The following is a 40,800-nucleotide window of genomic DNA, read 5'->3' as shown; positions in this document are numbered from 1 at the left end:
GGACGTGGGCGCGGCGCTGGAGGCGCGGAGCTACCGGGCGCCGGTGGACGTGGTGTTCGAGGTGTCGACGGCCGCTCCCGGACGGGACGGAGGGCCTGTCTCCTTCATCTCAGCCGAGATCGGACAGCAGCTCGTTCAGCACCGCTTCCTCCTCCACCCGCACGCCCGCCTCCTGCAACGCGTCCGGCAGACCCGGGTCCCACGGAGCGTCGGCCCGTACCCCGGTGAGGGGCGGACCGGCGGGCAGCGCGTGCACGGCGGCGCGGTAGTCGGCCGCGGTGTAGCGCCACGGGCTCCAGGGAACCCGCCGCAGCAGTGCGGCGGCGATACGCAGACCTCCCCAGTCGAAGTCGCCGTGGTAGCGGAAGCGGCTGCCGTGCGTGTGCAGATGGCTCAGGAGAGCGAGGGCGGCGGCGGACGGCTGCCCCTGGAGGCAGACCAGAGGGGCGCACCGCGTGCCGTACGTGTCGGCGGCCGCGGCGAGCACGGCCGGGTTCTCGCAGATCCGGACCGTCGGCGGCGCCGAGGGAGGCGGGCACCGGGTCAGCTGCCGCAGCGTCAGCACGGCGGGCTCGCCCGCGTCCGCGAGCCAGTCCAGGGCAGGAGTGCCCCGCAGATTCAGGGAGAGCACGGTCGAGGACAGCTCGTCACGCAGCAGCCCTACCGATGCCCACGCCTCTCGCCGCCCCTGCGCACCGCTTCCGTCGGGAACCCCGGTCAGCGCCCGGACGCCGGAGAGAGTGAGGGTGCAGAGCGGGGTCCCGTCGTCCAACGCGTGCGCACTGCCCAGGAGCCGGGAGGAGAACGCGGGGAGCGACACCGGCGGCTCCACAGGCAGGGCCCTCACGACGGTGGCCGCCCGGCCGAGCAGGTCGGCCGCAGCGGTGGGTGTACCGGCGAGACGCCGTACCAGCCCGTCGTTCCGGAGCCGTTCGGCCCAGCCCCGGAGGGCGGGGGCCTCGTCCGCCAGGGCGTCGACCGGCGCGTACGCCTGTGCCCAGGCCCGCTGCTCCTCGGCACGCACCTGGCCGAGGAGGGTGACCGGCCCGGTGAGCGCCACCACGGCCGCGGCCAGTCCCGCCGGGCTGATGCCGGAGCGGCGCAGCAGGTCGTCCACCGCGTCGAGGCGCACGGACAAGGACCGCCCGCCGCCCGGAGCGCGCCCCAGCAGCCTTTCCGCCGCCATCCGTTGGTCCGCCGTGGGCGAGCTCAGCGATACCGGGCCGGTGAGCGGCTGTCCGCGCTCCAGGCGCCGGCGCGCGCGGTCGACCAGCCAGGCAAGTCCGGGTGCGCCGAGGAGTCTGCGCAGCCGTACGTCGTCGACCGTCACCGCCGTCGCGGGTGTCAGTTCCACAGCGGCCCCGACGCGTCGGCCGCCTCGGCCCGGGGTGCGGGAACCGTGTGCCCGGGGCCCACCGGGTCCGGACCGCGCCGCCTTCGCGTGCCGTCCCACTCCCACCGGGTGACGAGCACCGCCGCGACCTCGTCGATCCGCGACAGCTGGGCGATGGCGATACCGGGCACCTGCGGGTAACAGGCCCACTCGCGCTCACTCGTCATCACGACGTCGAGGTCGAAGGCGTGGAGCAGGCCCAGACACTTGGCGCGGGAGTCGTCGTCCACCCCGGCGAACGCCTCGTCGAGGGTGACCAGGCGCGGTGCGTACGGGCTGCCCGCACTCGCGTAGTGGGAGGACGCGGCGGCGAACAGCGGCACCGACACGGCCAGCACCCGCTCGCCGCCGGAGGCGGGTCCCGTGGCCGGGATCCAGCGGCCCTGCTGGTGCCGCTCGACCCCGAACTCGTGCCAGGTCCGGTAGTCGAGTGCGGCGGTGAGGTGGTCCAGCCAGCTGCCCGAGGCGTCGTCGGTGTGCTGGCGGGCGATCTGCTCCTGCAGGAACTCGCCCACGGCCGCGCGGTCCCCGGCGGTCCAGACGTCGGCCGACCGGCGCAGCCGCTCCCTGGCCGGGGCGAGCCCGGCGGGGGCCTTGCGGGATGCCCGCCACACCAGCCTCAGCCGCATGCCGGTGGAGGTCGGCCGCTCCTCCAGTTCGACGTTCATGTCCCGTACCTGCCGCTCGGCCGCGCCGATCAGCTCCTGGAGCGTCCCCGCGACCTCCGTGACCAGATGGGTCTCCAGGATCTCCCGCTCCCGTGCGGAGAGGATGCGGGCCAGTTCACCGACCTCGACAGCCAGTGCCGCGGCCAGGTCCGGTACGGCTCGTTCGCGGCCCTGGTAGGTGATGTCGACGACCATGCCGTCCTCCACCATCCGGGCGGAGGCTCGGTGCCCGTGCCGGGACAGGGTGTCCTGGAGGGTCTTGAACTCCTCGCTGAGCCGGCGTTGCACGCGTTCCCAGGCACTGTCGGAGTCGTCGGTGGCGGCCAGTGCCGCGTCGATGGCACGGGCCAGCGCGATGGCAGGGGTGGCGGCCCATGCGCCGCCGTCCACGGCGGGCACCTCGATGTCGGGCACCGCCACCACCATCAGCCCAGTGTCGGTGAACCGCTGGAGTGCGGCAATGGCCTCCGTACGGGCCTCGGCCGCCTCCCGGAGCCCTTCGTGCAACTGCTCGATGCGGCCTTCGGCCTTGCCCGCTGCCCGGTCGGCCTCGGCATGGCGCCGGTGGGCATCCCGCTGCTCGTTCTCGCACGTGCGTGACGCCTCCGCGGTCTGCGCCAGCAGGCGCTGGAGTTCGTCGACGGCGGCGCCGACCGTGGAACGCAAGGTGCTGAAGCGTTCGTCGGCCGCTGCCGCCTCGCTCTCCGCCTCCTTCGCGCGCTCCATGAGCTCTGCGGCACGCTCGGCGGCCTGCCCGGCCTCCGTACGCTCGTCCGCGACCTGGCCGCCTGCCTCACCGCGTTCACGCAAGGCGGGCCAGAGGGCGGCCAGCACCTCGGCGAGGGCGCCGAGTGCGTCGCGCACCGCCGTCAGCCCTTCCTCGTCGGCCGGCATCCTCAGGTCCTCGGCGGTCCGGGCGAGATCCGCGACGGCCGACTCGCTCCGTTCAGCCGCCTCCAGGAGGTCGGCGGCCCGCTCCTCGCGCCGTTCGCCGGTCCGGCGCAGGGAATCCGCGGCGGCTGCCACCCGCGCGTGTGCGCGGGTGAGGGCGGTCTCGTCGGGCACGTCCGCCACCTCCGCGTCCAGCACACCGCGACGGGCGGCCACCGTTGCGGCCAGTTCCGCGAGGGTCTCCAGTTCGCCCCGCAGAACGTCGAGTTCGCCGCGGATGACGTCCATGCGGGACCGCCGGGCAGCCTCCCGCGCGCCCTCACCGATGTACTCGGCGGTGGCTTTGGCCCACCGGCCGGTCAGCGCGCCGACCCGGAAGCGCCCGTCGACCGAGGCCCAGCTTCCGGCTTCACCCTCCGGCCCGGCACCACCCTGCTCACCGGCCACCGCACCGGCTTCCCGCCCGGCACCGATCGCGGCGAGCAGCCGGTCCACGGTCTCTTCGCCCACGGCCGCGGCCCCGGCGTCCCCGTGGTCCACGGCCGGGCGCAGCAGGTGAGCGAGCGACGCGCCCCGTACCGGAGCCCCGGCCGGAGCGAGCAGCACCTCGTGGCTGTCCGCGGTGAGGACCGCGCCGCTGGGCAGCACCCAGGCGTCCAGCATCCCGGACGCCTCCAAGGCAGCCTCAAGACCGGCGCGTTCCTCCTCGGACAGCCCGTCCTCGAAGTCCACCAGCCGCCACAGGGGGGCACCCGTCAGCCGCTCGCGCAGACCGGGGGCGCGAGTGCGCGGCGGCTGCGGTGGACGTCGCCCGCCGGTCTCCAGCGCGGTCAGTTCCTGACGCAGCCCGTCGGCCTGCCCGGTGAGTTCGGCCCGGCCCCGGCCGGCGGCGGCAGCCTGCTCGGCCAGCCGCGCGGATGCGGCGCTGTGGGCGCGCGCGGCCTCGGCCCGCGCCGGGTACGGGCCATGGAGACGGGCCACCCATTCCTGGAGTTCGTCCAGCAGCCCGAGCTCATCCGCGTAAGCGAGTTCGCTCCAGTCACGGGCGCGGGTGCGGACTTCGTCCAGCAGCGCCCGTCCGGCGCGCACCGCGTCGTCCTCGGCCAGGCCGAGCTCCGCCGCGGCCGCCGAGCGGTCGGCGTCGGCTTCGTCCAGTCGGACGGCCCGCGTGCGCCGTTCCTCCGAGGCGCGGGCGGCAATCCGGGCGAGGCTCGTCACATGGGTGTGCGCACGCCGTCCCCGCTCCACGGACTCCTCGACGGCGCCGCGCAGTTCACTCGGGGCAAGTCCGTCGTCCGGCAGGTCGTCCCCCGGCAGGACGACCCGGGCGGCGGCCGCGGCCTCGCCCGCCTGCCGATAGGTGGCCTGGGCGTGCCGGTCAGCCGCCCGCAGCCGGTTCTCGGCGGCACCGAGCCGCTCCACGCCCTTGTGGTGCAGCCGCACCGCCTGGTCCCGGTCGCTCCGCGCGCGCTCTGCCGCACGCGCCGTGCGCTCCACCTCGTGATGTGCCTGCTCAAGGTTTCTGGCGCTGCGCATCTCGGGGCTTTCCCGCAGGGCCGCGTCCTGGGCACGGAGCCGGTTCTGCTGCTCCTCCAGCATCGCGGTGAGCTCGGCTGCCGCCTGTCGCTCCTCCTCGGCCCCGGCCTGCTGTGCCTGTGCCTCGGCGAGGTCCCGTTGGCGTTGCTCGTAGCGGGAGTGCTCGGCGCGTGGCAGCCGGGCGCGGCGACGGGTGGCGACGCGTGCGTAGCGCCGGTAGTGATCCAGGAAGCCGGCGGCGGCGCGTTCTGCGGCGGAGGCGGCCGCCAGTTCGGTCTTCTCCTCGTCGAGTGAGCGGAACGCCTCGGCCACATCGGCGATCACGGCCTGGTCCACCGGTGGCAGAGCCTCGGTGAGTGCGCGGGAGAGGGCTGCCTCGTTGGGGCGCTTGGACAGCTGAGGCTGGCGCAGCTGGATCAGCAGGTCGACCAGGGCGCCGTACCGCTGCTCGCCGAGCCCGAAGAGGGCCTCGTCCACGGCTCGGCGGTAGGCCCTGGCCTGGTCGTACACCATGCCGTGGCCGGCGAGGGCTTCGGCGAGACGGTCCCTGGTCAGGGCCGTGCCGGTGGCGTCGACCAGGCTGAGGAAGCCTTCCACGGGTGCACCGGGTCCGTGCTGGACGCGCCGGTCGGTGACCGCGTACCAGTGCCGGGCGATCCCGCGCCCGCTCACCGCCTTCAGTCCGCACAGCAGCGTGCGGAAGTGGCTCTCCCCGGTGCCCGCGTCGAGCCTGCCGAACTCGATCCAGGTGTAGCCGAGGCGCTCGGTGTGCGGGTGCTCACCGCCGAGGAGGAGGTTCCATTCCATCCGCTTGCCGGGGTCACCGTCCGGCTCGACCCGTCGCGGGCTCAGGTCGCCGTCGAGCAGGAAGGGCAGGGTGAGCGCGAGCACCTTGGACTTGCCGGTGCCGTTGTTGCCTCGCAGCAGCAGTCGTCCGTCACGGAAGTGGAATTCCTCCACGTCGTAGTGGAAGAGGTCGACGAGCCCGATCCGCAGGGGCTGCCAGCGGGTGCGGAGGGGCTCGGGAAGCGGGTTGGTCACGCCTGACCGGCCTTTCGCTGTGCCGGCTTGCGCGCGCTGCCGGGTGTGCCTGGTTCGAGTACGACGGGTTCGCCGACCGCGTAACGGGCCAGCGCGGGGCGGGGCTCGGCCCCGTCTGCGGTCCTGGAGACCAGGCCGAGCGCGGCGAGCCTGGCGACGGCCTGCTCGACGAGCTCGGCCTCCATGCCCGGCTCCCGCGCGGCCTTGGACCAGAACGTGCCGTGCACGAGGGCGAGTTCCCGTAGCCGCTGGGTGAGCTGGTGGGTGGTGACGGGCCTGCCCGCCCCCGCCAGGTACTCGGCGAGCAGCAGGGTGACGTGGCCGTGGGTGCCCTGCTCGGGCATCCGTACGTCGGTGAGGTCGTCCTCGGGGTCGACCATGGCGATGCCTTCGGCCCGGATCTCGGGCACCAGACCCGTCAGCTCGGCCACCCGGGCCGTGAGGAACCCCCGCTGCCTGGTGAGATAGCTGAGTTCGGCGTCGCTCAGCTCGTCGTAGTAGAGCACCGGGTCGTCCAGAAGTCTGCGAGTGAGTGAGTGCCGCATCGCGCGGAAGCGGAGCTCCTCGCTGTCGAGGGCGGTTTCGGCGACGAGCTGCGCCAACCGGTCGGCGGTGGCCTCGGCCTGCACGGTGGAGGGCCCACGACGTGTCGCGAGCAGCCCCGCCAGTACCCGGCGTTCGACGTCGTAGAGCACGTCGCCCGCCCCGCTCACGTACGCGTCCTCATCTCCGGCGACCCGGCGCAGCACGCCGAGACCGAGCAGGAGCCGCACGACGGCCGCGAGGTCGAGGCGTTCGTCCCGGCGGTCGAGGGTGAAGTGGATGCCCGACGCGACAAGGCCGGGATCGGTGGCATCGAGGACGACCTGGTCGGCGAGACGGCCGAGAGCGATCTGGGACTCGCCGCGCTCCAGGGCTGCCAGGGCCAGACAGAGCAGGACGTAGCGGCGACGGGTGAAGGGGGCGGCGGCGCGGGTCACCTCGCGTGCGGGGTGTGTGGAGTCGTGGAGCACGCCGGGGATCTTGCGCAGCCGGGCGGTCTCGGCGTCCGCCTGGAGCGGCCAGCCGGTGTTGCGGTCGAACCACTCGCGGAGTTCGGAGGCGTGCCGTCGCACGAGCCGGAACTCATCCGCGTGCTTGCCGTGGGAGAGGAGGAGTGGCTGTTTCAGCAGGGCGCGGGCGGCCTTGCGGAGATCGGCGGCGTGCTGCCCGTCGAGCACTTCGGCCAGTGGCGTGGTCATCGTCCGCTTCCTCCGTACATCGGCCCGTCGCCGTCGGTCAGGTCGACGATCTCGATGAGGTGATCGGGCCCGTGGAACGTTCCCGACGGCGTACTGATCTCCGCCGCCGGTCCATCGGCCAGAGCACTGAGCCTGATCTCCATGGAACCGTCGTTGCTGGTGGCCACGGTGTGCCGCATACCGGGCCGCCAGGTGGCCAGTGCGTCACCGAGCAGTTGGAGGAAGAGCCCGAAGGACACCGGGTCGAGCTCGCCGAGTTCGGACAGCCTGACCGCTCCGTCGGTGACGAGCCGGTCTCGGGCAGCGGCGGTCTCGGCCACCTGTTTGGCCGCCACCTCGGCGAGGTGGCGTCGCCGCTCCTGGCGGTCCTCGACCTTGCGGGGCTTGCCCCGCCGCTCGTAACTTCCGGTGCGGCGCAGTTGGGGGCTGATCCGCAGCGGCTCCGCGGCGGCCCAGGGAGTGGCGGCGGGCACCGGCGCGGCCAGGCGGGCCGCCAGAGTGTCCGCGTCGGCCGTGAGGTGCCGGGCGGGGTGGAGCCCGAAGGCCGCCCGCCACAGCTGGTGCCGCGACGCGTCGTCGGGGGCCTCGGCGAACCAGCGGGCGAGTGTGCGGAAGTCGGCGGAACGGTCGGACCGGCCGGCCCGGCGTTCCCCCAGCACACGGACGACGGCCAGCATCTGCGGAATCGCTCCCAGCGCACGGCCACGCAGCAGTCTGGCCTGCGACTCGCGGCCGTCCCGGCTGAGGAACCACGCCGCGAGCCCGTCCCAGCGGCCGGCCCAGTGGGCGTAGGCCCGCTGCGCGGCGGGCTCCGCGTCCTCGGGCGCGGCGTCGGCCGCCTCCCGCCCGGCGGCGGCCCTGAGCAGGACCTCGATCCGGCCCGAATCCTCCAGCTCCACGATGAGCTGGGCGATGCGCCCGCCCAGGGTGATCAGGTCCTGGATGAAGCGCTCCAGGTACTGGATGAGGCGGTCCTTGTAGGCGAGGAAGACCGCTTCCTCCACTTCGTGCAGGTCGATGGTGCGCTGCAACGAACCCATGAACGCGCGCGCGTTGTCGGCGAGAGCGGCGAACCGGCTCACGAGCGCGTCGAACGCGAGGTACGTCTTGCCGGGATCCGGCTGCTCGTCGGCGGTGAGTACGAGGAGGGCTCGCAACTGCGTGACGATGTCGTGCAGGGCGATGGCCTGGAGGGCGCCTCGCCGCCCGAGTGCCTCGTCATAGGCGGCAAGGGCTTCCTCGGCCGCCTCCCCGGCCCGGGTCAGCTGGTAGATGAAGCGTTTGCGGTAGAAGTCCTCGACCGCGCTGACCCGCCCGGTGTCGGGGTCGGCCCGCAGATTCCCCCACTCGACCAGCTTGTCCAGCGCCTTGACGACCCCGTCGAGCTCACCCGGTCGCACCTCCCCGGGCAGTGCGGTGTACACGTCCTCGGGACGCAGATGCACGGCGAAGTGTTCCTTGGCCATGACGAACGCCCGCATCACCTGACGGTAGAGGGCGGTGTTCTGCACGGTGAGGTGGGCGAAGGGACTGAACCCGTCCGGCCCGGAGCCTGGAGCGGTGGTGCTGGTCATCACCCGTTATTGTGCCGTGGCGGCGGCACTTCCGGACAGAAACCAGAGCGCTTGTCCGGTTAATGCCGGTATGCGGGGTGTCCGGCCTCCTCCCGGAGAATCGACTTCACGTCGGGACCCCGGGCGCTCTCACCGGCCTCGGCAAGCAACACGCCGGCCCCCCGCGCCCAGGGCCGGCGGTGCGCTTCGTCGAACCGCTGACGACCGTTGTGGCCGCACCGGCTCACCCGACGCAACGGGTCACTTCGTCACGGCCCTGTCCGTCGTCGAGCCGTTCATCAACTGAACCCGCGAACGGTGCGGCGGTGTCAGGGGCACTTCGTCTGCCCCACACTTGAATCCTCAGCGACCGCGTCCCGCTTCCCCCCACGCACGAACGAACGGACTCATGAACACCGAAACGCTTCTGGACGTGCTACTGGACGCGGCCCGTCAGGCGCCCGACCAAGTCGTCGTCCACGTCCGCGGCGACGGCAGCGAGGCGGCCGTCACCTTCCGGCAGCTCCTCGAGGAGTCCCTGCGCGTCGCGGGCGGCTTTCGCGACGCGGGGGTCGCGCCCGGTACCTGTCTGCCCCTGCTCGCGGAACGCAGCGAGGACTTCCAGCCCATGTTCTGGGGTGCGCTCGCGGCCGGTCTGGTCCCGGTGCCGCTCGCACCCGACGCCCGGCGGGTCGGTCCGGTGTGGGAGCACCTCGGCCGCCCGCCCGTTGTGGTGGATGCGGCGAGCGCGGACGTGGCCGGCGAACTGCCGCAACCGGTCGAGGTGCTACGGCTGGAGACGTTGCGGAAATGCCCCACGCCGGCCCAGCCCGCCAGGCCAGCCCCTGACGGCCTGGCGTTTCTTCAGTTCTCGTCCGGCAGCACCGGAGCCCCCAAGGGGGTGGAGCTCACCCATGCCGCCGTGGTGGCCAACCTGCGGCAGATCATCGCCGCCTCCGCTCTCTCCGAGCGGGACGTCCTGGTCAGCTGGATGCCCCACTTCCACGACATGGGCCTCATCGGTACCCATCTGGCGCCGCTGGCGGCGCACGCGAAGCAGGTGAAGATCGGTCCGCTCTCGTTCGCGAAGAGTCCGCGCCTATGGGTCGACGTGGCCGCCAGGCACCGGGCCACGGTCCTGTCGGCCGCCAACTTCGCGCTCGCGCTGGCCGTTCGGCGCATTCCCGACGAGGTGCTCTCCGAGCTCGACCTGAGCCCCGTACGGCTGGTCCTGGTGGGCGCCGAACCGATCTCCGCGACGGTGTGGCGGGCCTTCGCCGCCAAGATGCGGCCGGCCCGGCTGGACCCGCGGGCAGCGACTCCCGTGTACGGACTGGCCGAGGCCACCTTGGCCGTCACGTTCCCGCCGCTGGGCGAAGTGGCCGTTCCGGTCGCCCTGGAGCGGGCGGCGTTCAGCCGGGGCCGGGCCGTGGAGCGCGAACCGGGCGGCGACGCCCTGGAAGTGATGGACGTCGGCATACCGGTGCCCGGCTGCTCGGTCCGGATCACCGACGACGCCCGCCGGCCACTGGGTGACCGGCGGGTGGGACACATCGAGGTGAGCGGCCCGCAGGTCGCCCGCGGCTATCACCGGTTGCCGGAGACGACGGCGGGGTCCTTCACCGGCACCTGGCTGCGCACCGGGGACATGGGATTCCTGCGGGACGACCGGCTGTGTGTCAGCGGCCGCCACAAGGACGTCCTCTTCCTCAACGGCCGTACCTTCCACGCCCCTGACATGGAGGAGGTCGCGAGCGCGAGCCCCGGGCTACCGCCGGGAAACCCGGCGGTGATCGGCTCGACCGACCCGGCGACCGGCGGCGAGCGGGTGGTGGTCCTCGTCCCCTGGGCCCGGCCGCCACGCGGCGCTGCCGAGGTACTGGACGAGGTCGCACGGCGGATCCGTGCCGCGCTGCACCACGACGACGTACGCGTGCTCGCGCTGCCGCCGTCGGCCTTCCCGCGGACCACGAGCGGCAAGTTGCAGAGGCATCGGATGCGGGCTCGTTTCGAAGCGGGTTCGTACCGGCCCCTCGCGCAGTCCGGGATCCCGGACGACGCCGCGGCCCGGCCGTCGATCGCGCCGAAGGGGCCGCGTCCGGTACCCCGCCACCGCGGCGACGTGCGGCGGACGGTGCGCGACGCCTGGGCACGCGTACTGGGACTGTCCGAGGCGTCCTTCGGAGACCGGGACCGGTTCACCGATCTGGGCGGCACCTCGCTGAAGGCCATGGAGACGCTCGCCGAGCTGGAACAGGTCCTGCAGATCACCCTGGGCCCCGCCGTGATGCGCAACGACACCGTCGCCACGCTCACCGATCATCTGCTGGCCGCGACGGAGGAGAACACGGCGCCGGGGCCGCCCACCGCGAACGAACGGGCGGTACCGCACGCGGCGGGCGACGTGAGCGCGACAGCGGTCGTCGCGATGGCCTGCCGGTTCCCCGGCGCGAGCACGCCGGAGGAGTTCTGGGAACTGCTGACAGCCGGCCGTGACGCCATCACCGACGTCCCACCGGACCGCTGGGGCACCGGGCCTGCCGAGGAAGTGCCGGCCGGGCCGCTGCCCACCGTGTCCGACGGATACCGGGGGGCGTTCCTGGACGACCCGTACGCTTTCGACGCCGGGCATTTCGGCATCGGCGACGAGGAGGCCCGCACGCTGGATCCGCAGGCCCGGATCTTCCTCGAACTGGCTCACGAGGCCCTGGAACGAGCCGGTTACGCCGGACCCCGACGGCTCGGCCTGCGGGTCGGTGTCTTCGCCGCCGCCGGAGACAGCGGATACCGGCAGATACTCGCAGGCGCCTCCCCCGCCCCGGCACCGTCCGCGACGGCCCTGACGGGCAACCTGCCCAGTCTGATAGCCGCCCGGGTATCGCACTGCCTGGACCTGGACGGCCCGGCGCTCGCCGTGGACACCGCGTGTTCGTCGGGTCTGGTCGCCCTGCACCTGGCGCGGCGCAGCCTCGCGGACGGTGAGTGCGACGTCGCCGTCGTCGGCGGGGTCAACCTTCATCTCACTCCGGACGGGTACCAGGCCCTGGAGGCCGCACAGGCCCTGTCGCCCGGCGGGCGCAGCCGCGCCTTCAGTACGGCGGCCGACGGGTTCGTCCCCGGTGAGGGAGGTGCGGCCCTCGTCCTGCGACGCCTGCCGGACGCCCACCGGGACGGGGACGAGGTACTCGCCGTCGTGCGGGGCACCGCGGTCAACAACGACGGCGCGTCGCTGAGCCTGATGGCGCCCAACCCCCTGCGGCAGCGGGAGGTGATCACTCGCGCGTACGAGGTCTGCGGCGTCGACCCGGCGTCCGTGACCTATGTCGAGGCCCACGGGACGGGCACGGCCGTAGGTGATCCCATCGAGCTGCGGTCCCTGGCGCACGCCTTCCCGGCCAGTCCGGACGGCCGGCCGCGGCTGCTCGGCTCGGTGAAGACGAACATCGGGCATCTGCTGAACGCGGCTGCCCTGCCCTCACTGGTGAAGGTGGTGCTGGCGCTCGGGCACGGGCGGCTGCCGGCCTCCCTCCATCACACGCCCCCGTCGCCCGCAGTCGAGCAATCCGGATTCGCGCTGGTCACCGAGGCGGCTGCCTGGCCGTCGTCCGGTCCCCGCAGAGCCGGCGTCAATGCCTTCGGGTTCGGCGGCACGAATGCGCACGCGGTCCTGGAGCAGGCGCCGCCGGCCGCGGAGCCTGCTCCGCGCGGGGGCGACGGCCCGCGCCTGATGACGCTTTCGGCGGGCAGTAAGGCCGGTCTGGACGCCTGGGCGTTCAGTCTCCTGGAGCACGTGTCCAGCCACCCGGAACAGGACGAGGGCGATGTGTGCCTGGCCGCTTCGACCGCCCGCGACGAGGGCGCTCACCGCCTCGCCGTGGTGGCCGACGGCGACCTCCGGGAACGCCTGGCCGCGGCGACCGCTTCCGGCGGCGACCGCCTGCCGGACACAGTCACGGGGGCGGTGACGAACCGTCCGCGGACCGTCTTCCTGTTCCCCGGCCAGGGTGCGCTCCGGCCGGGCCAGGGCCGTGCGCTCCACGCGACGGCGCCGGTCTACCGCGAAACACTCGATGAGGCCTCCGCCCGGGTCGGCGCGGTGAACGGGCGGGAGTTGACCGGCTGGTGCGTCGATGCCGAAGTGGACGCGGAAGCCCAGGCCGTGACCGAAGTGGCGCAACCGCTGCTCGTGGCCCACGGGGTGGCGCTCGCCCGGCAGTTGCTGGCGTGGGGCATACGGCCGGATGCGCTGGTCGGGCACAGTGTCGGCGAACTCGCCGCCGCCTGCGTCGGCGGGACGCTGTCGTTCGCCGACGCGCTGGCGTTCGCGGCGGAACGCGGACGGCTCATGGGGACGTCGACCCCGCCGGGCGCGATGGTGGCGGTGCGGGGAGCCGACGAGGGGGACGTGGCCGCCCTGGTCGCGGCGGATCCCGGTGAACTCGCGGTCGCCGCGTACAACGGTCCCGGCAGGCTGGTGCTCTCCGGAAGCCCCGGCGCGATCGGCCGGGCGGCGGAGAAGCTCTCCGCGCGGGGGGCGGCCATACGCACGCTGGAGGTGTCGCGCGCCTTCCACTCGCCCCTGATGGAACCGATCGCCCAGGCCCTGACCGACGCGGCACGCACCGTGGAGATCACAGCTCCCGGCCTGCCGGTGATGAGCACGCTCACCGCCCAGTGGCATCCGCCCATGGACCCGGACCACCTGCGTGAACACGCTCTGCGGCCGGTGCTGTTCGGGCGGGCCGTGACCCGGCTGCTGGAGGAGGGCTACGACACGTTCGTGGAACTCGGCTCGCAGGAGAGCCTCGCAGGTCTCGTACGTGCGGCTGCCGCCCGGCACCGGAGTGCCGGTACGGCCGGCGTCGAGGGAGATGTGCTCGTACTTTCCGCCCCCTTCGTCCCGGAGCGTCCCCTCGTCCCGGAGCGTCCCCTCGTCCCGGAGCGTCCCCTCGTCCCGGAGCGTCCCCTCGTCCCGGAGCGTCCCCTCGTCCCGGAGCGTCCCCGAGCGCCCCGGGACGGTGCCGCGGGCGGGGCGCGGGAGCTACTGGCGACGGTGGCGCGCTTGTGGGCTCGCGGTGTGCGGCTGAATCGTGCGGAACTCGACGCGGGCCGTCGGCGGGTTCCTCTGCCGCCCTATCCCTACCAGCGGCGCCACTACCGGCCCGGGGCCGGGGAGCACGGGCTGCTGCGCCACGTCATCTGGCGGACCGAGCCCTTGACCACGGACCGTCGCCGCGGACCTGTACTGGTGACCGGCGCCGACCCGACTGCCGTGCACGAGCTCACGCGACGTCTCGCGGAACAGGACGTACAGACGGACGTGGCCCCCGGCACCCGTCCCGAGACGGTGCTTCTCCTGGCCGGACCGGCCGGCCACGGCACGGCCGCGGATTTCGACCGGATCCAGCGTGCGCTGGTCACGGCGTTCCAAGAGGCTCTCACCCTGTTCGATCTGACGAAGGCCCGCCGGCTGCTGGTCGTGACCGAAGACGCGCACGTCACCGGATACGGATGCGAGCGACCGGACCCGGCGCAGGCGGTGCTGGGCGGTCTGGCACTGGCCGTGCCGTCGGAGTACCCCGGAGCGGTGGCCAACTGGGTCGACCTCTGTTCACTGGACGATGCCGGGCAGCGGCTCGGGGCCGTACTCGCCGAGGCGACGGCGCCGCAGGCGGCCGGAGCCGTCGCCTGGCGGGACGGACAGCGGCTGGTGCGGACCGTCGCGGCGGAAGCGGCGGAAGCCTCGGATCTGCCCGACACCCGGGACCGGCTGCCCGCCGACGGCACCTTCCTGATCACGGGCGGCGGTGGGAGCCTCGGTTCCGCACTGGCCCGGGAACTCGCCGTCCGCGGTCGGCCGGTGCTCCGGCTCACGGGGCGTTCCCCGCAGCCGCCCGCGGGTCTGCTGGAGGAGCTCGCCGGTCTCGGCGCCGACGCCCGTTACCACCGGGCCGACCTCACCGTGCGGGACGACGTCGAGGCGCTGGTGGCCGCGCTGCCTCCGGTGGACGCCCTCTTCCATGCGGCCGGAGTGGTGCGGCCCGGGAGTCTGCGCGGGACGAAGGCGGCGGAGACTGCGGAGGCGCTGGGAGCGAAGACGCTCGGCACCGTGCTGCTGTCCGAGGCGTTGCGCCGACGGGGTCGGCACCCCAAGGTGTGCGTGGCGTTCTCTTCCGTCTCCTCGGTACTGCCCGGACTGGCCGGGGCACTCGGTTCCTATGCGGCCGCGAACTCCTTTCTGGACTCGTTCGCCGGCGCCGAGCGGCATGCGGGGCGGCCGTGGCTGTCGGTGAACTTCGGGCCGTTCGCACAGACGGGCCTGGCCGCCGCGTTCGCCGGCGATGTCCTCACTGATGAGGGGGGCCGGCCGCTGGCAACCGCTCCGGCCCTGGCGGCCCTGATGTCCGCCTGCGGCACGGACCTGGCTCAACTGGTCCTCGCCGACACGGCAGTCCCGCCGGATCGCGCGTCCAACCGGCCTGCGGAGTCGCGCGGGCCACTGCCCGCGCCACGGTCCACGACCGGACACATGTCCGCCGCGGCGGACATGGTGACCTCCGCGTCCGGCACCGCCGCGGTCCTGCGGGAACTGCTGTCGCAGTCACTGGGAGTCCCGGCCTCCGCCGTGGACGACGACGCGCCGTTCCTCTCGATGGGGCTGGACTCGCTGGGCGCGGTCGACCTCGTCAAACGGCTCGAACGCAGAGTGGGGCGGCACCTTCCCGCCACGCTCTTCTTCGAATACCGGACCGTACGCGAGCTGACAGCCCACCTGGGCACGGCCACCGGAGCCGTCGCAGCCACGGAGGGGGTGCGGCAGCCCTCTCCCGAGCCCGTGCCGGACTCCGCCCGGTCTCCCCTGACACCCGTACAACTGGCCCTGCACACCAGCAGCCGGCTGCACCCCGACGTACCGGCCCGCGGTCACCTGCGAATGACGGTCCGCGGCCCCCTGGACACCCATGTACTCGGCCTGGCGCTGGCCGAACTGGCGGAACGGCACGGCATGCTGCGCGTGCGGGTCGACGACTCGGGCACCCGGCCCGTGCAGCGCCTGGCCCCGGCCGCGCCGCTGTCGACCTGGTACGAGGTCCGCGAGTGCGGTGCGGAGCAGGTGGCCGGCCTGGAGACGGCGCTGTGCAACCAGCCCTTCGACCTGACCGCAGGACCGCCGGTGCGGGCCGTACTGCTCCGCCATGGGCCCTCCTTCGCACACTTGCTGCTGGTGGTGCACCACGCGGCGGCGGACGGGTACAGCCTGAACGTCCTGGCCGAGGACCTGTGGTCGCTGTACACCGTGCTGTGTCGGGGGGAGCATCCGGCCCCGAAGCCGGACGCGCCGAGCTTCGCGGCGTACGCCGCGCTGAGCGCACGGTCCGCCGACACCAGCGCGTCGGACGACGACCGCCGCTACTGGGCAGAGCGCCTGGCCGGGAGGGGCGAACCGCTGCGGCTGCCGTACGACGGTGATCCCGAGGCGCCCCCCTCGGGCCCCCTCCGGCAGCACTACGGCTCGCTCGACGCGACGCTCACCGCCCGCCTGGAGCGGCTGGCCGCCGCACACGAGGTGTCCCTGTTCCATCTGCTGCTCGCCGCCTACGTACGCTGCCTGGCGCGGTGGACGGGGCGCCAGGACATCGCGGTCAACGTGGCTCGTGCCCGGCGTGAGGAACGCTTCGAAGGTGTGGACCGGCTCGTCGGCCCCTTCGCCGACACCCTTCCCCTGCTGTGCGGGACAGCCCTCGACGGGACGGTCACGGAGCTGGCCGAACGGCTGCGCCGCACCTGGCTGGAGAGCGAACGGCACTCTGCGGTGAGCAGTCTGGATCTGGCCGGCCTCCTGCCCGGCGGTGGTCCGCGCACGGCGAGCCCGGCGGGCTTCAGCTTCGCCCGCTTCCCGGCCCGCCTCGGGGCCGACTGCCCGGTCGAGGTACGGGCCGACGCGGCCGGAACCGGATCGGCCGCGACTCGGTTGAGCCTGCTGTGCTGGGCGGACGGGCCCATGCTGCGCATGTCGTGGAACTTCCCGGACCCGCTCTTCGAACCGGCGACGGTGGCCCGTCTGGACCAGGAGTTCCGCAAGGAGCTGACCGCGCTGTGCACCTCCCCGGACCAGCCCGTACCTGACCCCGGCGGCCCCTCGGCGCCCACGCCGCCTCGCGAGGCGGACGCACGGCACGGCATGGTCGGCCGGCTGCTGAGGCAGTTCCGTGCCACGCCCGACGCGACCGCCGTGGAAGGCGGCGGAACGTCGCTGACCTACGCCGCACTCGACCGCGCCTCCCGTCTGCTCGCCACCCGGTTGCACGCCGACGGCGTACGCACAGGCCAGTTGGTCGGACTGCTCACCGAGCCGGGCCCGGACACCGTGATCGGTGTGGTCGGCATCCTGCGTGCCGGGGCCGGCTGGGTTCCGCTCGACGCGGCGCATCCTCCCGCCCGGCTGGCGGACCAGCTGAAGCGCGCGCATGTCTCCACCGTGGTGTGTCACGCGCCGACCCTGCACACCGCCGACGCCCTCGACGGCGTGCGGGCGGTGCGCGGTGACGGCCCTCCGGATCCGGGGGCGGACGACCTCGCCCCTGTACCCGTGTCCGACGCCGAGGCCACCGCGTACGTCATCTTCACCTCGGGTTCCACAGGGCGCCCGAAGGCGGTCCCGATCACGTACCTGGCGATGGAGAACTACCTCGACTGGGCCGTCGCCACCTTCGGCTACGGCGCCGGTGACCGCCTGGCCCAGACCGCGTCGCCGTGCTTCGACGCCTCCGTGCGCCAACTGCTCGCGCCGCTCCTGGTGGGCGCCGCCGTGGTGACCGTGCCGCGAGAGCTGTTGCGGGACCCCGAGTTGCTCCTGGCGTACGCGGAACAGACCCGGATCACTGTGTGGAGTTCCGTCCCGACGCTGTGGGAACAGTTGTTGTCGGCCGCCGAGGAGCGGGTGCGACGGGGGGCGGGACGACCGGACCTGTCGGCGCTGCGCTGGGTGCACGTGGGCGGTGAGGCATTGCCCGCCTCGCACGTGCGCCGATGGTTCGACCTCTTCGGCGCCGGACAGCGCATCGCCAATCTGTACGGTCCCACTGAAGCGACCATCAACGCCTCCTGCCACGTCATCTCGACGCGTCCGGACGATGACCTGAAGACTCTGCCGATCGGACATCCGGTCACCGGCACCGACCTGTCGGTCGTCGGAACCGACGGGGCACCCTGTCGTCCTGACGAGCCCGGTGAACTACTGATCGCGGGAGTGGGTCTGACGCCCGGCTACCTGGATGAGCCCGAGCTGACCGCTCAGGCGTTCACGGTCCTGGACGGACGCCGGTGGTACCGCAGCGGCGACCGGGTCCGGCGCCGTGGAGACGGCACTCTGGAGTTCCTCGGACGGATCGACGGCCAGGTGAAGATCCGTGGCAACCGGGTGGAGCCGGGAGAGGTCGAGGCAGTCCTCCAGACACATCCCGGCATCGCGCAAGCCTCGGTCATCGCACGCGAGGGCCGGCTGCTGGCGTACGTCACCGCCCGTCCCGGAGCCGGGCGACCGGAGTCGCGCACGGTACGCCGCCACTTGACGGGCCTCCTTCCGCCCTACATGGTCCCGGCGCGGATCACCGTGATGGATGAGCTGCCGCTCACCGGGACAGGCAAGGTCGATCGCCGTGCGCTCGCCGATCTCCCCGCACGGGAGGAGAGTGCCGGTGATCCGCCCGAGGACTCAGCCTTCACGCCGACGGAGCAGCAACTGGCTGCTATCTGGCAGGAGTTGCTGGGGATCGAAGCCGTCCGCCGGGAGGACGACTTCTTCGGTCTGGGCGGAGACTCGATGCTCGTCCTCCAGGTGTTCGCGCGGCTCGGCGAGGTCAGGGCACCACTGCCCCGGCCGACCGTGATCTACGAACACCGCACCTTGGCCGAGCTCGCCGCGGTCGTGGACACGACCGTCACGGGACGGCACGTCGGCACCGCCGCAGCCGGAGCCCCCGAGGCTGCCGCGACGACGGCGCACCATCCGGCCCCCTTCCCCGTCACGCCGGCCCAGCGCGGCTTCCTGCTGGCGGAGGCCATCTCGCCCGGCACAAGCGGTTCCTGGCCGGCGCGGCTGCGGCTGTCCGGCCGGCTGGACCCCGAGGTGTTCCAGGCTGCGGTGGACCTGCTCGTGGAACGCCACGGCATGCTGCGTACCGTCTTCCCCTCCGGTACCCGGCCACCCGTTCAGCAGGAACTTCCACCCTCGCTGCGGCTGCCGGTCGTATTCGAGACGCTCACCGACCGCGCCGAGGTCGCCGAACGTGCGGCGGCCGAGGCGCAGCGGCGCTTCGAGCCGTGGGCCTGGCCGCTGCTGCGGCTTCGAGTCCTCAGTCTCGGGGAGCATGAGCACGTGCTCCTGGTGCACGCACACCACCTCATCGGCGACGGGTACAGCGCCGCGCTTCTCGTGCAGGAGCTGACCGCGGTCTACGACCAGCTGGCCGCGGGCCGCACCGCGGACCTGCCCGCACTCCGCGCCACCTTCCGCGACCACGCCCTGCTGCCGGCCGAGGAGCAGCCCGGCACCGCGCCGGGCACTGTGGAGCGCCGGGACCGGATGGACTACCCGTACCGGCGTCCAGCGCTCCGCGGCACCGAGGCAGACAGTGGCACGGGGCGTGCGTCCGCGCCCTTCCGTTCATCGGGGTTCGTGCTCGGCGCGGACCGGACGGCCGCGCTGCGGGCGCTCGCGGCGCAGGCGGGCGCGACACTGTACGCGCCGCTGCTCACCGCCTATTACCTGCAGTTGGCGCAGATGACCGGCCGTTCGGATCTGATCGTCGGCCTGGCGGTGAGCGGCCGTGACCGCCCGCTGCCCGACGTGCACCGGATCTTCGGCCCGTTCGCCACCGCCGTTCCCGTACGGCCTGCGGCCGGGCAGGACGACAAGCGCGTGGCAGTGGACTTCGGTGAAGCCCTGCGCCGGATCGTGGCCGAGGCCGAGGAGGCGCGCAGGCACGAGGACATCGTGCCCCGCGATGTCGACGGTCTTCCGCTGACGTCGCAGTTCTTCTTCACCTTCCTCGATTTCTCCGTGCCGGCCACCTCGCACGAGCAGTCGCTGACCGTGTCGTGGGACGACGGCGACAGCGCGTTCGCGCCGCCGTCGTCGGCAACGGAGATCTTCCTCGCCGTGCGGCCGGAGGGCGCCGGGCTGCGGGTGACGGTACGAGGATCCACCGCGGCCTTCTCCTCGGCCGAACTGGAGGACTTCGCGCGGGCGCTTCAGGAACGGCTCGCCGAAGCCGTGGGCCGGCGTGGCGCGAACCGCCCGCCGGATATCCGCCCGTCGGGTCCGAGGAAGACGATGGACGCCGCGCTGGTCGGCTATCTGCCGGCCCCCGGCCATCTGGCACGACTGGCGGGGCTGCCCGAGGACTCGCTGCGGCGGGAAGACCTGCGCGAGCTGCTCTTCCCCGACGGCGCGCCGCGCCTGCTGGAGACGGTCAAGTCCCCGCTGGGGAGGTCGGGTTTCGTCTGCGTGCCCCTCTTCGCCGACGAACTGGACCGGGATGCCGGGCTCGTCGCACACTCCGCCCGTGCGGTGTCGCTCGCCTCTTCACTCGGAGCCCGGTGTGTCTCACTGGCCGGGATGATTCCGTCCCTGACCGGTTACGGCTTCGATGTGCTGCGCCACGCGGACGGACCGGCGGCCGTGACGACCGGGCACGCGGCGACCGTCGTCTCGGTGATCCGGACGGTGCACGCGGCACTCGAAGCCACGGGGAAGGATCTCGCGGACCTGGATGTGGCGTTCGCCGGGCTGGGCTCGATCGGCGCCTCTTCACTGGAGCTGCTGCTCTCCCGGGCCAACCGGCCCCCACGGCGGCTGGTGCTGTGCGACGTACCCGGCAGCGGACCCCGGCTGCGGCGGTTGGCGCGACGGCTGCGGGAGCGTGGCCGGGCGGGCGAGGTGGAGGTGGCGGAGTCCCGTCCCGCACTGCCCGACGCGGTGTACGAGGCCGGTCTGCTGGTGACCGCGGTGAGCGGCTCCGGCGCGGTACTGGACGTGGACCGGCTGGCGCCCGGCACCGTGGTGGTCGACGACTCCTTTCCGCATTGCTTCGACACCAGCCGGGCACTGACGCGGATGCGGGAACGCGGAGACGTCCTCGTGCTGGGCGGTGGTCTCCTGCACCTCGGCGAACTGAGCCGTGAAGCCGCCGAAGGGCTGCCCGCACCGGCTGCGGCCGGCTATCTGGCCCAGCCGTGGATCGAGGGAACCCTCGCCTCCTGCCGGGTGGAATCCCTTCTGCACGCGGCGGACCCCGAACTGCCCCTGGTGAACGGCTTGGTGGACGGGGCAGCGGCCCTCGCCTACTGGGAGGCCGTGGAACACGCCGGGGTGACGGCGGGTCCGCTGCACTTGTTGGGCCATACGGTCGGGCCGTATCCCCTGGCCGGGGTGCCAGGCTCGTAGCCTGGCACCCCGGCCAAAGCATCGGTGACGCCGGCTGCCGGGCGTTGCGGCATTGTTGGCCGGTGTGAAGACTTGCCGGGGCCCCTGTGCGCGGGGGTGGCGGCCGGGCAGGCTAGTTTGCTCGGATGAGTCTCCTTGATGACGTGGCCGAGCGCGACGGCTGGCGATGCTGGGTGTGTGACGAAGCGGTCGATCCCGACGAGTCGGTGAACGACCCCCGGGGGCCGAGCGTCGACAGCCGCACCGCCGACCGGAAGGCCAAGGTCGCCGAGCGGCTCGCGCACCGCGGATGCAACACTCGCAAGGGCGCGGTCAAGGTGGTCATCGCCTGGCCGGACAGCCTGTACGTGGTCGAACCCGCGCCGCTGATCACCGTTGCCGGAAGGCTGGAGCGCAAGGGGGGCCGCGAGATGGTGGGCCGCTGTCCGACCAGGCGGGACGCCCAAGAGGCGGCGGACTGGCTGGTGGACCGGTTCTCCCGACTGGTACCGGGGCTGCCGGTGACCGCCGGCATCGAGCCGGGCGGCGGCCAGTTCCTCGTCACCCTGGCCACCGGCCGCCGCTGACCAGGGATCGCCGGCGCACCCTCGCGTCGGGCCGAACCGTCGGCCCACGCCGGCCTGCCCCCTGGCACGAGCTGACCCACATCGCTCGTGGACGTTGTCCGGTCGGAGAGGTTGCGGCTGACCGGTCCTGCGGTGTGCCGGCACCGCGGTCAGCCCCGGCCTGCCCTGCCCACCGCCGCCCACCCACTGCCCGGTGTGTGTCCGGGGTGGCGAGAGCGACGAACGCTGTTTCGACGGCCTCCGGATACGCCTGGGGCTTCCCGTGGCCGGCCGGTGCCCGGTAGATGCCGGACAGGTCGGGGCCCCACCTCTCGCGACGGGTTGATCAGTCCTGCGCCACGTGCGCCGCGGTCACATTCTCGATCACGCGGCCGAGTTTGGTCTTGGCCCGGGTCAGGTCCTGGATGCGTGCGGCGATGCGGTTGTGTTCGACGGCGAGCTGGTCGAGCATGGCGGGGGTCGCGACGCCGGTGCTCACGCACGGCAGGAGTTCGACGACGGTACGGCTGGAGAGGCCGGCCGCGAAGAGGTCCTGGATGAGCTGGACCCGCTCCAGGGCTTCGTCGGGATAGTCACGCTGCCCACCGGGCGTCCGCGCCGATTCCAGGAGCCGCTGTTCCTCGTAGTAGCGCAGGGCCCGCACGCTGACCCCTGACCGTCTGGCGAGCTGTCCGATGCGCATGACGCAGGTCGCCCCCTTCCCGCTCGTACCTCACGTTGACGTCAGGTTCAGGCTAGCAATACCGGCTCCGGGGGCAGCCCTGGGGGCCGATCGAACCGTTGCCGGCACCGAGATTGATCATGACCCGGTGGTGGACCCGAGGGCGTTCACGCGGTTCACGTACACACGGCAGTCCTCGCGTCGTGCCGGGATCGCCGAGCCCGCCCGAGGGCACATGGGTGTCGACGGTGACGGGCGGCGTGATGATCCCTCGTAGTGGCGCGGGCCCCCCACGCTCACCGCCGCCCGCTCGGCGACCTCACTCATACGCGCCTGCCCTCCTCCGGCCGGGCGGCAGTGGCGGCTTGCACCTCACGTCAACGTCAGGTTCTAGAGTGACGAGCGTCGGATGAACACGTCATTCCGGCCCGTCAAAGTAAGGCAGACCATGATGCGCGCAGCCCGGTTCCACGAATACGGCGGAGCGGAGAATCTGGTGATCGAGCAGGCCCCCGAGCCCCACCCCGGACCCGGTGAGATCCGTGTCCGCGTCGCGGCGGCCGGCGTCAATCCCATCGACTGGAAGCTGCGCGCCGGCGCCCTGCACCAGCTGATTCCCCTGGAGCTGCCCGCCATTCCCGGGCGCGACGGCGCCGGTTTGGTCGACGAGATCGGCGACGGGGTGCAGGGGGTGAGCATCGGCGACCGGGTCTTCGGACTGGGCGGTGTCACCGGGGCGACCGCAGAGCTGCTCATCCTCTCGGCCTGGGCGCACACCCCCGCCACGTGGAACGACGAGCAGGCCGCTGGTGCCGGTCTCGCGTCAGTGACCGCCATGGGTGGACTGAACGCGCTCGGCTCCCTCGCGGGGCGCACCCTTCTCGTCGAGGGCGCCGCCGGAGGCGTGGGCAGCGCGGCGGTCGAGATCGCGGTAGCGCAAGGTGCCACGGTGATCGGGACAGCCAGCGAACGCAACCACGAGTTCCTCACCGCACTCGGCGCCGTTCCCACCACCTACGGCCCCGGCCTCGCACAGCGCCTCACCACCCTCGCTCCGCACGGCGTCGACATCGTGCTCGACACCGCGGCCTCCGGATCGCTGGACGACCTCGTCGCGATCACAGGTGACCCGAAGCGCGTCGCGACGGTCGCCGACCACGCGGGCGGGCAGCGCCTGGGCACGCATGTGGTCAACGCGGAGAACGATTCCACCCTCCTGTCCGCGGCGGCGGAACTGGGCGGGCAAGGCCGCTACACACCCCGTATCGAACAGACCTACCCCCTGGAGCGGATCGCCGACGCCCACGCGCACGCCGAGCGCGGACGCACCCGAGGAAAGATCGTGATCTGCATCTGAACAGGCCGATCTGTATCTGAACAGGCCCACGAGGTGGGTAACTCGCAACGTGCGGGCCTGCGTGGCGAGCGTGCCCTGGATCGGTACCGGCGAGCGGGCGGTCCGGGGCGGGCCGATCTCCATGGCACCTCGTCAAGCAGGCCGCCCCCACTCGGGCACCGCACGTGGCACATGAGCGTCGTCCACGGGGCACTAGCCTCATCCAGCGCTTCAGCAGCTCATCAACCCCGACCACGCGCGGGGCAGGAACTTCCGGGGTCGGCCAAGGCCTGGACAAGCCGCAGCACCGTACTGCGGCTGACGGACACGCCAATCACGCCCGCCATGCGGGCCCCGGCAACGACCGGCGAGCGCAAGGCCGATCGCGGCCGGCGTCGACCGAAGGCGCTCGGTCCGCCGGCCGTACCGACGGGTCAACCCCGGTATCCGTTCAGCGAAGGTGAGGGCGCGGCCCCTACACCGACTCCGGAGTGCCGGTCAGTTCCGCCAGGCGCTCACGGGCCCGGTCGGCGTAGGGGGCTTCGTCCAGGCCGGCGCACAGGCGCAGGTCGCTCCGGGCCCCGTCGCGGTCGCCGCCTCCGGCACGGCAGGCGGCCCGTTCCCAGAGCAGTTCGCCCCGGTCGGCGTCCGGCAGGTCGAGGGCGGCGGTGAAGTCGTCGATCGCCTCCTGCCACCGCTCGGCGGAGCGGTGCACGTAGCCGCGGTTGTAGAGCAGGGACGCCTCGGGGCCGACGAGTTCCAGGGCACGGGTGAGGTCCTCGACCGCGTCGTCGGCCCGGCCCAGTTCCTGGGCGAGAACCGCACGGTTGGCCAGCGCCTCATAGAGGGCCGGGTCGTACTCCAGGGCCGTGGTGAAGTCGGCCAGGGCGGCATCGGTGTCGCCGTCCTCCAGCGCGAGGAGACCGCGGGTGCACAGCAGGTCGGCGCTGTCGGGGTGGTGGGCGAGGCCCTCGGTCACGTCCGCGCGGGCGCCGTCCAGGTCGCCGGCCTCCAGCAGCAGGGAGGCGCGGTTGATCCGGGCGCGCAGGTAGTCCGGTTCCAGTTCCAGTACGTAGCCGAAGTCGGCGAGGGCGCCCTTGCCGTCGCCGAGTTCCGCGCGCAGGTCACCGCGGTTGTAGTACGCCTCGGGGAACGGCGGGCTGACGTCGATGGCGCATTGGTAGTCGGCCAGGGCCGCGTCGGTGTCGCCGGACCGCCGGTGGAGCGAGGCCCGGTCGAAGTAGTACTCGGGGTGGTTGGGGTCGGCGGCGATCACCCGGGAGAGGTCGGCGACGCCCTCCTCCACCCGGCCCAGCGCGGCCCGCACCTGCCCGCGGTTGTGCAGCAGCACCGAGCGGTGCAACTCGTGCTCGCCCGGCGCCAGGTCGGCGTCGAGCTGGGCCAGCCCCTCGGTCACCAGCTCCTCGGCCCGTACGAGGTTGCCCATGTGCATCTCCACCAGGGCCAGCCCGTTCTGCTGGAAGACCTTCTGGAACGAGCGGGACGCCTCGGGCATCTGTGACGCCAGGGCGATGGCGGTGTGCAGGTGGGCGCGGGCTGTGAGGTGGTGACGGGCCTCGGGCGCGCGGTGGCGAGTGTACAGCATGCCCAGCGCGTAGTTGGAGAACAGGTGCACCATCGGCGTGGTGAAGCGGCTGCGCAGGTCGAAGTAGATCTCCTCCGCCTCGTCCGCCTTCCCGAGGACGGCCAGCGAACTCGTCAGCTTGGTGCTCGCCGAGCAGTACGCGTCCTCGTCCCGCTCGGGGTCGGCCAGCGCCCGCGCCCGGCGGCCCAGTTCGATCGCCGCGTGGTAGAAGCCCATGTCCACGCAGCGGCCGGTCGCCCCCAGCACCGCCCTCAGCCCCGCGCCGTGCGGGTCGCTCCCACGCTCCAGGTGGTAGGGGAGGGCGCCGAGCCGGTGTGCCTGCGGCAGGGTCCGCTCCAGTTCCGCGGCCCTGGCGTCGTGCAGCTCGGCCCGTGTCTTCGCGGGCGCGGCCCCGTAGGCGGACCGTTCGTCGGCGACGTCGGAGGTGCCGTCGGAATCCACGTAGGCCCGCACCAGGTCGGCGCCTTGCCGCGGCGCGGCGGAGCCCGGGGCGGTGGCCGGCGCGTCCACGCGTACGGCGTGCCGGGCCAGCGCGCCCGCCAGTTCCGCAGCGTGCGGCGGCAGCCGGTCGGCGGTGGCCACGACGACGCGCAGCCGGGCCGGGTCCACCCGGCGCAGGACGATGGCCAGCAGCTCCTGCTCGGTGGCGTCCGCCGCATGCACGGCATCGAAGCGTACGGTGACCGGCCGGCCGGAGTCGGCCGCCCAGCGGTTCAGGAACTCCACCACACCGTGCGCCAGGCGCCGGGTCCGCCCGGGGCCGTAGAACCGGGTGCGCTCCTCGGGGATGGCCAGCGAGGTGAGGGTCTCGCGGGACGGCGCCACGACGGACTCCAGATCGGGGGCGACCGACAGCAGTTCGACATCGTGGGCGGTCACCAGCTCCGGCGCCTCGGCCCACACCCGGGGCACCACCAGGTTCAGCAGGGCGGCGGTCCCGGCGTACGGGCCCCGGCCGAGGTGGTGGCTGCTGACGGCGTGGAACTCACCCGCGACGGGCCGGGGGAGGACGGCGTCCAGCGCGGCGTCTCGGTCCCGGCGGGTGACACCGACGATCCACAGGTGTGCGGGCTGCTCGCTCATCGGGTGCGTTCCTGTTCTGCGTGAAGGGTGGCGGGGAGGGGTGCGACGTCCAAGGCGGGCGCGGTGTCCGGGGTGGGGGCGGGCTTCGGAGCTGCTTCCGTACGCTGCTGCTGCCGCCGCTCGCGGGCGCGGTCGCGCAGGGCCACCACGCCGACCAGCCCGAACTGCACGATGCTCAGCGCCAGGAAGCCGACGGAGTCCCAGAAGCCGGAGTCCGGATGCCCGGGGTGGCCGAGCCGGTCGACGAGGAGGCGCACGAAGTGGACGAGGACCGGGACCGCGGTGCCGGCGGCGGTCAGCAGCATCACCAGCACGCCCGCCGCGGCGAAGGGCGCGTACCAGCGCGCCACCTTGCGGTCCCGGTCCGACCACTGCTCCAGGTCCACCACGCGGTGCCGCAGCCCCAGCAGACGACAGAGGGTGTTGCGGATGAGCGCACGCGTCGCGTCGTGCAGGGCGACGCAGCCGAGAGCTGTGGAGAAAACGTAATAGAGGTCGGTCCGCAGGAACAGGTAGAACTGCCAGACGAACCGAAGCGCGGTGACAAAGGCGAGAGCCACCGTGAAACGCCCCACGAAGGAAAGGTCATGACCGTGTCGATGCGCATCGACGGCAGCCGCACAGATCAGTAGACTGAAAATCAGGGCGTCGGCGACCATACCGGCCAGGAAAGGCAGATATCGCTTTCTCCTGGGAACCCCGAGCAATCCGTTCAGCGTCGTCTCGAACACCACGAAATAAAGTCGACGCCCGACGCCGAGACGAGAGGGTATCCCTATGCGCCGGCCGGCCAGCGCATGGAAGGACTCGTGCAGGAAGACGAATGGTAACTGGGCGAAGAGGAGACCGACCTGCACCAGCAGCAGCGAATCACTGAAGAATAGAGTCCTCGGATAGGGGCGCACATCGGGCATCCGCACCAGGAGCACCACGCACACCACAGCTATCGCCCCGTAGACGACCCAGGCCACCGGCGAGAAGACCGCCCGACCGAGCCGTGCGTACCGTACGGCAGCCGGCGCCGCAGCGACCGGATCGTCACCTTCATCCCGAACAAACCCCAGTTCGTTCAGGGTTTCCAGGAAGTCGTCCATGTCGACGGGTTCGTCGTAGGCGGCGTTGTACCAGGCGACGGCGTCGGCCAAGGGCATGCCGGTGGTGAGCTTGCGGAGCAGCATCGCACCGTCGGCGGGAAAGAGGGCGTACGAATCGGTGTCGGCCCGGCCGACAAGCACCTCGTCGCCCTCCGGAACGAATGTCAACTGATGAAATGCAGGCCCCGCGGTCTGCCGCGTATCCGCCATGCCGCCTCCGCGTCGGATTCGCCGGGCGACCTCCCGGCATCATTTAGGGACAGCGACGTGGTGCCCGGAATTCTAGGAATTCCGGGCACCACGTCCTGCATCAGTTCTGCGCCACGATACACATCGGCGGCCAGTAGGCGCTCGCGCTCGTAGTAAGCTTCACACCGCCGGTCTTGCGTACGACGATCTTCTTCATCGGGATCTCCCCTTTCGATGGAATGATCTTTCTCGGCCGGCACACAGACCGTTGCGAATTCATTCAGTCCTTGGCCTTGGGCTCGTTACTTATAGCACCGGCTCCGGGCACCTCACCAGAACCTGAAGTCCGAGAAAGAGTTCATGGGAATTGTTTCGGTCGAGATGCGGTGCACGGGTTTGATACGGCCGACCTCGGCCTCACCTGCCACAAAACCAAAAACAAACCCAAGCAGCGGCGAGTCCTTCCACCGGCCACACCCCTGCCCGGACCACCGGAGCCACCGGCGCCGGCCCGACCCCGCCCCCGCCCACAACCGGGCCGCACCCCCACCCCGAGCCCAAAGCCCAAGGTCACACCCCCACCCACCCCCGCGCCCCGACGACATCCCCTGCCTGGCCGCCCGGCACGGGACCGCCGGCCCCTCATCCCGATCTTCCTGGCCGAAAGTCGCCGCCACTACTCCACTTGAGGGCGGAGATACGCCCGCCCCGTGGAGGGGCTGTGAACTTCCTCGGGCGCACGGCGACCATCCGTGATGACCCCCGAACGCTAGGCGCACGTTGCACCCACGGCCCCGGAGAGGCAGCCCAGAACAGCCATCACCCCACCGCGCGTTGTACGCACATGACCTACTTGGCGCCCTTCGGGCGCACGACGCAGCCGCTCAACCCTCTCGGGGCCCGACCCCCGGTGACACAGAAGGGCCGGCCTCCGCGGAGACCGGCTCCTTCTTGCACCGCTCACACGTTGAGGCGGAACGTTTGATGTGGCGCTCCCACCACGTCTCGGGTGGGAGGTGGCCGTCGACGCCTGCCGTCAAACTTGACCGGGTGAGCCCTCGGCGAGGGAACGCAGGCTGGGTGCGGCGAGGCGGCTCTCCGAGGAGCCTCGGGGTGCCGGACGCATGGCGTTCTGCAGGATTTCCCGGCAACGGTGCCAGGCCCGGGGCACGAGGTGCCCGTAAGTATCGACAGTCATCTTGATGGACCGATGGCCGAGCCGGCGCGAGACCTCGTGGATCAGAACACCGTTGGCCAGGGCAGCCGAGGCGAAGAAGTGCCTGAAACTGCCGGGCGTGTACTTCGCCGTCCTGTCCACATCGACCAGGCCCGCCGACACACACGCCTTCTTGAAGTGGTAGCCGTACGTGGAGAAGGTCGGCATCACGCCCTTGCCACACTGACGCGGCGCGAAGAAGACCTCAAGCCGCCGCCGCTTCCTCTTCCTCCCGGTGAAGACCACGGGCACAGGCTTCCACCTCAGGAGGTGAGCGTCGATCTCCCGCTCGATGAACGGGGCGGCCGGAACATCGCGGTACTCGCCCTCCACGTGGTTCTTGAGCGGCACGAAGGCTGCGCGGCAGTCAGCGCGGTGGGCCTTGGCGCTCACCTGCCAACGGACCCTGACGAAACCGGGCCGCCGGCACCCGGCAGCAAAGGCCAGGGCCTCGCTGGGTCACCGGCCTGTGCCGGACTGAAGGCAGACGGTGAGCCGGCACTGCGGCGCGATGTGTTCCGCGATCAGATCGACCTCACCCGGCGTCGGGATCTCGTCCTCGTCCACCACCGGCGCATCCCGCACGGGACACCCGGATGCCCGTGCGGGATTGTCCGGGATCCACTTGTCGACGACGGCCGCCTCCAACACGGCAGCCACCAAGACCATGCGGTCGTTGACCGTCGAAGCCGCCAGCCCAGCACCACCCCCGTGAAGGTCCTTGGCGAACTTCTCCACGTCTCACCGCGTCAGCCCGTCCAGGGGCCTGTTCCCCAGACGCGGCACGGGACAGTTGCGAATAAACCCCTCACGCTGCACGCAGCCCCACCCCTCGTTCGCCACCCTGCAACCCCACACGCGGCGCATTCTTCACAGGTTCCGCTAGAACGCACACCGTCAACTGGCCTGCATATTCGACTGATCCGAGAGATTGGGTGTGAGTTCACGGAAACGGGGTAGGCGACGAATTTTGACCACGTCAACGTGATGGACTTCACAGCACTCTGCGTCGATCACCCGTCGCTCTCAAGCGCATCTGTCCGAGTTCGTGATCTTCCCCTCCTCGTTACCTTCATATTTACATCACATAAGTGATGCGTAAGCAGCAGGGGGCCGAGGAACGATGACAGCTCACACACCCGCGCACCATCAGCGCGGGAGACCATGGTTGGGCAACAGCTCGCGCTACGTAGCGGGCAGCCTTGCTCTAGCCCTGGCCATCACGCTGCTCGACAGCACAAGTCCGGCCATGTCTGCGCCTACGCAGGCAGCCTCAGCGCCGGAAAGGCCCGCGGCCACCCAGGCAGTTGACATTGCATCCGCGCGGGTGACCGCGCGGTTGTCCGGCAAGCGCGTCGAGGCTCTGTCGGAGCGGACGGAGACGTCCACCACATGGGCCAACAAGGACGGATCGCTCACCACTGAGCTGACGCCGGGGCCGGTCCGGTTCGAGGACGGGACCACCGGTGAATGGCGGGACGTCGACCTTGATCTGGTCCGCGCCGCAGACGGCTCCGTGGAGCCGAAAGCGCACCCCCGCGGGCTGAGGATCGCTGGGAAGAGCGGCGGTCCCTCCGCCTCGATGAAGGCGGCGCAAGCCGCCGAGGGAACCGACCTGGTCACCCTCGGCGACGGGGATCAGCAGATCACCCTCCAGTGGAAGGGCAGCCTGCCGGCGCCGGAACTGGCCGGCACGCGCGCGGAGTACGTCAACGCGGTGCCCGGCGCGGACGTGGTGGTAGAGGCGACCCGTACAGGTTTCGAGCAGTTCGTCGAGATCAAGCAGAAGCCCACCACCGCCGACTACGCCTACACCCTGCCGCTGAAGGCCAAGGGCCTGAAAGCGAAGCAGCAGGCCGACGGCAGCGTGCTGTTCACCGACACGAAGAACAAGAAGCAGGCAGTGATGCCGGCGCCAGTGATGTGGGACTCCACCGTCGACGAGCGCTCCGGTGAGCACACCCGCCGCGTTCCTGCCGCGATGAAGGTCGTGGCCAGGGGTTCCTCGACCGATCTGGTGATCACACCGGACGCAACGTTTCTCGCCGACCCCAGGACGAAGTACCCGGTGACGGTGGACCCCTCCACCTCCTCCCTCTCCAGCGTCTTCGACACCTATGTCCAGCAGGGCGAGACCGTCGACTGGTCGAACGACGTGGAGCTGGATCTGGGCAACCCCGGAACGACGAACGCGGACGGCACCCCCCGCATCGCGCAGTCCTTCATCTCCTGGAACACCTCGCCGATCCAGGACGCGCTGGTCTCGAACGCGAAGCTGTCGCTGTGGAACTTCCACTCGGCCAACAACGTGGACTGCAAGGCGTACCCGTGGGAGGTGTGGTCGTCCGGCGCGGCCTCCACATCCAGCCGGTGGACTAACCGGCCCGCCATGACAGCCAGGAAGGCCACCTCCACCGAGACACGCGGCAACGCCTCGTGCACCACCCAGCCCGACGGGTGGATCAACGCCGACGTCACGACGCTGGTGCAGGAATGGGCATCGGCCAAGACCACCCGCGGCCACCTGGGACTGCGAGCTGCCGCCGAGACCGTTACGGCACAGTGGAAGCGGGTCAACTCGGCGAACGCCGCCGCCAACCCGCCCAAGCTGGTCGTCACGTACAACTACCGGCCGCGCACCGGCACCAAGCAGGAGGCCGGCCCCCCGTACTTCTCCTACGCCGGCGCTTACACCGTCGATACCGTCACACCCACGCTGCGCGACACGTTCGTCGACGCCAACGGCGACAAGGTCAACGGCACTTTCCAGATCTTTGACAACGCCACGAATGCCCAGGTCGGTGATGTCATCGTCTCTCCGTACGTCCCCTCCGGGGAGGCTGCCTCGGTGACTGTTCCCTCGGGTGTGCTGAGCAACGGCAAGACCTATAAGTTCCGCACCTCGCCGTATGACGGCACCCACTACAACGTGGGGTGGTCGGAGTGGAAGACGTTCACCGTCGACACCAGCTCCCCCTCGGCCCCGACGAAGATCACTTCGACCGACTACCCGCCGGGCCAGTGGGTCAAGGGTGTGGGGCAGGCAGGTACCTTCACGGTCACTCCGCCCGCGGCCGACCACAACTGGCTGGAATGGTCTCTGGACGGAGTGACCTGGTCCAAGGTCACCACCGGCGGCGCGAGCGCGGACAAGGCCCTTTCCGTCAGCCCGCCCAAGAACGGCACACACACCCTGCAGGTGCGGTCCGTGGACAAGGCGGACAACAAGTCGGAGCCTGCCGAGTACGCCTTCCATGCCGGACCCGGCGGATTCATTCAGCCAGCCGACGGTGAGCGCACCGCACGCCGGGTGCCGCTGGTCGCCGAGGCCGAGGCCGGTACGTACGACAAGGTCTCCTTCTCGTGGCGGCGCTCGGATGCCGATGCGTGGACGACGATCCCCGCCGGTCATGTCACGGCAGGTGGAACGCCGCTGACGGCGTGGCCGGTGCCGTTGACCAACGGCAGGAACGCCGCTCTGGTCTGGAACGCCACCGACACGGTCGACCCGGACGGTTCCGTTCAGATCAGGGCCGACTTCACCGGTCCGTCCGGCGCCGGCGGAGCGACCGAGCCGCTGGCGATCGTGGTCGACCGCAACGCCGACGGAGCCGCGGCAGCCGAGGCAGGCCCCGGCTCGCTCAATCTCCTCACCGGCGACTACACCCTGTCGGGAACCGATGTATCGGTGCTCGGCATGACGGTCACCCGCAGTGTCTCCTCCCGCTCGGCGAACGCCGGGGCCGAGCAGGACGGCCAGGCACCCATCTTCGGCAAGGAGTGGGTGGCGGGAACGGTCGCCCAGGCAGCCCGGTCGGACTATTCGGAGCTGCGCAAGACCTCGGCGACATCCCTGGACGTCGTCACGGCCGACGGTGAGACGTTCTCCTTCACCGCCAACGCGGCCAAGACCGGCTGGGTCCCCGAGCCGGGCAGCGAAGACCTGACACTCAAGGGCTCTTTCGCATCCGGTGACTTCACTCTGTCGGACACCGACGGCAGTGTCACCACCTTCAGTCCGGTGGCGGGTTCGAATACCGCATGGCCCGTCTCCCGCTCGCTGATCGACGGGCAGGCCAACTCCACCACGGAGGTCATCTCCGAAGCCGTCACCGTTGACGGCAAGGTCCTGGCTCGGCCCAAGCGGGTCATCGCGGCCACCAGCGCGGTGACGCTCGGCACCTGCGAGGCCACCCCGTCGACCCGGGGCTGCCGGGTCCTGGAGTTCATGTACGCCACCTCCACCACCGCGACCAGCTCGTCCCTCGGCGATTTCAAGGACCAGGTCTCCGGGATCCGTCTGTGGACGACATCCCCCGGTGCCGCGGCAGCCACCGCCACTGCTGTGGCGTCGTACACCTACGACGACGCCGGGCGTCTGCGCGAGACCTGGGACCCCAGGATCAGCCCCGCGCTGAAGGTGGCCTACACCTACGACGGTGCCGGGCGCGTCACCCAGATGAAGCCCCCGGCGCAGCTGCCCTGGAGCTTCACCTACGGAAAGGTGGGCAGCGACCCGCTCTCCGGCGATGGGATGCTGCTCAAAGTCACCCGTCCCACTCTCAAGGCCGGATCCGCCGGCGAAACCGACGGAAACACCGCCGAGACGACCATCGTCTACGGCGTTCCGCTGACCGGAACTACGGCACCGCACCTGCTGGGCGCCAGTAACGTCAAGGCGTGGGGGCAGCTCGAGGCCCCCACCGATGCCACCGCCGTCTTCCCCGTCGACGCGGTGCCCTCCTCGAACGACGGCCGGGCTCTGACCGCAGCCGACTACCGTCGCGCCATGGTGCACTACCTCGACGGCTCCGGCCGAGAGGTCAACACCGCTGATGCCGGCAAGAACATCACCACCACCGAGTACGACCAGTTCGGCAACGCCGTCAGGGAGCTGTCGGCAGCCAACCGCGCCCTGGCGCTCGGGGGCACCGACTCGGCCAGGGCGCAGCTCGCCGATCTCGGAATCGCTGCCCTGCCGACGGCGGAGCGAGCGGAGCTGCTGTCCAACCGCGGTATCTACAACGCCGACGGCTCTCGTGAAGTAGAGACGCTCGGCCCCCTGCACCGCATCGTGCTGGAAGCGGACCTGAAGGAGGGCGCCACCACGGTCGCGGTCTCGGGCGAGCAGGCCATTGCCCGGCACCGCACGGTCAGCGAATACGACAACGGGCGCCCCACCGACGGTACGGCCTCCGTGTCCGACAAGGTCACCAAGAGCACCGTGAGCGCGCAACTGCGCAACTGGCCGGCACTCGGTGCCGACGCGCGGGTCACCCAGACGGTCTACGACTGGGCCAAGGGCCAGCTCACCAGCACCATCGAGGACCCGGGCGGCCTGGCTATCACGGAAAAGGCCGCCTACGACAGCTCCGGGCGCCTGATCAGCCGTAGCCTGCCCGCTTCCAGCGGAACCGACGCAGGCACCCAGATCACCGACTACTACACCGGTGACGGCACCGGCGTCTGCGGCGGGAAGCCGGAATGGGCCGATGAGGAGTGCCGCACCCGCCCCGCCGCCACGGTCACGGGCGGCGGATCCAATCCGTCCGAGCTGGTGACCACGACCGCCGAGTACGACCGGTGGGGCGAGACCTCCAAGCTGACCGAGACCGCCAACGGCAGCACCCGCGTCAAGACCACCACCTACGACGCCGCAGGCCGCGCATCGCAGGTCATCACCAGCGGAGGGACCGGCACCGCCGTCCCGGCCGTAACAACGACGTACGACCCGGAGAGCGGCAAGGTCGCCACGATCACGTCCACAGAGAGCGGAGCGATCAGCGGAACGATCAAGAAGAGCTACGACCAGCTCGGCCGGCTGATCTCCTACACCGACGCCGACGGCGGCGTGACCACCAGCCAGTACGACGCCGAGGGGCAGCCGCTCCTGGTGAGCGACAACATCCCCTCCAGTACCGCCTACGGCTATGACACCACGGCCGACCCCCGAGGACTGCCCAGCTCCATCACCGACTCGGTGGCGGGCACGTTCACCGTCACCTACGACGCCGACGGCCAGGTCCTGACCCGCAAACTGCCCGGCGGCTTCACCATGCGCCAGAACACCAACCCGGTGGGCATGCCCACCGGCCGGAGCTACAGCCGCGACGGCGACGGGGAAATACTCTTCTCCGAAACCATCGTGCCCACCGTTCACGGGCAGCGCTCCTCCTACACCGGCTCCGCCGGCCAGACCGCCGGAGAGACATACACCTACGACAAGGCCGGCCGGCTGGCCCGCGCAGCGGACGACGCCGTCGACGGCACCTGCGTCACCCGCAGCTACACCTTCGACAAGAACTCCAACCGCAAGACCCTGGCCACCGCGGCCGCGGCGCCCGGGCTGGAGTGCACCACCACAGGGGCGACGACCACCGGTCACACCTACGACAGCGCCGACCGCCTGGTCGATGCCGGCTACACCTACGACGCCTTCGGCCGCACCACCGCGGCCCCCGGCACCACGCTGGCGTACTACGCCAACGACCTGGTCCGCCAGCAGACCACGGGAGCCCAGCGCCAGATCTGGACCCTCGACACCCAACTGCGACCCCGTGCCTCGACGGTCGAGACCAACGCCTCGGGCAGCTGGACCAAGACCCAGTCCAAACTCAACCACTACAGCTCCGACACCGACAGCCCGCGCTGGATCGTGGAAGACACCGCCAGCGGCGCCCTGACCCGCAGTGTCAACGGCTTCGACGGCCAGCTCGCCGCGACCACCGCCAAGAGCGGCGGCGTCGTCCTGCACCTGGTCAATCTGCACGGTGACGTAGCCATCCAGCTGCCCACCACCGCAGGGCAGGCTGCTACGGTCCTCAACACCGACGAGTACGGCAACCGCACCGCGGACCAGGCCGCCACCCGCTACGGATGGCACGGCGGCATGCACCGCTCCAGTGAGACGCTCACCGATCTCACCCTCATGGGCGTGCGCCTCTACAGCCCCGCCCTGGGGCGCTTCCTGTCCGCCGACCCGGTACCCGGAGGCAGCTGCAACGCCTACGACTACGCCTGCGCCGACCCGATCAACAACGACGACGTGACCGGCTGCGCGACCTGCCGGGTCCCCAAGCACGCCTGGACCGGTCGTAGTTACACCACCACCCTGCGCACCACCAGCTGGAGCTACGCCAGCTGGCAGAGCTACAACTACCACTGGTTCTGGGACGTCGTCAGCGGCGACTGGGGCCCGCTGCCCATCACGTCCTGGAAGCGCCAGTACAGGTACCGCAAGCAGTACGTCTTCAAGTGCAAGGTCGTGGCCTGGTACGGCTGGGGCCGGCAGAAGATCCTGGCAACCTTCGAGACCCGCTACCAGTACTCCTACCGCGACCGCACCACGTACCGCGTCGCATGGTCGGGCTACAAGTGGACCCGCACCGGCGGGTGGAGCTGGACCCGGACATCACGGACCTACGTCTCCTCCAGCCATATCGTCTACACCAGAGGCTGACCCGGACACCGACCGAAGTTGAATAGTGTGGCGCTCCACGGAAACCACTGTGGAGCGCCGCACTTGCTATGCAGTCCCCACCAGGTGGCGAAGCCGCCCTGCCCCGCAGCCCACCACACGAAAGACACGTCGCATGCTGTTCGTGATCGCCATCATTGGAATCTCCATATTCTGCTTCACCCTTTGGTGTTCGGTGCGCGTCGCCAAAATGCGCGACCTGCCCACGTGGCGCAGGTACCTCCCCCTCAGCCTGCTGACGCTGTCCGTCGCGGCCAGTCTGCTGCGAGCCGTTGACATCCCGCAGATCGCAGAGGTTGCGGCCTTCCCCCTGACCCTGGCCGCGATCGCGGTGTCTCTGGTGGAAGTACGCGCCGACAAGAACCGGCACACGCTGACGGCGAAGCAATAGAAAACCCCACCCGAAACGCTTCGGGCACGGGAGGGGGCCACGCATGGGCCCGGCAATCCCGGCTCGGACACCAGGGAGCCAGAAACCCACCGATGGGTTCCGGAGTTCATCGACGACGGCGGGCGGCGGGGTCGCGTCCGGCGACGTGCCGGGCGACTGCGTCGACGCCGGGGCGGGCGTGTAGCTCCAGGGAGCGGAGGAAGGCGTGTCGGGGGCGGGCCAGCAGCATCGGGGTGGAGGTGCCGTCCTCGACGTCGTGTGTCAAGGCACTGTGGCGGAGCCGGTGGAGGGTCCAGCCGTCCATGTCCTCGGATGAGGCGAACGGATTGGCCAGCAGTCGGGTGTTCTCCTCGAAGATCCCCTCAGCCCACCGGCAGGAGAGCCGGGCCTGACCGGTTTCCGAGCACACGTCCGACGCCGGCGTCCCAGCTGGAGCCTTGCGGTCGGTGAGGAACGGTGGGCCGCGGGTCCGGCGGCCGATTGGACAGGGCAACAACTGAGCAGTACCGGACTGCCAGTGAACCCACTCGGTCGCTCCGCCCTCGGCGGTGGTCTTCCCCCGCTTGTCCTGCGGGCACAGGTCTTCCACATTCAGGCACAGCACTTCATCGGCCGTGCGGCGGACTCGTAGAGCATCTTCCACTACGTCTTCTCGCGCAGTGCGATGTCCAGGCGCCACAGGGCGACGATCTGGTTCTCCGCCAGGGCCTTGCTGCGGCCCGGCGGTGCCGACAGCCGCTCGATGCTGATCGTCGCTCGCAGTGCACATAACGCACACCATCCGAACCCGCAGGTCAGACGGCCTTTGCGACCGGCTCAAGGATCGCCACGCACTCCACATGGTGTGTCATCGGAACCATGTCTCGATTCCCCAGCCAGAGAAATCCGCAGGTGAGAGGGCCTTCCCCCGGCACCGAAACGGCCCACCCCGGGCCGGAGCGTCACAGCCGCGCCCCTCTGACAACGTCGTTCGCCCCGCCCCGCCCCCGGCCACTTCGGCTGCCGTTCGCGATCGAAGTCCTCCCGAGCCGACCGCCGAGGCTGATGGTCTGCCTACTGCCCTTGATCAGCCTGCGCGGTCAAGGCTGCGTGCGCGGCGGCGAGGATCTCCCCGGAGAGCGGGGAGCCCTTGGTGGCCCGGGACAGGACCAGCGCACCGAACAGGGTGCAGAGCCGGACGATGCCGTCCTGCTCGTCACCGGCCAGGAAATCGGCGAAGTCGGCCACCCCTTCGGCGTAGACGCGGCGGGCCTCGCGCCCCCCGCCCGCGCGCGCGATGTCGGTGGCGAGCGCGGCGACCGGGCAGCCGTCCGCCGGGGCGTCGCGGTGCTCGACGGAGAGGTAGGTGTCGATCAGCGCCTGCTGGGCGGCGGCGCGCTGCCCGTCGTGCCGCTCGAGCCCGGCACTGTGGCGTTGGGCGAGCTCGGCGAAGGCGTGGGCGGTGGCCTCGTCGACGAGCGCCTCCTTGGAGGCGAACTGCTTGTAGAAGGCACCGTGAGTCAGACCGGCCGCCTTCATCAGGTCGACGACGCTGACCTGCATGCCCTGCTCGCGGAACAGCCGGGACGCGGCGTCCACCACCCGCCTGCGATTCTCCTCCGCCTGCGCCTGCGATACGCGGCCCATGACCACCTCCCGTTTGGATGTCGACTGGCATCTATCATAGACCCGTGTTTAGATTGACTTCATAATCTAAATCCTCGCGGGTGGCCGACGGCGCCCGCCACGACCAGGAGCGAGCATGGAACTGAAGAACGCGGTCGCGGTCGTCACCGGCGCCAACCGGGGCTTCGGGCGGCACTTGGCCGCCCAGCTCGTCGAGCGCGGCACCAAGGTGTACGGCGCGGCCCGACGCCCCGAGACGGTTGACGTGCCGGGCGTCATCCCGCTGCGGCTTGACGTCACGGACGAGGCGTCGATACGAGAGGCCGCGCGCGTGGCGTCCGACGCGACACTGCTGATCAACAACGCGGGCATCTCCACCGGCGCGTCGCTGATCGGAGGCGACGTGGCTGAGGTGCGCCGGGAGATGGAGACCAACTTCTTCGGCCCGCTCGCCGCGACCCGCGCCTTCGCCCCCGTCATCGAGGGCAACGGCGGCGGCACCGTACTCAACGTCCTGTCCGCCCTGTCCTGGTTCCACCCGGCCGGCCTCGGCTCCTACGCCGCGTCCAAGGCCGCCGCTTGGGCACTGACCGGTGCCACCCGCGACGAGTTGGCGCCCCGCGGCATCGCCGTCTCGGCGCTGCACGTCGGCTACATGGACACCGACATGGCCGCCGGCGTGCCCGCCGATCAGAAGGTCGCCGCCGCCGACGTCGCGGCCCAGGCCCTGTACGGCATCGAGACCGGCCTGCCCGAGATCCTCGCCGACGAGACCAGCCGGTACGTCAAGCAGAGCCTGTCCGCGGCACCCCAGCCGATCGCGGACTGACGCTCACCCCTCCACCCCGGCGCGACCACCTTCACACCCCTTCACGCAAGGACCGAGGTCAGCACGGTGCTGCTCGGCGCGCCGCACGAGGGGATCGCCGCCTCCCTGGACCGCCTTCAGGGAGGTGTCGCCGACCGGATCACCGCCCCGGTCGTGCCGGTCGCCTGATGGGGTGAACGCGGCTGAGGACACAGCACGCCTGCGCCGCAGCCAGCAAACAACACAAACAATTTCGTACTGGTCTACGGCCGGACGAGCAGAGACCCCGCCCTCTCAAGGACGGAACACAGAACGGAGACGACGATGAGGGCCTTTATGGTCGAGAAGTACGGTGACCAAGCCGGGATGCGCGCCGCCGAGCTACCCGACCCGCAGGTAGGCGCAGACGACGTCGTGGTCAAGATCCACGCGGCTGGCGTCAACCCGCTGGACCTCAGGATCCGCAATGGGGACTTCAAGGCGTTCCTGCCCTATCGTCTCCCGCTCGTTCTGGGCAACGACCTTGCCGGGACGGTCGTCCGGGTCGGCCCGTCCGTCACCCGGTTCGCGGAGGGCGACGAGGTCTACGCCCGGCCCGACAAGGACCGCATCGGTACCTTCGCCGAACTTATCGCTGTTCACCAGGCCGACCTGGCACCAAAACCGGCCACGCTCACCATGGCCGAGGCCGCCTCCCTCCCTCTGGTTGCCCTGACCGCATGGCAGGCACTGGTCGAGCGGGCGCAGGTTCAGCCGGGCCAGAAGGTCCTCATCCACGCGGGCGCCGGCGGCCTCGGCTCCATCGCCGTCCAGCTGGCCAAGGCGCTGGGCGCGCACGTGGCCACCACCGTGAGCAGCGCGAAGGTCGACCTGGCCAAGGACCTCGGCGCGGACGTCGTCGTCGACTACCGCACGCAGGACTTCGAGGAGGTCCTCGACGGCTACGACGTCGTCCTTGACAGCCTCGGCGGCGAGAACCTCGCCAAGTCCCTGCGCGTACTCAAGCCCGGCGGCATGGCCATCAGCGTCGCGGGACCGCCCGACCCGGCCTTCGCCCGTGAGCTCGGCGTGAACCCGATCCTCCGCCTGGCCATGACCGCGCTCAGCTTCAAGACCCGGCGCAGCGCGAAGCGCCACGGCGTGACGTACTCGTTCCTGTTCATGAAGGCCAGTGGCGACCAGCTGCGCGAACTCACCCCGCTCATCGACGCCGGGAAGATCCGCCCCGTCGTCGACCGCGTCTTCCCATTCGAAGAAACCCTCCAGGCCATGGAGTACGTCGAAAAGGGACGGACAAAGGCCGGCAAAGTCGTCGTCACGATGACGTGAGAGCGGGCACGCGCCCCAGGCACCAGCCGCCTCCAACGACGAGAAGACCGTGCACCCTCCCCCACACACACCACCCCAGGGCCCGGCCATGAGCACACCGTCCAGTTCCCCCACCCCGATGTCGTACAAGAACACGCCGAACCGCTCCATGTCCGTGCGTGGCGTGACTTTCGCCTACCGGCAGCTCGGCCCTGACGACGGCGTACCACTGATCCCCCTCAACCACCTGTCCGCAGTCCTTGACAACTGGGATCCCCGCGTCGTCGACGGACTCGCCGCCCGACGCCCGGTGATCATCTTCGACAACCGCGGCGTCGGCGCTTCCGGCGGCTCCACCTATGCGCCGCGTGAGCTGGCATGCAACACCCGGATCTCGCCCACCAGTAGCTCCTCGGCCCTCTCCCGCACCGCCCGGGCCGGCCGCGAGGACAGGTGCGCGTAGTAGGTGGAGCGGGGTAATCCCAGCACGCGGCAGAGCAAAGCAACGCTGTGACCTGCGGGATTGCCCTCGCACGCCTTCTCCGCGTCGATGAAGCGACACCGTGCAGCGGTGTCTACCTCATCTTGTCCCGCGCGAAGTCGGGTGGCCCGGGGGATTTCGCCCCCGGGCTCCCACAGATCCGTACGTGACCGTCTCCGGTCATACGGCTCTTGTCGTCCTGGTCACC

Annotated in this window: 19 protein-coding genes; 8 read left to right on the top strand and 11 right to left on the bottom strand. The window is 71.1% G+C overall.

What is annotated here, in order from left to right; all coding sequences use genetic code 11:
• Positions 1–109 precede the first annotated feature (109 nt).
• Genes AB0I52_RS29575 through AB0I52_RS29560 form a run of 4 tightly spaced genes read right to left on the bottom strand, consistent with a single transcriptional unit; the run spans position 110 to position 8,344 of the window.
• Positions 110–1,354 (bottom strand): TIGR02679 family protein, encoded by a 1,245-nt coding sequence (locus AB0I52_RS29575; protein WP_363077764.1) that lies wholly within the window; start codon positions 1,352–1,354, stop codon positions 110–112.
• Positions 1,345–5,529: a TIGR02680 family protein gene (locus tag AB0I52_RS29570; RefSeq protein ID WP_363077762.1), complete on the bottom strand. Its 4,185-nt coding sequence runs from the start codon at positions 5,527–5,529 to the stop codon at positions 1,345–1,347. The genes AB0I52_RS29575 and AB0I52_RS29570 overlap by 10 nt, the downstream gene beginning before the upstream one ends.
• Entirely contained in the window at positions 5,526–6,770 is a 1,245-nt protein-coding gene (locus AB0I52_RS29565; RefSeq protein WP_363077760.1) for a TIGR02678 family protein, read from the bottom strand. Before AB0I52_RS29565 ends, AB0I52_RS29570 begins: the two co-directional genes overlap by 4 nt.
• Positions 6,767–8,344 (bottom strand): TIGR02677 family protein, encoded by a 1,578-nt coding sequence (locus AB0I52_RS29560; RefSeq protein ID WP_363077758.1) that lies wholly within the window; start codon positions 8,342–8,344, stop codon positions 6,767–6,769. The genes AB0I52_RS29565 and AB0I52_RS29560 overlap by 4 nt, the downstream gene beginning before the upstream one ends.
• 388 nt (positions 8,345–8,732) lie before the next feature.
• Between AB0I52_RS29560 and AB0I52_RS29555 the strand changes: the two genes are divergently transcribed.
• Both AB0I52_RS29555 and AB0I52_RS29550 read left to right on the top strand, forming a co-directional pair.
• A complete protein-coding gene (locus AB0I52_RS29555) occupies positions 8,733–20,771 on the top strand; it encodes an amino acid adenylation domain-containing protein (RefSeq protein WP_363077756.1) in 12,039 nt (4,012 codons plus the stop codon).
• A gap of 125 nt (positions 20,772–20,896) precedes the next feature.
• A complete protein-coding gene (locus AB0I52_RS29550) occupies positions 20,897–21,337 on the top strand; it encodes a hypothetical protein (RefSeq protein ID WP_363077754.1) in 441 nt (146 codons plus the stop codon).
• A gap of 325 nt (positions 21,338–21,662) precedes the next feature.
• Here AB0I52_RS29550 and AB0I52_RS29545 read toward each other — a convergent pair whose 3' ends face one another.
• Positions 21,663–22,019 carry a MerR family transcriptional regulator gene (locus AB0I52_RS29545; protein ID WP_363077752.1) on the bottom strand — a complete coding sequence of 119 codons (357 nt, stop codon included), beginning with the start codon at positions 22,017–22,019 and terminating at the stop codon, positions 21,663–21,665.
• Between the two features lie 430 nt (positions 22,020–22,449).
• Between AB0I52_RS29545 and AB0I52_RS29540 the strand changes: the two genes are divergently transcribed.
• Positions 22,450–23,355, top strand: a complete 906-nt coding sequence (locus tag AB0I52_RS29540) for an NADP-dependent oxidoreductase (RefSeq protein WP_363077766.1) — start codon at positions 22,450–22,452, stop codon at positions 23,353–23,355.
• Positions 23,356–23,809: 454 nt separating this feature from the next.
• Here the strand turns inward: AB0I52_RS29540 and AB0I52_RS29535 are convergent, their stop codons facing one another.
• From AB0I52_RS29535 to AB0I52_RS29520, 4 genes are all read right to left on the bottom strand, one after another.
• The gene (locus AB0I52_RS29535; protein ID WP_363077750.1) at positions 23,810–26,023 is read right to left on the bottom strand and encodes a tetratricopeptide repeat protein; all 2,214 of its coding nucleotides are present in this window, start codon (positions 26,021–26,023) and stop codon (positions 23,810–23,812) included.
• Positions 26,020–27,327 carry a hypothetical protein gene (locus AB0I52_RS29530; protein WP_363077748.1) on the bottom strand — a complete coding sequence of 436 codons (1,308 nt, stop codon included), beginning with the start codon at positions 27,325–27,327 and terminating at the stop codon, positions 26,020–26,022. Before AB0I52_RS29530 ends, AB0I52_RS29535 begins: the two co-directional genes overlap by 4 nt.
• Before the next feature lie 1,015 nt (positions 27,328–28,342).
• A complete protein-coding gene (locus AB0I52_RS29525; protein WP_363077746.1) occupies positions 28,343–28,915 on the bottom strand; it encodes a tyrosine-type recombinase/integrase in 573 nt (190 codons plus the stop codon).
• Positions 28,916–28,981: 66 nt separating this feature from the next.
• Entirely contained in the window at positions 28,982–29,260 is a 279-nt protein-coding gene (locus AB0I52_RS29520) for a hypothetical protein (protein ID WP_363077744.1), read from the bottom strand.
• A 511-nt stretch (positions 29,261–29,771) separates the two neighbouring features.
• Between AB0I52_RS29520 and AB0I52_RS29515 the strand changes: the two genes are divergently transcribed.
• Both AB0I52_RS29515 and AB0I52_RS29510 read left to right on the top strand, forming a co-directional pair.
• On the top strand, positions 29,772–35,981 hold the full coding sequence (locus AB0I52_RS29515) for a DNRLRE domain-containing protein (RefSeq protein ID WP_363077742.1): 6,210 nt from the start codon (positions 29,772–29,774) through the stop codon (positions 35,979–35,981).
• A gap of 133 nt (positions 35,982–36,114) precedes the next feature.
• Positions 36,115–36,390: a hypothetical protein gene (locus tag AB0I52_RS29510; protein ID WP_363077740.1), complete on the top strand. Its 276-nt coding sequence runs from the start codon at positions 36,115–36,117 to the stop codon at positions 36,388–36,390.
• A gap of 106 nt (positions 36,391–36,496) precedes the next feature.
• On the opposite strand, the gene AB0I52_RS29505 is transcribed toward AB0I52_RS29510, so the two are convergent.
• Positions 36,497–36,799, bottom strand: coding sequence for a hypothetical protein (locus AB0I52_RS29505; RefSeq protein ID WP_363077738.1), 303 nt, complete (start codon positions 36,797–36,799; stop codon positions 36,497–36,499).
• Positions 36,800–37,443: 644 nt separating this feature from the next.
• Complete coding sequence (locus AB0I52_RS29500) at positions 37,444–38,016, bottom strand: TetR family transcriptional regulator (RefSeq protein WP_363077736.1); 573 nt, start codon at positions 38,014–38,016, stop codon at positions 37,444–37,446.
• Between the two features lie 115 nt (positions 38,017–38,131).
• On the opposite strand from AB0I52_RS29500, the gene AB0I52_RS29495 reads away from it, so the two are divergent.
• The 3 genes from AB0I52_RS29495 (at position 38,132) to AB0I52_RS29485 (ending at position 40,574) form a co-directional block, all read left to right on the top strand.
• Positions 38,132–38,824, top strand: coding sequence for an SDR family oxidoreductase (locus tag AB0I52_RS29495; protein ID WP_363077734.1), 693 nt, complete (start codon positions 38,132–38,134; stop codon positions 38,822–38,824).
• Positions 38,825–39,127: 303 nt separating this feature from the next.
• Positions 39,128–40,132, top strand: coding sequence for an NADP-dependent oxidoreductase (locus AB0I52_RS29490; protein WP_363077732.1), 1,005 nt, complete (start codon positions 39,128–39,130; stop codon positions 40,130–40,132).
• 88 nt (positions 40,133–40,220) lie between these two features.
• Positions 40,221–40,574 carry a hypothetical protein gene (locus tag AB0I52_RS29485; RefSeq protein WP_363077730.1) on the top strand — a complete coding sequence of 118 codons (354 nt, stop codon included), beginning with the start codon at positions 40,221–40,223 and terminating at the stop codon, positions 40,572–40,574.
• Positions 40,575–40,800: the final 226 nt, after the last annotated feature.

Source organism: Streptomyces sp. NPDC050423, assembly GCF_040655445.1.
Classification (GTDB): Bacteria; Actinomycetota; Actinomycetes; order Streptomycetales; family Streptomycetaceae; genus Streptomyces.
The sequence above is the reverse complement of the archived record's forward strand: the minus strand, read 5'-3'. Positions and strand labels throughout refer to the sequence as shown.

Bases quoted from the DNA above. Each gene is read 5' to 3' on its own strand.
- AB0I52_RS29560 (WP_363077758.1), bottom strand. From the start codon at position 8,344: ATGACCAGCACCACCGCTCCAGGCTCCGGGCCGGACGGGTTCAGTCCC.
- AB0I52_RS29540 (WP_363077766.1), top strand. From the start codon at position 22,450: ATGCGCGCAGCCCGGTTCCACGAATACGGCGGAGCGGAGAATCTGGTG.
- AB0I52_RS29500 (WP_363077736.1), bottom strand. From the start codon at position 38,016: ATGGGCCGCGTATCGCAGGCGCAGGCGGAGGAGAATCGCAGGCGGGTG.
- AB0I52_RS29530 (WP_363077748.1), bottom strand. From the start codon at position 27,327: ATGGCGGATACGCGGCAGACCGCGGGGCCTGCATTTCATCAGTTGACA.
- AB0I52_RS29490 (WP_363077732.1), top strand. From the start codon at position 39,128: ATGAGGGCCTTTATGGTCGAGAAGTACGGTGACCAAGCCGGGATGCGC.
- AB0I52_RS29485 (WP_363077730.1), top strand. From the start codon at position 40,221: ATGAGCACACCGTCCAGTTCCCCCACCCCGATGTCGTACAAGAACACG.
- AB0I52_RS29535 (WP_363077750.1), bottom strand. From the start codon at position 26,023: ATGAGCGAGCAGCCCGCACACCTGTGGATCGTCGGTGTCACCCGCCGG.
- AB0I52_RS29510 (WP_363077740.1), top strand. From the start codon at position 36,115: ATGCTGTTCGTGATCGCCATCATTGGAATCTCCATATTCTGCTTCACC.
- AB0I52_RS29555 (WP_363077756.1), top strand. From the start codon at position 8,733: ATGAACACCGAAACGCTTCTGGACGTGCTACTGGACGCGGCCCGTCAG.
- AB0I52_RS29545 (WP_363077752.1), bottom strand. From the start codon at position 22,019: ATGCGCATCGGACAGCTCGCCAGACGGTCAGGGGTCAGCGTGCGGGCC.
- AB0I52_RS29495 (WP_363077734.1), top strand. From the start codon at position 38,132: ATGGAACTGAAGAACGCGGTCGCGGTCGTCACCGGCGCCAACCGGGGC.
- AB0I52_RS29550 (WP_363077754.1), top strand. From the start codon at position 20,897: ATGAGTCTCCTTGATGACGTGGCCGAGCGCGACGGCTGGCGATGCTGG.
- AB0I52_RS29515 (WP_363077742.1), top strand. From the start codon at position 29,772: ATGTCTGCGCCTACGCAGGCAGCCTCAGCGCCGGAAAGGCCCGCGGCC.
- AB0I52_RS29565 (WP_363077760.1), bottom strand. From the start codon at position 6,770: ATGACCACGCCACTGGCCGAAGTGCTCGACGGGCAGCACGCCGCCGAT.